Source organism: Pseudonocardia sp., assembly GCF_035305885.1.
In the GTDB taxonomy this organism is placed as follows: domain Bacteria; phylum Actinomycetota; class Actinomycetes; order Mycobacteriales; family Pseudonocardiaceae; genus Pseudonocardia.
This window is the reverse complement of sequence record NZ_DATGOP010000054.1, coordinates 1-55,316: the sequence shown is the minus strand read 5'-3', so window position 1 is coordinate 55,316 and position 55,316 is coordinate 1. Positions and strand designations below refer to the sequence as shown.

Sequence of the window (55,316 nt, the reverse complement as noted above, 5' to 3'; positions counted from 1 at the left end):
GGAACCGTCCGCGACGGGCCGCCCCGCATCCAGGATGCGTACTTCACCCTGTCGAAGTCCGGCGGGCTCCCGGACGACGTGGACGTCCGGATCGTCGTCACGCAGGGGGAACCCGGCCCCGCGCTCGTTCGTCTCGCCGATCGCCACACCGACCTGCTCGTCGTCGGTCGTGGCTCCGACGGGGGTGCGCTCGGCCCGGTGGCGCGGGCCTGCGTCGAAGGCGCCACCTGCCCGGTCGTGGTCGTCCCTCCCGGCGGCAGCCGCCTGGACGCGGAGCCGACCCGGCGGGTCGAGGAGTACGCGGCGCCGGCTCGGGTGTGAAGTTGCCGCACCGCGGCAACTTCGCGGGACGAAGTCGGCCGGGGCCGACCCGGGACACCACCGGCCGGCGGCTGGAGGGTGGGAGGTGAGTCCTTTGCCCCCGTCGACAGGAGCCGATGTGATCAACGGCCGCGTTCGGACCGTGGTCGGTCGACAGCTCGTCCCCGTCCACCCGATCGAGATCCTGGTCGAGCCCGTGGGCGTCGACGAGGCCGCGCTCGACATCGTCCAGGAATGGGGCGAGCAGTCGTTCCCGGCCAGCGATCCGCCGGCGAACTGGTGACGTGATCGTCCCGCTACGCCCACGCCTCAGCCGGTCACCGCAGCTGGCGGAGCACCGGGGCGGTCCGGGCGAGCGCGTCGAGCATGGCGGTGGCCCCGTCCTCGATCTCGGCGTTCGGGGTGAACCGGCGGTTCTCGCCGTCGCCCTCGAGGAACGAGGCGATGAACGGGATGATCACCGACTCCGGCAGCGGGGTCATCTTGAGCTGCGAGAGGATCGGCTTGAGCGCCTGCACCGCGCGGGTGCCGCCCGCGACGCCGCCGTAGCTGACCAGCCCGACGGGCTTGTGCGCCCACTCGTGCACCAGGTAGTCGAGCGCGTTCTTCGTCGCGGCGTTGAAGCTGTGGTTGTACTCGGGCACCACGAACACGAAGGCGTCGGCCCGCTCGACGGTCGCGCTCCACCGCTTGGTGTGCTCGTGGGTGTAGCGGCGCAGCCGCGGGTGGTGGGGCTCGTCGAACAGGGGGAGCGCCACCTCCGCGAGGTCGATCAACTCGACGGCGAACGCGTCGTGCTTCTCGGCGTACTCGGCGACCCACCGGGCCACCGCGATCCCGGCGCGGCCTGGCCGAGTGCTCCCCGCGATCACGTGCAGCACCGGCTTGTCCGGCTCGGACACGGGCGCTCCCTCCTTCGTGCGTGGTCGGTCGGCGACCAGGATTCTCGGTGGGAACGCGGCGGGCACCTGAATGCGAGGTAGTTCTCACGGCAACGACCTGATGGGGTGAGTTCGGGAACACACCGCACGGAGATCGGGTTGGTGACGGCGTGGCCACCTTCGGACCGCTGGGCGGCGCGCTCTCCGACCTCAACTCCGCCGACCCGGCCACCGCCGCGGCAACCGCCCGCGAGCTGGAACGGCTGGGGTACTCGACGCTGTGGCTGGCCGGTCGCCAGGAGAACAACCTGCCGCAGATCGCGAACGTCGTGCGCGCGACGTCGCGGATCGGCGTGGCCAGCGGGATCCTGTCCGTCGACGTCGTCGGGGCCGCCGAGGTGACCGCGGCCTACACGGCACTGGAGCAGACGAACCCCGGCCGGTTCCTCGTCGGCCTCGGCGGCGCGCACGGGCCGAAGCCGCTGGCGACGCTGAACGCCTACCTCGACGAGGTCGAACCGGTGGTGCCCCGGTCCCGGAGGATCCTGTCGGCGCTCGGTCCACGCATGCTCGAGCTCGCCCGTGACCGCGCCGCCGGCGCGTACCCCTACCTCGTCACGCCCGACTACGTCGCCGCGGCGCGGCAGATCCTCGGCGACGGGGCCCGGCTGGCCGTGCTGGTGGACGTGATCACCGAGACCGACCCGGCGCGGGCCCACGAGAGCGCGCGGGGCGGGGGCATGCGGTTCCTCACCGGTCTGCCCACCTACGCCGGCAACCTCCGCCGCATGGGCTTCGGCGCCGACGACATCTCCGCGCTGTCGGACCGGCTGCTCGACGGCGTGACGATCTGGGGCGACCTCGACGCGATCGTCCGGCGCATCGGCGAGTACCGCACCGCCGGCGCGGACCAGGTCGTCGTGCAGCTGGGCCGCCTGTCCCGGGAGTGGTGGGCCCGCCTCGCCGAAGCCGTGAGCTGAAGGACCGATCCGCGGTCCGTGCCGTGTGAGAGCGGCGTTGATCGACTACGGTCGGGCCGCGAGTTCGCCGATCACACCTGACCGGGTTCGTGCTGCACGGGGGAGCCGATCGCCCACCGATCCACCTGGCTGCTGACCCACGACGAGCGAATGGTTCTCCGCGCAGGAACCTGTCGTCCTGCGCCTGGGATCGGACCACGAAGTCGCGGTCACCGCCCCTCAAGGGCCGGAGCTGTGGGACCTGGCCACCGGTCGTCGGATCACCACGGTGGAGGCGGGGCGGCCGGGTTCGACGCGGAGCGCCCCTGCGAGCCGTCTGCCGATCAGCGCGGCCACGTCGTCCACGAGCCCTCGCGCACGCGGCATGCGGAGTTCACGAGGCACACGTGCGACCCATGGGGGAGCGCACCGTGGCCGCGCTGCGCGTCCTGCCCGCCGGCGCTGTCACCGCGGCGCGCGAGCTGGTCGACTTGCAGTCGGCGATCTCCCACCAGGTCGCGGCCGCGGCGGAGTCGGCCGCCGGTGTGCCCCCCTGGGTGCGCAAGGCTCGTGGGGCGGAGCCGACCCGAGGGGGCAGCGGTCGCGCGTCGTGCCGGTCGACGCGCGACGCGACGGAGCGCGCAGCTCGGTCCCGAGGGGCCGACGCCGCCGTGATCGCGGTCGGCCGGCCTCGTCGCCGCGTTCGGGGCACGGCGCTGTACCGTGAAAGCGTGCACGTGCGAAGCTCGAGGTGAACCCGATGGCTGAGAACGCTCGCCGTCGCAAGTACGAGCTGCGCAAGCGGGCCGACGCCATGGAGGAGACGCGTCGGCGCATCACCGAGGCGACGGTCGCCCTGCACGGGACCGTCGGGCCGGCCCGCACGACGGTCGCGGCGATCGCGGAGCGCGCAGGTGTGCAGCGGCACACGGTCTACCGGCACTTCCCGACCGAGGAGGACCTGTTCGCCGCGTGCACGGCCCACTTCTGGGCCGAGCACCCCTGGCCCGACCCGCGGGAATGGGGCGGCGTCGCCGACCCGCGGGCGCGCCTGCGGGTGGCGCTGGAGCGGATGTACGCGTTCTACGCCTCCGTGGAGCCGATGCTCGCCAACGTGCTGCGCGATGCGGAGACCGAGCCGGTCGTGGCGCGTGCGGTGCGGTCCTACGTGGACTTCGTCGAGCGCGTCGCGCGGGAGCTCGCCGACGCGCTCGCGCCGGGGCGGTCCCTCGTCGCCCAGGCCGTTCGGCACGCGGTCGACTTCCGGACCTGGCGGTCGCTGGTCGCGCGGGGCGGTCTGCGGCCGGACGAGGCGATCGCGCTCATGGCGGCGATGGTCGTCGCGGCCGTCGACCAGCTCTGACGCCCTTTTCGTTGCACTGTCGTGTGCAGTGAATATTGCCTGGATCGTGGCGTCGCTACTTTCGCTGCACAGCAGTGTTCGCTGAATGGGAGGGCTCACCGAGGGGAAGCTCTCGTCCGGGCCGTTCCCGCGGACGTTCGGGCACGAGGGCGTGGGCGAGATCGTCGCGGTCGGCGAGGGCGTGACGTCGCGCCAGGTCGGAGACCGGGTCGGCATCGTGCCCGTGCAGGAGACGTGCGGCTGGTGCGGCCGGTGCCGGCGCGGCGAGCCGCTGGACTTCGAGACCGTCGCGAACTGCGCCGCCCCCGTGTTCACCGGGATGACCGTCTCCGGCGCGCACGCCGACTACGTGGCGGTGCGCAGCGACGCCACGGTGCTCCTCCCCGACGGCCTCGCGTTCGAGCACGCGGCGCCGAGCATGTGCGTGGGATACACGGCGGTGGCCGGGTTGCGGCGCGCCGACCCGGCGCCGGGCAGCCGGGTCGCCGTCTCGGGCATCGGCGGCCTCGGCCACCTCGCCCTGCAGTACGCCAAGGCGCTCGGTCTGGAGGTCGTCGCGGTCACGCGGTCCGCGGACAAGGTCGACCTCGCGCTCCGGCTCGGCGCCGACGCGGTCGTGGCCGGCGACGAGGAGCTGCGCGCCGCGGGCGGGGCCGACGTGCTGCTGGCCGCCAACAGCTCGAACGCGGCCGTGGTGGACGCCATGCAGGGGGTTCGCCCCCGCGGAACCGTGGTGATGATGGGGATCGCGTTCGACGAGTTCTCGGTCACCAACATGCACGTGGTGATGCAGCGGCTGCAGATCCTCGGCTCCGCGCACAACGGCGTCCAGCACCTCGCCGAGGCGCTGCGCCTCGCGGGGGAGGGCAAGGTGACGCCGAGGGTCGAGGTGTACGGCAAGGACCGGGCGGCGGAGGCGTACTCCCGCGCCGCCGAGGGCAAGTCCCGGTTCCGATCGGTCATCAGCTACGCCTGACCCCGCCGGGAGCGGTCGTTGCCGGGATCGTGCTCCGCGCCCCGACCATCGCACGCAGTAGGCGGCCCCTCCCTGCGATCGGCGCTGCGCGAGGGGGCGGATGGTTCTGCGGGGGTTCGCGCGACCGCGACGAGGGTGCCGGGTGTGCTGGTGGCGGGCGGGTCTGATCGCGCTGCTCGTCGCCGACGGCACCGATCCGACCGTCGTCGAGTGCGGGGGTCGGACGGCGGCCTCGGGCACCGGGTGCGGCATCGCCGGGTGGGTCGGCCACGAGGACGCCGTCCGGGCGCAGGCGGAGGGCATCGGCGAGGCGAAGCGGCTCGGGGCGGCCGCCGCGGTCGTCGGTGGCGTGCTCGCCTTCGGGGCCCTCCTCGCGTCGGCGGCGGTCGTCGACGTCGCCACCGGCACGGCCGCCACCCTCGGGATCGCCGGCCGCACGGCATCCGCTGCCCTCGCCGTGGTGGAACCGGGGCCGGTGACACCGTGCCGGTCGGTGGCGCGGCGGGCGACGTCGGGATGTTCGCCGTCCAGCCGGCGCGGATCGCCGGGGCGCGCGTGATCGGGACCGGCCCCCCGGGCTCCGCCGACCTCCTGCACGAGCTCGGGGCCGCGCCGGTCGCCCACGGCGACGGCCCGGCCGACCGGGCCGGGCGCTCGAGCCCGACGGTGTCGCCGCCGCCGTCGACCCTCCGGGGAACGGAGACGGGTGCACACCGGGAGGGAGCTCGGCGTCCCGGACGGCCGCATCCGCACCGTCGCCCCGGGGGTCGACGGCGTGACGGCGGCCAACGGGTCGGCCGCCCCCACGGGCGCCCTCGACGGGACCGCCCGCCTGGTCGCGGCCGGCCGGCTCCGGGTGCCCGTCGCGGCGACCTTCCCGGTCGAGGAGCTCCGCTGCGCGGTCGAGCTGCAGGTCGGCCGGCACGTGCACGGCGAGGTGGTCGTCGCGCTGTGACGATCACCCGGTGAGGGACTGGGTGCCGAGCACGGTGACCAGGTCGAGCCGCTCGGCGTCCGCGCTGCCCGGCGTCGCGGTGTAGATCATGATGCGCAGGTCGCTCCCAGCGACCGTGAGCATGTCGCAGTCCAGCTCGACGGCGCCGACGTGCGGGTGGTCGACGACCTTGCGGGCGGTCTCGTGGTGGCCGACGGCGCCGGAGTCCCACAGCTCGGTGAACCGGTCGCTCGCGGCGCGCAGGTCGGCGACCAGCCGCTGCAGCTGCTGGTCGGCCGGGTAGCGGCCCGCGGCCGCGCGGAGGTCGGCGACCAGGGTGGCCTCGAGCTCCCGCTGGGCCTCCGCCGTGAGCCGGACCCGGGTGCCGGGGCCGACCAGGTTGCGCCACACGGCGTTGCGCTCGCGGCCGCGCCACCCGCTCGGGTCGCCCATGAGCGCCGCGTACGGCGGGTTGGCGACGAGCAGCGTCCACGCCGCGTCGAACACCGCGACGGGCGTCGAGGGCATCCGGTCGAGCAGGTGCTGGACGCTCGGGGTGATGCGGGCGGGCACGGTGTCCGGCCCGGGCGGCGCGGTGCCCGCGAGGTGGAACAGGTGCTCGCGCTCGGCCGCCGTCAGTCGCAACGCCCTGGCCAGGGCCTCGATGACCTGCGTCGACGGGTGGGACGCGCGACCCTGCTCGAGGCGGGTGATGTAGTCGACCGAGATGCCGGCGAGCATGGCCAGCTCCTCGCGGCGTAGCCCGGGGGTCCGCCGGTGCCCACCGGTCGGCAGCCCCGCGGCGCCCGGCGAGACCCGATCCCGCCAGCGGCGCACAGCCCGCCCGAACTCCGCGTCAGCCACGCCCGTGAGTCTGCCCGTACCCCCTCGAACGTGCCTGGTACGGGCCGTCCCAGGAAGACAGGACACTGGTGGCCCTGCCGACCCGCCGGCGACCGTTGGGGCATGCCACTCGACTCGTCCCCCGTCTTCTTCATCACCGGCTGCTCCACCGGCCTCGGCCGGGCGTTGGCCACCCACGTCCTGGAGCGCGGGTGGCGGGCCGCCGTCACCGCCCGGGAGCCGGGCAGCGTCGCCGACCTCGTCGACGCCCACGGCGCCCGGGCCATCGCCCTCCCGCTGGACGTGACCGACCCGGAGCAGGTCTCGGACGCGGTCAGGTGCGCCGAGGAGGTGTTCGGCCGCATCGACGTGCTGGGCAACAACGCCGGCTACGGCTACCTGGCCGCCATCGAGGAGGGCGAGGACGCCGAGGTGCGCGCCCTGTTCGAGGCCAACGTCTTCGGCGCGGTCGCGGTGACCAAGGCCGTGCTCCCCGGCATGCGGACCCGCCGCCGCGGCCACGTCGTCACCGTCTCCTCGCTGGGCGGGCTGGCCGCGTTCGCGGCGACCGGCTACTACCACGCCACCAAGTTCGCGCTGGAAGGGCTGTCGGAGTCCCTCGCGGCGGAGGTCGCGCCCCTCGGCATCGGCGTCACGATCGTGGAACCCGGCGCGTTCCGCACCAACTGGTCCGGGCCGTCGATGAAGCAGTCCGCGGTCCGGATCGACGACTACGCCGACACCGCGGGCACGCGCCGCGACGCCACCCTGGCCACCTACGGCACGCAGCCCGGCGACCCGGCCCGCGCCGCCGCGGCGATCGTCGCCGCGCTCGAGGCCGACGCGCCCCCGCTGCGGCTGGTTCTCGGCACGGCCGCGCTCCAGGTGGCGCGCGGCAAGCTCGCCGCGCTGCAGCGCGGGTTCGACGAGTGGGAGCACCTCAGCCGGAGCACCGAGATCGCGGCGTCGCCCGTGTGACGCGATCGCACGTCAGGGCCGACGGTCAGGACGAACTCGCCGGTCCGGTTCGTCCCACCCAGGTCGTGCGCGGTCGCGAACCGTTCGAGGGGGACGGTGCGCGCGACCTCGACCCGCACGTCGGCGGCGTCGATCAGCTCGCCGATGCGGGCCGTCGGGCTCGACCAGGAACCCGGTCGCGCGCGTCGACGCCTCGACGACGGCGGCGAGCTCCTCGGACACCCCGCCGGACGCGGCGACGATCGTCCCGTCCGTGCGCAGCGAGCCGACCAGCCGCACGTCCTGGCCTCCGCCGACCAGCTCGACGATCACCTCGACGTCCTCGACCACGCCGGCGCCGTCCCGGCCGAGGACGAACGGCGGCTCACCCAGGACCCCGGCCGTCCCGTGCCCCTGCCGGGTCTTCCAGCCGACGGGGTCCACCCCGGCGGCGCGGACGCGGACCCGGATCTCGATCTGGGACGTCGACGTGTTCCTGACCATCGCCGATGCGTCGTGGAGCGCGGTCGGGGCCGGCGGGCGGCCAGCGCCTGACCGGACGGCCGAGCATTCCGGGACTTCCGGCGTCCGATCGACGGGCCTTGCGCCCCGTCCCCACCGCGGCCCGATCGGCGATGGTGCCGGCATGCAACCGGACGCACCCGGCTCGTCCTCGTCCAAGCCGATCCTCGTCGCCTACGACGGGTCCCGGTCGGCCCGCGCGGCGGCCTCCTGGGCGGCGGCCGAGGCCGCCGCCAGCGGGAGGTCGCTGTGGCTGGTGCACGTGATCCGCTGGCCGCTGCCCGAGCTCGACGGGCTGCGCCTGCCCGCGACGGTCCGGGACGGTGACCACGCGCGGCGCGCGGCCGCGCAGCTCGTGGACTCAGGGGTCGAACGGTGCCGGCAGGTGGCGCCCGGGGTGGACGTGCGCGGGGACGCCCTGACCGGCGGGGCGATCGACTCCCTCGGGAGGCTCGCCGAGGAGGCGTCCCTGCTCGTGCTGGGCGCCTCCGGGCAGACCGCCACCCGGCGGGTGCTGCTGGGGTCGAGCGCCGCCGAGCTCACTCGGCGGGTCACCACGCCGGTCGTGGTGATCCGCGAGCCGGCCACGGCCACCCCGGCCTCGCCGGTCCTGATCGGGGTCGACGGGTCGGCGGTGAGCGACCGGGTCGTCGACGCGGGCTTTGCGTTCGCGGCCCGCCGGGGGCTGGGCGTCGTCGCGGTCCACGCGTGGTGCGACCTGCCGCTGGAGGCGCTGGGCGGCCCCGACGACCAGGAGCCGGCCCGGTGCGACGCGACGGCGCTGCTCGCCGACCGGCTCGCCGGTGCGCGGGCCCGCAACCCGCAGGTGCGGGTCGAGGAGGTCGTCACGCTCGACCGGCCCGCGAGCGCGCTGCTCGACCGCGCGGCCGGGGCGGCGCTGCTCGTCGTCGGCCGGCACGGGCGGGGCCGCAGCACGGACATGCCGCTCGGGTCGGTGTGCCACGCCGTCCTCTACTACGCAGCCTGCCCCGTCCTGCTCGCCGGTTGAACCGCGGAGGAGACATGCATCAAACGCACTTGGAGACCGCCCCCATCGAGGTCCAGTTGACGGGGCGCCACGGCCAAGGCATCGCGGAGTACGCCCGCGACCGGATCGGCAGCGTCCTCCGGTTCGCCCGCGGGCCCGTCCTGCACGCGCGGGTCCGCATCACCCGCCACGCCGACCCGGCCGTCGAACTGCCGGTGACCGCGCAGGCCAACCTCGACGTCAACGGCAGGCTCGTCCGGGCGCAGGTGCGCGGCCGCACCGACCGGGAGGCCGTCGACCTGCTCAAGGACCGGCTCCGCCGCCGGCTGCAGCACCACCTGCGCCGCACCGTCGGGCACTGGGAGGACCGCCGCGGCCGGGGCGCGCCACCCGCGGGTGGCCGCCCGGCCGGTGGGGTGCGCGAGTGGCGCCACGGCGACCAACCGACCCGCCGCCCGCCCTACTTCCCCCGCCCGCCGGAGGAGCGGGAGATCGTCCGCCGCAAGTCCTACACCCTCGGGGAGTGCACCCTCGACGAGGCGGCCTTCGACATGGAGTCGATGGACTACGACTTCCACCTGTTCACCGAGCTGGGGACCGGCCAGGACAGCGTGCTGTACCGGGACCGGGACGGCTACCGGCTGGCGCAGCCGCGGCCGCAGCCGGAGGCACTGGCCCGCCACGCCGTGCCCGTCACCGTGAGCGAGACGCCGGCGCCCGAGCTGTCCACCGAGGAGGCGGTCCAGCGCATGGCCGCGCTCGACCAGCCCTTCCTGTTCTACGTCGACCGCGACCGCGGCCGTGGCGCGCTGCTGTACCACCGCTACGACGGCCACTACGGGTTGATCACGCCCGAGTGAGGCGGCCCCGCGGGACGGTCAGGCCCGCGGGTGCGCGGCGCCCGCCAGGTGCCGGGTGAACCAGGCGCAGGCCTCCGCGGCCACCCGTTCGAGCGCGCCGGGCTCCTCGAACAGGTGGGTGGCGCCGGGGACGACGACGATCCGGCTCTCGCAGCGCAGCCGGGTCCGGGCGCGCCGGTTGAGCTCGAGCACGACCGTGTCGTTCCCGCCGACGATCAGCAGGGTCGGCGCGCGGACCTCGGAAAGCCGCGGTGCGGCGAGGTCGGGCCGCCCGCCGCGGGACACCACCGCCGAGACGGCGGCGTCCGGTGCCGCGGCCGCCCACAGCGCGGCGGCGGCGCCCGTGCTCGCGCCGAAGTAGCCGACGGGCAGCCGCGCGCACTCCGGCTGCTGCCGCACCCACGCGGTCACCTCGCGGAGGCGGTCGGCCAGCAGCTCGATGTCGAAGACGTTGGCCCGGTGCCGCTCCTCCTGCGGGGTCAGCAGGTCGAACAGCAGCGTCGCCAGGCCCGCCTGGCCACAGACCCCGGCCACGTACCGGTTGCGGGGGCTGTGCCGGCTGCTGCCGCTGCCGTGGGCGAACACGACCACCCCGGCGGCGCGTTCCGGGACGGTGAGGTGCCCCTCGAGGCGGACCGACCCCGCGGGGATCTCGACCTCGTCGTCGCGCAGCGGCGGGTCGTCACCGGCCGCGCCGACCGTACCCAGCGCCCCCGGCCCGGGGTGCGCCGCGCGCCGCAGCAGGTCGACGACCTCCTCGTCGGGGAGCTGGCGGAAGTTGAGGTAGAACTGGCCGACCCCGAAGAACCACCGCGGGGTCTCCAGGCACACCAGCTCGTCGACCTCGGCGCGCAGCTCGTCGACCGCGTCGTGGGAACAGACCGGAACCGCGAGCACGACCCGGGCGGCGCCCTGGGCCCGCGCGACCCGGCACGCGGCGCGGGCGGTCGCGCCGGTGGCGATCCCGTCGTCGACGACCACCGCCGTGCGCCCGGCCACCCGCTCCCGGGGTCGGTCGCCGCGGAACCGGGCGGCCCGTCGCTCGATCTCGGCCCGGGCCCGCTGCTCGATCTCGCCCAGCTCCGCGCCGCTGACGTGCGCCATCCGGACGACGTCGTCGTTGAGCACCAGCGTGTCGTCCTCGCCGAGCGCGCCGAGCGCCAGCTCGGGCTGGAACGGCACGCCGAGCTTGCGGACGAGGATCACGTCCAGGGGCGCACGAAGCTCCCTCGCCACCTCGTACGCGACCTGCACCCCGCCCCGGGGCAGGCCGAGCACCACCAGGTCCTCGCCGCGCAGGTGCCGCACCGCCTCCGCCAGGCGGCGGCCCGCGTCCACACGATCGATGAACGGCATGGCTCCCTCCCTCGAGGGTAGGCAGCTTGTGGGCGGGAGGGGGTTCCCGGCAGGGGCGTTGGGCCCTTGGCCGGCCGGTGGTCCGGCGGGAGCATGTCCGTCCCGAGCTCACGCGACCGAGGGGTGACGGTGAACCGCGTGCTGACCGTTCTGCTCTGCGGGGACGTCATGACCGGCCGCGGGATCGACCAGATCCTGCCGCACCCGGCCGACCCCCGCCTGCAGGAGAGGTGGGTCGACGACGCCCGCACCTACGTGGAGCTGGCGGAGAAGGCGAACGGGCCGATCCCGCGACCGGTCGAGTTCTCCTGGCCGTGGGGCGACGCGCTGCCGATGCTCGACGGGCTCGCCCCGGACGCCCGGCTGATCAACCTGGAGACCAGCATCACCGCCGACGGGACGTTCGCCCCGGGCAAGGCCGTGCACTACCGGATGAGCCCGGACAACGTCGGCTGCCTCACCGTCGCGCGGCCGGACGTGTGCGTGCTGGCGAACAACCACGTGCTCGACTTCGGGCAGCAGGGCCTCGCCGACACCCTCGACGCGCTCGCCGGCGCCGGGATCGCCTGGGCGGGCGCGGGCCGCGACGCCGAGGAGGCCGAGCGCGTGGTGACCGTCGACGTCGGCCGCGGCCGCCGGCTTCTCGTGTTCTCCGGCGGGATGGAGTCGGCCGGGGTCCCGCGGCAGTGGGCGGCCACCGCGACCCGGCCGGGCGTGGCGTTCCTCCCGGACCTGTCCAACCGGGTCGCCGGGGCGATCGCGGACCGCATCCGACGCCACAAACGACCCGGCGACGTCGCGGTCGTGTCGCTGCACTGGGGCTCGAACTGGGGCTACGACGTCGGCCACGGGCAGGTCCGCTTCGCGCGCCGGTTGATCGACGGTGGGGTCGACGTGGTGTACGGGCACTCGTCGCACCACCCGCGCCCGATCGAGGTCTACCGGGGCAAGCTGATCCTCTACGGGTGCGGTGACGTGATCAACGACTACGAGGGCATCCGCGGGTACGAGGCGTACCGGGACGACCTGCACCTGCTGTACCTCGCCTCGATCGACGCCGACCGCGGCGAGCTGGCCTTCCTGCGGATGCTGCCGATGCAGACGCGCGCGATGCGGCTGCGCCGCACCTCGCCCGCGGACACCGAGTGGTTGCGGTCGACGCTGGAGCGCGCCGGCCGGGACTTCGGCACGCGCGTCCACCGCGAGCCAGGGGGCACGCTCGTCGTCCGCCCGGCGTGACGGGGCGGATCAGGCGGCGCGGGGGGCGTCGGGTGAGCGGCGCAGCCGGTCGAGCGCCTGCTGTTCGAGCCGGCGGACCTGCTCCCGGTCCAGCCCGACGTGCGCAGCGGTCTCCTGCAGCGTGTGCCGGTGACCGTCGTGGAGCCCGTGCCGGAAGGCGAGGATCCGGCCCTCGATCGGTGGGAGGGTCGCGAGCATCTCGTGCACGTGGCTGATGACCGCGGCGCGCTCGTCCGCGTCCGGGTCGGGGCGGACCTCCCCGATGAGATCACCCAGCGACGTGTCGCCGTCCTCCCCGACGGGGGTGTCCAGGCTCACCGTGGTGCGCGCCGCCTGCCGCAGTTCGGTGACGCGCTCGACGGGGAGCTCGGCCGCCTCGGCCAGCTCCTCGTCGGTGGGCTCGCGGTGCAGCCGCAGCACCAGGGCGCGCTCGTGCCGGTTCAGCCGGGACAGCTCGTCGAGCACCTTGTGGGGGAGCCGGATCGTGCGGGCGGAGTCGGCCTCGCCGCGCTGCATCGCCTGCCGGATCCACCACATCGCGTAGGTGGAGAACTTGTAGCCTTTGGTGTAGTCGAACTTCTCGACCGCGTGGATCAGGCCCAGGTTCCCCTCCTGGATCAGGTCGAGCAGCCCCAGGCCGCTGTGGCGGCGCTTCTTGGCCGCGGCGACGACGAGCCGCAGGTTCGCCCGGATCATGTGCTCCTTGGCCCGTGCGCCGTCGCGGGCGATCGCCTCCAGGTCGGCGCGGCTCGCCGAGACCCGTTCCGGGGCGCGCCCGTGGAGCAGCTCGGCGGCGTAGAGGCCGGCCTCGATCCGCTTGGCCAGATCGACCTCCTGCTCCGCCGTGAGCAGCGGGACCGTCGCGATCTCGTCGAGGTACGCGCGGACGAGGTCGGGCTCGATGTCGTCCCGGTCCCGGTCCCGGGTCTTCATCGTCGTGTCGAGGGTTGTCGTGTCGAGGGTTGCCGTGTCGGTTCCTCCCGGTCGGTGTGGAAATCCTGCGGTCACCTCGGAAGAACGTGCGGGACGCAACACGACATTCCGGACCGACAGGTCGCTTCCCGGCACATCACCCGTCGTCGGGGAGCAGGACGGCGAGCACGTCGCGCATCGACACCAGGCCGACCACCGCCGTGCCGTCGACGACCGGGACGTGGCGGACGCCCGTGTCGCGCATCAGCCGCCCGACGGCCGCGATGGTCTCGTCCGCGCGCGCCGTGACCAGGTCGGTCGTCATGACGTCGGCGGCCTGCCGGTCGCCGAGGCCACCGTCGAGCGCGAGCAGGGTGACCAGGTCCCGCTCGGAGACCACGCCCGGGGGACCACCCGGGGACTCGACGACGACCGCGCCGACCTCGTCCGCGGTGAGCTCCTGCGCGACCGTGAGCAGGTCGTCCTCCGGACGGACCGTCGCCAGGGTCCGGGTCATGATCCGGCGCACCGGGTCGGCGGGGGTGGGGCGGTCACGCGTTTTCGTCATCGGGGCCTCCTCACGCGGTGGCTGAACGCGCCCCCAGGCTCGACCGCGCGCCCGCACGGGCGGGAGGGCCGTTCGTCCCGTGCCGCCCCGCCGGGTGGCCGGTGGCTTGCGGTGGCGCGGTCAGTGGGCCGCCCGCAGCAACCGCAGCTGGCCGAGCTCGGTGACGTTCTTCATGAGCTCGGCGTTGGCCCAGCCGAGCATCTGCGCCACGGTCATGCCCGCGTCCGCGGGCCACGGGAACGGGGCGGGGGCGGCGAGGTCGGCGTCGGTGAGTCGGTCGAGCACCGCCGCCCACTCGTCGTGCAGCCCGCGCAGCCACCCGACGGCGGCCTCCGGGCCCGGCCAGGCCACCGCGTCGCGCTCGCGCGGCGCGCGGCCCTGCGCGTGGTCGAGCGCCACGCTCCACCACCAGCCGATGTGCCAGGTCACCCAGCCGATCGTCGGCACCGGGACCGGGTCGGGCTCCGTGTCGGCCCAGTCGGGGCTCCAGCGCCCGTCCGGGCCCTGCCGCACGGTCCAGGTGAGCCGGGGCGGGCTCCCACAGGAAGTCCTCGGGGGAGAGGCGTTCCAGGTGGAACCCGGCGAGCGACCACGTGAACTCGAACTGCCACCGCAGCAGGTCTCGCGACAGGGCGTGATCTTCGCGGGTCGGGACGGTGCCGGCACGCGGGTTTCGCGTCAGCCCGGACCACCGTCGTTCTCCGCCGCGTCGTCGGCGACGAGGACCACCGGACAGCGGGCGTGGTGCGCGCAGCGGAGGGCGACCGAACCCAGCAGGGCGCCGCGCAGCGGGCCGCGCCCGCGGTTGCCCAGGACCAGGACGTCGGCGTCCTCCGCCAGGTCGGTGAGCACCCGGGCGGGGTCGCCCCGCCCGATCCGGGTGCTCACCTCGACCGGGGTGAGCTCCGCGGGGACGTCGGACAGCGCGGTGTCGAGCCAGCTGCGGGCCTCGGCCTCGAACTCGGGCTCGGGGAACACCGCCGCCGGCCCGAACTGCAGCTGGTCCTGCCACACCGCCACCGCGCACAGCGGCTTGCCCAGCTGGGCGGCGTACCGGCACGCCCACCGGAGCGCAGCGTGCGACTCGGCCGACCCGTCGATCCCGACCAGGACCGTCCGCTCGTTCACGATTCCTCACCCCCTGGCTGCACGCAGCCCTCGGCTTTCGGGCGCACGTGGTCGGGGTTCCCGATCTCGTGATCGCGAATGCCGCTCCCGGCGCGAGCGTCGGCGCGGGCCGCTCATGCGTCCACGTCTGCGATCCCGGTCCTGAGGGCGTAGAGGACGAGCTGGACGCGGTCGCGGGAGCCGGTCTTCGCGAGGAGGTTCCCGACGTGGGTCTTGACCGTGGGCATCGACAGCCAGAGGTGCTCGCAGATCTCGGAGTTCGTGAGCCCGCGCGCGATGAGCGCGAGCACCTCGCGCTCCCGCTCGGTGAGGTCGGTGGCCTGGTCCTCGACCGCGCGGGACCGCGCGGTGGCCGCGGGTCGGGCGCGGTAGCTCGCGAAGAGCCGGCGGGTCGGGCCGGGGGAGAGGACGGCGTCGCCGCGGTGCACGGTGCGGATCGCCTCGACCAGCCGGTCGGGCGGGGTGTTCTTCAGGAGGAATCCGGCGGCCCCGGCCTCGATCGCGGTGAGGACGTACTCGTCGGCGTCGAACGTGGTGAGGATGACGATGCGCGTCGGGCTGCCGTCCGCGACGAGCTGCCGGGTGACCGCGATCCCGTCGATGCCCGGCATCTGGACGTCGAGGAGCAGGACGTCGGGTTGCGCACAACGGTGCCGGCGGATCGCGTCGGCGCCGTCGACGGCCTGCCAGAGGACGCGCACGTCCGGCTGGGCGTCGAGGATCATCGCGAGGCCTGCGGCGAACAGGGGTTCGTCGTCGGCGAGCCCGACCGTGATCACGGGCGGCTCCAGGGCAGGCGCGCGGTCACCCGCCAGCCGCCGGTGTCCGGATCGGGGCCTGCGTCCAAGGTGCCCCCGAGCGCGAGGGCGCGTTCCCGCATCCCGACCAACCCGTGCCCGGCATCCCGCCCGGTGTCCGTGCGGCGCGGGCGGCCGTTGGAGACGGACACGTCGAGCGCCCGGTCACCGACGCCCACCCGGACGAGGACGGGCGCCCCGCCGGCGTGGGCGATCGCGTTCGTGAGGCTCTCCTGGACGATCCGGTACGCGGCGAGGCCGACCGGAGCGGGTACGTCGCCGATCTCGCCGTCGACCCGGAGCCGGATCGGGGTGCCGGTGCTCCGGAACGTTCCGATCAGCTCCGCAAGGTCCCGCACCGACGGCGCCGGCCGCGTCGTCGCGGGGTCGTCCTCGGTGCGGAGGACGTCGACCAGACCCCGCACCTCGTCGACCGCGGCGCGGCTCAGCCTGCCGATGTCCGCGAGCGCCCGGTCCGCCCGCTCCGCGTCGGTCCGCAGGACGCACCGAGCCCCTTCGGCCTGCACCGCGATCGTGTTCAACGAGTGGCCGAGGATGTCGTGCATCTCCCGGGCGATCCGGGCGCGTTCCTCGAGCGCGGCGAGGCGGCGCTCGCTTGCCTGCTGCGCCTCCAGGGTGCGGGCTCGTTCGACCGCGAGGTCGTGGCGCGCCCGGGCGTTCCGGCGCACGACCCCGGCGAGCGCCGCGACGGTGAGCGCGGCACCGACCGCGGCCGCCACCAGTCCGCGTTCGCGCCAGTCGTCGCCCGGGATCGGTGAGACCGCGACGCCGACCGCCGCGCCGACGTAGGTGCAGGCGAGGAACCCCCACCGCCGGGGCCCGGCCAACCGGGTCTGGGTGAGGTAGGCGGCGATCAGGCAGACGACGCCGGGGAACAGGCCGGGACGGGGGACGATCAGCAGGTGCGCCACCAGCAGCACCGCCATGATCGACAACGCCGGTACCGGGCGGGTACGGCGCAGCAGCACCGCCGCGGCGCACCCGGCCACGACGATGGCGTAGCCGACCTGCGCGGCCGGTGCGAGCGGGATCGGCGGCCCGCCGGCGACCCCCGCCACCACGACGACGGCGGCACACCCGGCGTCCGCCAGGCGCTCGTGGGCCCGCGGGAGGAGGCGCGGCCCGGCGGCGGGCGTCGTCGGCGGGCGGGCGTCCACGTCGGCCCAGGCTAGCCGGGCAGCCGAGGCCGCGGCTCGTACCGCGGTATGAAGTCGGCCGGCCGGCATTGCCGTACCGCGGCACGATCCGCCGCCGCCGGTGACCCGTGATCCTCGGTGGGGTGATGATCGACGGAACGGAGCCCCGATGAGCGCCGCCATCACGACCCGGGCCCTGACCAAGAAGTTCGGCGACCACACCGCGGTCGATGCGCTCGACCTGCGGGTACCGCGCGGGGTGGTCTACGGCTTCCTGGGGCCGAACGGGTCCGGCAAGTCGACGACCATGAAGATGCTGCTCGGGCTCACCCGCCCGACGAGCGGCGAGATCGAGGTACTCGGTGAGCCGCTCACCGAGCGGTCGCGGGCCCGGTTGCTGCCCTCCATCGGTTCGATGATCGAGTCGCCGCCCGGGTACGGGCACCTCACCGGGGCGGAGAACATGCGCATCGTCGCCGACATGCTCGGGCTGACCTCCCGGCAGGTCGACCGCGCGCTGGCGACCGTGCGCCTGACCGACCACCGGCACAAGCTCGTCCGCACCTACTCGCTGGGCATGAAGCAGCGCCTCGGGATCGCCATGGCGCTGGCGCGAGACCCGTCGCTGCTCATCCTGGACGAGCCGACCAACGGGCTCGACCCGTCCGGCATCGAGGAGATCCGCACCCTGCTCGTCCACCTCGCCGCGCAGGGGATCACCGTGATGGTGTCGAGCCACCTGCTCGACGAGATCGACAAGATGGCCGACGTGCTCGGCATCCTCTCCGCAGGCCGCATGATCTTCCAGGGGACCCGTGACGAGCTGTTCCGGCACTCGACCCCGGACCTGGTGATCGAGACCCCGGACCCGGCGGCCGCCCTCGCGACCGGGGTCACCGCGACCCCGGTCCGCGGCGGGATCCGGATCAGCGGCGTCGACCGGGACGGCACCGCGCGGATCGTGCACCGGCTGGCGGTCGCCGGGGTCCCGATCCACGAGGTGCGCCGGGTGCGGCACACGCTGGAGGACGTCTTCATGGACCTGACCGGCCGCGGGGGCCTGCTGTGAGCCGCGCCCTGCGCCTGGAGTTCCGCAAGATGCGCCGCCTGCGCACGCTGCCCGTCGTCCTGGCCATGGTCGTCGCGGTCGCCGCGCTCAGCAGCGCCTCGCTGTTCGCGAGCAGCACCCGAGCCACCTTCGACGACCCGGCCGCCCACCCGTGGGCCGAGCTGTTGCTCCACTACACGCTGGTGGCGGCGATGACGTCGCCGATCCTCGCGGCGGTCCTCGCCAGCAGGCAGACCGACATCGAGCACGCAGGCGGCGGGTGGACGCTCGCCTCCACAGCGGGGTTCGCCCCCGGCACCCTGTGCCGGGCCAAGCTGGCCGCGCTCGGCGCCGTCCTGCTCCCGGCCGTCGGTCTCCAGACCGTCCTGGTCGTCGGCGCGGGCGCGCTGGCAGGCATCCGCGTCCCGATCGAGGCCGGCCCGTGGATCGGCTACACGCTGCTGCTGGGGCTCGTGGACGTGGCGCTGCTCGCCGCGCACGTCTGGCTCGCCGCGACCGTGGAGAACCAGCTCGTCGGCGTCGGCGTCGGCCTGCTCGGCGCGTTCCTGGCCCTGTTCGCCCTCCTCGTGCCCGGGGTGGCGTACTGGCTTCCCCCGTGGGGCGGCTACGCCCTGATCTCGCACGTCGCCCAGACCGGGGGCGGCGAGGTCGGCTACGTCACCCCGCCCCACCCGTGGATCGGCGGCGTCCTGGCCCTGGTCGGCGCCGCCTTCGCACTGTCCACCCGCCGACGGGCCCGAACCGAGAGGTGATCATCGTGCTCCGCGCCGAACTCGTGAAGCTCAAGCGGTCCAGCACCTGGCTGGTCGCCTTCGTCCTGCCGCTGCTGGCGGTGATCACCGGAACGGTCAACTACGCCCGCAACGCCGACCTGGTGGGACCGGGCTGGGCCTCGTTCACCTCCCAGGTCGTGCTGTTCTACGGGCTGCTGTTCTTCTCGATGGGCGTCAGCGTGCTCGCCGCCACCGTCTGGCGGGTGGAACACCGCGGTACCAACTGGAACCTGCTGCTCACCGGCACGAGGCAGCCGGTCCGGCTCGTTCTCGCGAAGGTCGTCGCGGTCACCGTCCCGGTGTGCTTCATGCAGGGTGTGCTCGTCCTCGCCACCCTCGTCTCCGGCGTCGCCGTGCTGGGCCTGCCGGGAGGGTTCCCGTGGCGGTTCGCCCTCGTCGGCGCGCTCGCGGTGGTCGCGGCGCTCCCGCTGGTGGCGCTCCAGTCCTTGCTGTCGATGCTGCTCAGGTCGTTCGCCGCACCCGTCGCGATCTGCTTCGTCGGCTGCGTCGTCGCGGTCGCCGCCGTCACGTCGACCGGGTTGCGCCCGCTCGCCCACGTGCTCCCCCAGGCGATCACGACGCGAGCGATCAACCTCGGTTCGAGCGCCATCGCGCAGTCCGGTGCGCTCACCGTGGCCGATGCGCTGCCGATCCTGCTGACCGCCGTGGCCCTCGCGGCCGTCCTCACGCTCGCGGGCGCGGCCGCCATCCGGGGCGTCAAGCTCCGGTAGGCGGGTCGGGTCGGCCGACCCGGGTTCACGCGATGCCCGCGCCTGTGTGATGTTCGGGGTGTGATCGACCTCGCAGGGCTGCGGCCGGGGGTCGCGCTGCGCCGCCACCAGCTCGACGCGCTCGACGCGGTGGGGGAGGCGTTGGGCCGCGGCGACCGCCGGGTGTGGGTCGTGCTGCCCCCGGGCGCGGGCAAGACCGTGGTGGGCCTCGAAGCGGCGCGGCGGCTGGGGCGGCCGATCGTCGCGTTCGCGCCGAACACGGCGATCCAGGGCCAGTGGCTCGCGGAGTGGTCGCGGTTCACCCCCGACCCGCCGCCCGGCTCGGTCGACCGCGGGCTCGACGCCGCGATGACCGCGCTCACCTACCAGTCGCTCGCGACGTTCGACCCGGACGCGGAGGTCGACCCGGACGGGCACGAGCGGGGCCTGCACATCCACCGGCTGCGCTCCTCCGGTCGCGAGCTCGTGGCCGCGCTGGGCAGGCGGCCCGTCACGCTGGTGCTCGACGAGTGCCACCACCTGCTCGACGTGTGGGGCGAGCTGCTCGCGGAGGTGCTCGAGGGGTTGCCCGAGGCCACGGTCATCGGGCTCACGGCCACGCCGCCGGAGGCGCTGACCCGCGACGAGCGGGTCCTCGTCGACCGCCTCTTCGGGCGGATGGTCACCGGGCCGTCGATCCCGGCGATGGTGCGCGACGGCGAGCTCGTGCCGTTCGCGGAGCTGGCGTGGTTCGCCACCCCGACCGGCCGGGAGCGGGCGTGGCTCGCGGCGCAGGCCGAGCGGTTCGCCGAGCTCACCGCGGACCTCGTCGACCCCGGCTTCGCCACCGTCGGCTTCCTGCCCTGGCTGGACCGGTACGCGGTGCGCCGGGAACACGGCGCGGGCGAGGGGGCCGCGGTGCCGTGGCACCGGTTCGCCCGCGACCACCCCGAGGTGGCCGATGCGGTGCTGCGGTTCCACCACGCCGGGATGCTCGACCTGCCGGACGGGGCGCGGCTGCACGAGCGGCACCGGCACGCGCCCACCGCCGACGACTGGATGCGGCTGCTGCACGTCTACGCGCAGCGGTTCCTCGCCCGCAGCGACGACCCGCGGGACGCCCACGCCTACGAGGCCGTGCGCGCCGCGCTTCCCGGGATCGGGTACCGGCTCACCCGGGGTGGCGTGCGCAGCGGCCGGTCCCCGGTGGACCGGGTGATCGCCCGCAGCGCCGGCAAGATCGACGCCGCCTGCCGGATCCTCACCGCGGAGCACGAGGCGCTCGGCGCGCGGCTGCGCGCGGTGGTGGTCTGCGACCACGAGCGGGCCCGCGCCACCCTGCCGTCGGGGCTGGTCGGGGTGCTCGACGCCGACGCGGGCTCCGCCCGGCTCGCGCTGCGCCACATCGCGGCGCTGCCCGGGCTGCGGCCGGTGCTGGTCACCGGCCGCACGGTGGCCGCGGACGCCGAGGTCGCCCGCGCCTTCGTCGCGTACGCGGCTGAGCGCGAGCCCGGCCTGCGGCTGGACCCGGTGCCCGCGGACGCCACCGGCGTCGTCGAGATCACCGGCGCGTGGACCTCGCGCCGCTGGGTCCGGCTCGTGACGCGCTTCTTCGCCGACGGCGGGTCGCTCGTGCTGGTCGGCACCCGCGCGATCCTCGGCGAGGGCTGGGACTGCGTCGCCGTCAACACGCTGGTCGACCTCACCGAGGCCACCACCAGCACGTCCGTGGTGCAGCTGCGCGGCCGCGCGCTGCGGCGCGACCCGGGCTGGCCCGACAAGGTCGCGCACACCTGGTCCGTGGTGTGCGTCGAGGAGGGCCACCCGAAGGGCGAAGCCGACTTCGAACGCTTCGTCCGCAAGCACGAGGGCTACTACGGCGTCACCGAGGCCGGGAACGTGATGGCGGGCGTGACGCACGTCGACCCGGCGCTGTCGGCCTACACCGCGCCGCCCGTCGAGGAGTTCGCGGGCTTCAACGAGCGGATGCTGCGGCGCTGCCGTGACCGGGAGCGGGTGCGGCGGCTGTGGCGGGTCGGCGAGCCGTACGCCGACCGCCCCGCGCACGTGGTCCGGTTGGTGGGCACGGCGCCGGTCCGGGAGCGGGCGGCGGCGCCGACCCCGCCCGAGGTGCTGCCCACCCGCACCGGGCTGTCCACCGACGGGCGGACGCCGTGGGCGACCGCGGCCCTCGCCGCGGCGATCGTCCTCGCGATCGCCACCGTCGCGTTCCTCGTGGCGGGCGCGGGCGCGGCCACGGCGCTCCCGGCCGCCGGGGTGGCCCTCTGCGCCGGCGCGTGGGGACGGCAGGCCTACCGGCGCGGCCGGCTGCTCCACGAGGTCGCGCGCTCGACGCCCGACGTCGCCGCGATCGCCTACGCCACCGCCGAGGCCATGCACGCCGCCGGGCACACCGACCGCGGCGCCGAGGCCGTCACGGTCGCGCCCGACGAGACGGGGGCGTGGCAGTTCCGCCTCACCGGCGCGGACCCGGCCGCGTCCGAGCGCTACGCGACGGCGCTGGACGAGGTGCTCAGCCCGCCCGCCGACCCGCGGTACCTGATCGGCCGTTTCGTCCCGGCCGACCCCGGCCCCTCCTGGTTCGCCGCCCTGCGCGCCGGGTGGCGCCGGCCGGAGCGGTGGGCGCGTCCCCACGCGGTCGTCTACCACGCGGTCCCCGCGGCGCTGGCCGAACACCGCCGCCAGGCCGACCTCTTCGCGAAGGCGTGGCGGCGCTGGGTCAGCGACTGGCCCCGCCCCGTCTACACCCGCAGCCCCGAGGGGTCGCTGCTGCTCGCCGCCCAGCGCGGGCTCTCCCCGCTCGACGCCCACACGGCGCTGCGCCTCACCTGGGAGTAGCGGCGCCGTCCACCCGCCGGCTCACCCGGCGTGGGACTGCGACCGGCTCGGGTGCGGCTCGACGGGGCGGCGCGCCCAGTAGCCGGCGAGGATCGACCCGCTGATGTTGTGCCACACCGAGAAGACGGCGGCGGGCAGGGCGGCGACCGGGTTGAAGTGGGTGGTGGCGAGCGTCGCCGACAGGCCGGAGTTCTGCATGCCGACCTCGATCGAGATGGCGCGGCGCGCCGTCTCGTCGAGCCCGCACAGCCGCGCGGCGAGGTAGCCCAGGCCCAGGCCGAGCACGTTGTGCGCGACGACCGCGACCAGGATGAGCAGCCCGGAGGTGAGCAGCGCCGACGCGCTCCCCGCGACGACCGCCATGACGACGGCGGTGATGCCGGCGACCGAGACCAGCGGCAGCGCGGGCAGCACCGCCTCGACCTGTCGCTCGGCGAAGCGCCGCAGCAGGAACCCGAGCAGCACCGGCACGACGACGACCTGCAGGATCGACACGAACAGCGCACCGGGGTCGACCGGCAGGAACCGGCCCGCCAACGCCAGCACCAGAACCGGCGTGACGATCGGCGCGAGCAGCGTCGACACCGAGGTCATCGCGACCGACAGCGCGGTGTCGCCCTTGGCCAGGTAGACCATCACGTTCGACGCCGTGCCGCCGGGCGCGCAGGCCACGAGGATGATCCCGACCGCGAGCTCGGGGCCGACGGGCAGCAGCGTCGCGAGCAGCCACCCCACGCCGGGCATGATCACGTACTGCGCGACGATGCCGATGACGAACGCGACCGGCCTGCGGGCCACGTAGGCGAAGTCGACGGGCCGCAGCGTGAGCCCCATCCCCAGCATGATCAGCGCCAGCAGCCAGGGGACCGCGGGCGACCACCCGCGGAACGCGTCGGGCGCCGCGAGGGCGACCGCCCCCGCCACGATCACGATCAGCGGGAACCACCGTCCCGCCCACTCACCGATCCGCTGCAGCTGCTGCACGAGGCGACTCCCTCCCGTGACCGCGCCACCCGCGCCGGTCCGGTCGTGACGATACGGACCCGGTCCCCGGGGTCGCGCCGCTGCCCCGCACCACAGAAAGCGCTCGCCCCATCCCGTTGCGCGGAACGGGTTGCCGCGTTACGGTCTGGCGCTGTTCCGTGTCACGGAACAAAGTTCCATATTCGAGCGACGAGGGAGTCCGACATGGGGCGGAGGAGGCAGGTGGTCGCCATGGCGGCCGTGGCCGGTGCGGCGCTGCTCGCGGTGACCGCGTGCAGCGCGGGGACGGGGGTCCCCGACTCCATCGGTGGCGAGGGCGGCGGCGGGGCGTCGACGGCCGAGACGGTGCTGCGGGTCGCGTTCAACCAGCCCGAGAACCACCCCCAGTACATCGCGCTGGAGGCGATGGGCGATCGGCTGCGCGAGCGCACCGGCGGCGCCTACGACATCGACGTCTACCCCAACGAGACGCTCGGGGCGCAGCGCGAGACGATCGAGCTGGTGCAGTCGGGCGCGCTCGACATGGCGCTGGTCGGCGGTCCGCTGCTGGAGAACTTCAACCCCGACTTCGTGGTCTTCAACCTGCCGTTCACGTTCGACTCGCAGGACCACCAGCGCCGGGTCACGAACGACCCCGCGATCGTCTCGGAGCTGTACTCCTCCCTCGACGACCAGGGCATCCACGTGCTCGGGGCGTTCCACGGCGGGGTCCGCTCGGTCTACAACTCCCAGCGGCCCGTCACCACGCCGGCCGACCTCGCGGGCATGAAGATCCGCGTCATCGAGTCCGACACCAACATCGAGATGATGCGGCTCATGGGCGGCAACGGCACGCCCATGGGGCAGGGCGAGGTCTACACCGCCATCCAGTCCGGCGTGATCGAGGGCGGCGAGAACAACGAGCTGATCTTCGCCAACCTCAAGCACTCCGAGGTGGCGCCGTACTACAGCTACACCCGACACCTCATGTTCCCGGACTACCTGATCACGAACCCGGCCGTCCTCGAGCGCATGTCACCCGAGCACCGCACCGCCTTCACCGAGGAGCTCAGCGCGGCGATCGAGGAGGAGGCGCAGCTGTGGAAGACCGAGGTCGAGAAGGCGATCCAGGCCGCGAAGGACGCCGGGGCGCAGTTCAACGAGGTCGACTCGGCCGCGTTCGCCGACGCGATCCGGCCGCTCGTGGAGTCGAAGCTGACCACGGACGTCACGCGCGAGATCCACGCGAAGGTGCGGGCCGCGGCGTCGGCGGGCTGAGCGGGGCACCGCGATGACGCTCGTGAAGAACGCGCTGGACCGCGTGCTGACCGTCGCCTGCGTGGTGCTGTTCGCCGCGCTCGTGCTGGACGTGTCGTGGCAGGTGTTCACCCGGCAGGTCCTGGGCGCGCCGAGCGGCTGGTCCGAGGAGCTCGCCAAGTACCTGTTCATCTGGCTGGGGCTGTTCGGCTCGGCGCTCGTGTTCGGCGAGCGCGGGCACATCGCCGTCGACGTGGCCGTGCGCCGGCTGCCCCGCCCCGCCCAGATCGGGCTCGCGGTCGTCGTCCAGCTCGCGATCCTCGCCTTCACCGCCCTCGCGCTCGTGTGGGGCGGGTTCCTGGTGTCGCAGCTGGCCTGGGAACAGAACCTCACGGGTCTGCCGGTCACCGTGGGCCCGCTCTACCTGGCGCTGCCGATCAGCGGGGCGCTGATCGCCTTCTACACCCTCTACCACCTGGTGCGGATCCTCACCGGCGCCGAGCGCCCGGTGGACGACTCCGAACCCGAGCTCGTCTGAGGAGGCCTCGGACATGGACCCCGCAGCGCTCGCCGGGCTCCTGCTGCTCGGCGGGATCGCCCTGCTCCTGGTGATCGGTGCGCCGGTGAGCGTCGCCGTCGGGCTGTCGTCGCTGGCGGCGATGTTCGTCATCCTCGGCACCGAGGACGGCGTGCTGACCTCGGCGCAGCAGATCTTCCGCGGGATCAACTCGTTCCCGCTGCTCGCGATCCCGTTCTTCGTGCTCGCGGGCGTGATCATGAACAACGGCGGCATCGCGCTCCGGCTGATCAACGCGGCGAAGGTCCTCGTCGGCCGGGCGCCCGGCTCGCTCGCCCAGACCAACGTCGCGGCCAACGCCCTCTTCGGGTCCGTGAGCGGCTCCGGGGTGGCGGCCGCGGCCGCCGTCGGCTCCACGATGGGGCCGCTGCAGGCGGAGGAGCGCTACGACCGCGGCTTCGCCGCCGCCACGAACATCGCGTCGGCGCCGTCGGGGATGCTCATCCCGCCGAGCAACCTGATGATCGTCTACTCGCTGGTGTCGGGCACCTCGATCGCGGCGCTGTTCGTGGCCGGCTACCTGCCCGGGATCGCGTGGGCGCTCGTGTGCATGGCGATCGTGCACCTGTACGCCCGCAAGCGCCCCGAGCTCAAGGTCACCGAGCGGCCCGGTCTCGCCCGGGCGCTGCGGACCCTCCTGGAGGCCGTGCCGTCGCTGCTGCTGGTCGTGGTCGTGATCGGCGGCATCCTCGCGGGCTTCTTCACCCCGACCGAGGCCTCCTGCATCGCGGTGCTCTACGCGCTGCTGCTGTCGTTCCTCTACCGCGCGATCGGCGTCCGGCAGCTGCCGGGCATCCTCATGGAGGCCACGCGGACCACGGCCGTCGTCATGTTCCTCATCGGCGTGTCGACGATCATGGGCTTCGTCCTGTCGTTCGCCCGGATCCCGCAGCTGGTGGCCTCGGGGATGTTCGGACTCACCCGCAACCCGGTCCTGCTGTTGCTCCTGATCGCGGTCGTGCTGCTCGTGGTCGGGTGCTTCATGGACCCGACGCCCGCCGTGCTGATCTTCACGCCGATCTTCCTGCCGATCGTCGAGAGCTTCGGGATCCACCCGGTGCACTTCGGCATGATGATCGTGTTCGCGCTGAGCATCGGCACGATCACGCCGCCGGTCGGGCCGATCCTGTTCGTCGGCGCGAAGATCGCCGGCCTCGGCATCGAGGACGTCCTGCGCCGGCTCTTGCCGTACTTCGCCGCGCTCACCGCGGTGCTCATCGTCGTGATCTTCACGCCGGGGCTGTCGCTCTGGCTGCCCACCCTGCTCGGTCTCCTCTAGCCAGGAAAGGACCCCCGTGCAGCAGCGCTACGCCACCAGCCCGGAGCAGGTGCCGGGCATGGACACCGCCGAGCTGCGGCGCCGCTACCTCGTCGAGGACCTGTTCGTCGCCGACGAGGTCCGCGCCGTGTACACCCACCACGACCGGGTCGTGCTCGCCGGCGTGCAGCCGGTGCACGACGCGGTCCCGCTGCCGACCTACCCGGAGATCCGCAGCGACCACTTCTTCGACCACCGCGAGGGCGGGATCGTCAACGTCGGTGGGCGGGGGGCCATCACGGTCGACGGCACCGCCTACGACGTCGGCCACGGGTCCTGCCTGTACGTGGGGCGCGGGGCCCGAGAGGTCGTGTTCGCGAGCGCGGACGCGGCGGCGCCCGCGCGCTTCTACCTCTTCTCCGCGCCCGCCCACACGGCGTACCCGACGACGTTCGTCGAGGCGGGCTCCGGCACGGTGCGCGAGCTCGGCGACCCGGTGACGTCGAACCGGCGCACCCTCAACCAGTACATCCACGAGAACGGGGTGCGCAGCTGCCAGGTGGTGATGGGGGTGACGACGCTGCACCCGGGCAGCATGTGGAACACGATGCCCGCCCACACCCACGACCGGCGGATGGAGGCCTACCTCTACTTCGACCTGCCCGCAGAGGACCGGGTCGTCCACATCATGGGCGAGCCGTCGCAGACGCGGCACCTGCTGGTCGCCGACGGGCAGGCGGTGATCTCCCCGAGCTGGTCGGTGCACTGCGGGTTCGCCACGGCGAGCTACAGCTTCGTCTGGGCGATGGCGGGGGAGAATCAGTGCTTCGACGACATGGACGGCGTCCCGATCACGCAGATGCGCTGACCCTGGACAGGTGAGACATGGCTGCCCGCACCCCCGCCACCGGTGAACGGTCGAGCGCGAGCGAGAAGACCCTCCTCGTGCTCTCCGCGGTGCTGTCGCACCCCCGGTTCACCGACGTGGTGGAGGCGACGGGGCTGGCCAAGGCCACGGTCCACCGGATCCTCTCCACCCTGATCGACCGCGGCTTCGTCTCGGTCGGCCGGGACGGCACCTACCTGCCCGGCCCCATGGTCCTCTCGCTCGCCGGGCGGGCGCTGCAGCGCATCGACATCTCCGCGATCGCCCAGCCGATCGTCGACGAGCTCGTGGCGCGCGTGCAGTGCACGGTGCACGTCGGCGTCGCGAACGGCGACGAGATCATCTACCTGATCCGCGCCGACTCGGACAAGCCGTACACGATGCCGTCCCGGGTCGGGCTGGCGATCCCGATGCACTCCTCGGCCATCGGGAAGGTCGTCCTCTCCGGCTACACCGACGAGGGCCTCGCCCGCTACGCCGCGCGCACCGGCCTCGTGCCGCGGACCGAGCGCACGATCCGCGACCTCGAGACCCTGCGGGCCACCGCCGCGGCGGTCCGCAGGCGCGGCTTCGCCGAGGACGACGAGGAGAACGAGCCGGGGATCCGCTGCGTCGCGGCACCCATCCGCGACCACACCGGAAGCATCAAGTACGGGCTGAGCATCTCGACGCTCACCCTCGAACACACCGCAGAACAGGTGGCGGCGATGGCGCCGTACGCCATCGAGGCGGCGGACAAGATCTCCGCCGCCCTCGGACACGTCCCCGATGAGGAGATCACGCCCCCATGACGACCACGACCTCCCCCGCCGCCTACACGGAGAGCCTGTTCGGCCTCGCCGGCCGGCTCGCCGTGGTGACGGGGGCGGGCCGGGGCATCGGCCTCGCGATCGCCGAGTGCCTGGCCGCCGCGGGTGCCGACATCATCGGCGCCGGGGCCCGCATGCCCGCCGGCGAGAGCGCCGTGCGCGCGGCGGTCGAGGCGCACGGGCGGACGTTCACACCGCTGCAGGCCGACCTGTCCGACCGCGAGCAGACCGCCGCGCTCGCCGCCGACCTCGCAGGGCGCGACGTCGACATCCTGGTCAACAACGCGGGCACGATCCGCCGCTCCCCGGCCGCCGAACACACCGACGCCGACTTCGACCACGTCGTCGAGGTGAACCTGCGGGCGGCCTTCGTGCTCGCCCGCGAGGTCGGCCGCTCGATGGTCCGCCGCGGCGGCGGCAAGATCGTCAACACCGCGTCGATGCTCAGCTTCCAGGGCGGGGTGCGGGTGCCCGGCTACACCGCGTCCAAGTCCGCGATCGCGGGGCTCACGAAGGCGCTGGCCAACGAGTGGGCGAGCCGCGGCGTCAACGTCAATGCGGTCGCCCCGGGCTACGTCGCCACCGACAACACCCGCGAGCTGCGCGAGGACCCGGCGCGCAGCCAGGAGATCTTGAGCCGCATCCCCGCGGGCCGCTGGGCCGCCCCGTCGGACATCGCAGGCGCCGTGCTGTTCCTCTGCTCCCGCGCCGCCGACTACGTCCATGGCGCGGTGGTGCCGGTCGACGGGGGCTGGCTCGCGCGGTAGCGCGTCCACATCCGGCTCACAGGTCGCGCTCACCGGCGGCACAGGCGCTTCCCGCGTACTTGGTGCGTCCACATCGCACCGAGGGGAGCACCTGCATGCGTTTCCGGCGTCGGCCGCGGGCGCGGGAACCGGAGGAGGCGGCCGACCCGCACGTCCCACCGGGGCCGGTGGGCCCGAACGCGTTGCGTGCGCCGAGCCCGTTGCACGCGTTCAACCGGTACGAGATCAAGTACCTGGTCGGCGAGGCGCAGGTCCCGCAGATCCGCGAGGAGCTGCGCCGGCGCATGGACCCCGACGCGCACGCGCGGCACGGCGGCTACGACGTGATCAGCCTCTACTACGACTCCGCCGGCCTGCGCTTCTACTGGGAGAAGATCGAGGGGCTGCGGTTCCGCCGCAAGCTGCGGCTGCGCAACTACGGTGACCGCGCCGCGATCACCGACGACTCACCGGTGTTCGTCGAGATCAAGCAGCGCGTCAACCGCGTCACCCAGAAGCGCAGGGTGCGGCTGCCGTACCACCTGGCGCGGCGGCTGTGCGACGGGCGCGAGATGGTGCCGCACGAGCCGGCGCAGCGGGCGTTCCTCGAAGAGGTCCTCGCCCTGATCGTCGAGAACGATCTGCGGCCCGTCGCGACCACCGGCTACCAGCGCGAGCCGTTCGTCGGCCGGGGCGTCGACCTCGGCCTGCGCGTGACCCTGGACCACCGCATCCGCGGCCGCGACCGCGACTTCCACCTGGGCGCCGAGGCGGAGAACCGGTTCATCGTCCCGCCCCACCTCGCGATCATGGAGGTCAAGGCGAACGAGCGGGTGCCCTACTGGGTCACCGACATGGCCGCCGCGCTGAACCTCTCCGTGGTGCGCGTGTCCAAGTACTGCCAGAGCGTGGAGGCCTTCGGCAAGGCCCCGCGCTCGGTCTTCCACATCCCCGACGACCACCTCGAGGACGCGTCGCGTCCCGTGCGGAGCCACGGATGAACTTCCAGGACCTCTCCGGCACCTTCAGCGCGTTCGACGTCGCCGCCGCGCTGGGGTTGGCGTTCGCGCTGAGCGTCATGATCGCGTTCGTCTACCGGGCGACCCACCGCAACATCTCCTACAGCCAGTCCTACGTGCAGACGCTCGTGGTCCTCGGCATGCTCATCGCGCTGATCATGCTGGTGGTCGGCTCGAACATCGCCCGGGCGTTCGCGCTGGTGGGTGCGCTGTCGGTGGTCCGCTTCCGCAACGCGATCAAGGAGACCCGCGACGTCGGGTTCATCTTCCTCGTGATGGGCGTGGGCATGGCCTGCGGCACGCGCTTCTACACGCTGGCGATCGCCGCCGCCGTCGCGATCTGCCTGGTGGTCGTCATCATGCACCGGTTCAACTGGTTCCACCTCAACGTGCAGCGCCAGGTCGTCAAGGTGCAGGTCCCCTCCGACGGGGACTACACGCCCGTGATCGCCGACGTGCTCATCCGCCACACGAGCGAGTTCGAGCTCGTGAGCACCGAGTCGATCCGCGGCGGCGCGTTGACCGAGCACTTCTACACGGCCCGGTTGAAGAAGGGCGTCACGCAGAGCGAGCTGATCGCGGCGCTGCAGGCGCGCAACGCGGGCCAGCGGGTGGCGGTGCTCACCGGCTACGACCAGACCGACCTGTGAGCGGGCCGCAGCCTCGGTGGCGCCACCGGATCCCGGTGCGGCTGCGCCACCACTGGCGCCCGGTGGCGCTGTGCGCGGCGTTCCTGGTGGTGGCGATGGGCGTCTTCGGCCCGTCCCGCGTGGTCCCCTACGTCACCGGGGACGACCTGTACGAGCCGCCCGTCGTCACCCAGGACATCGCCGGGACGGTCCCGCTGTTCGACGACTCGGTCGGCCACTCGGTGACGCTCACCTTCGCCGAGGCCGACTACGAGCGGATCCTGCAGGCCTGGTACGAGGAGGGCGCGAAGGAGTACATGGCGGCCGACCTCGTCATCGACGGGACGCTCGTCGAGGACGTCGGCGTGCGGCTGAAGGGCAACTCCACCCTGATGGCCATGCGCGACCCGGACAACCCCGACCGGGGCCGACAGCAGCCCCCCGCCGTGGTGCGGCTACCCGAGGGCGCCGTGCCTCCCGATGGCGCTGTGCCTCGCGAGGGCGCTGTGCCTCGCGAGGGCGCTGGGCCGCCGGGCGGCGGGGGCCGGGTGCGGGTCGGCGCCGTGCCGCTCAGCGACGACGAGCCGGAGACCCTGCCGTGGCTGATCAGCTTCGACGAGTTCGTCGAGGGCCGCCGCTACCAGGGGTACGCCGAGATCGCCGTGCGCCCGGCGAGCGGGAGCTCGCGGTTCGCCGCCAACGAGGCGCTCGCGCTCGGCCTCGTCGCCGACTCGGGGCAGCCCGTCCAGGACCACGTGTACGCGACGTTCACGGTCAACGACCGGCCGACCACCACCCGCCTGCTCCTCGAGCACCCCGACGAGGCCTACGCGGAGCGGGAGTTCGCGACCGACGGGGTGCTGTACAAGTCGCTGTCGGGCGGCTCGTTCACCGACAAGGGCGACGACCCGACCGAGTACGTCACCGACTTCGAGCAGATCAACCGCATCGGCAGCCAGGACCTGCAGCCGGTCATCGACCTCGTCCGGTGGGTGAACGGCGCCACCGACGAGGAGTTCGCCGCCGAGCTCGACGAGCACGTCGACGTCGGCTCCCTCGCCCGCTACGTCGCCACCCAGAACCTGCTGCTCAACTTCGACGACATGGCCGGGCCCGGGCGCAACTCCTACCTCCGCTACGACCTGGAGACCGAGAGGTTCGAGGTCATCGCCTGGGACCTCAACTTCGCCTTCACCGGGCACATCGACGCCGGACCCCACGACGAGGTCGGCATGATCGCCCGGCGCGGCGGTGCCCCTGCGCCCGGCGGCGGTGCCGCTCCGCCCGGCGCGGTGCTCGCACCGCCACCGGGCGAGGGGCCGCCGGGCCCCGGGGGAGACCAGCGGCAGGGCCCGGCGGTGGGGCACGCGCTCAAGGATCGCTTCCTCGCGACGCCGGCCTTCACCGCGGCGTACGAGGAGGCCTATCGCGAGCTCTACCAGCGGTTCTACGCCGGCGGTGGCGCCATGCGCGTGCTGGACGAGCTCGCCGCCACCGTGCCGGTGAGCGACACGCTCGACGCCGCCTCCATCGCCGCCGACCTCGACACCCTGCGGCAGACGGTCGCCGCGCGCACGGAGGCGCTCGCCGCCGACCCGGTGATCACCGGCTCCGCGTCATGACCGGACGGGCGGCCGCTCCCGGCCCGGCGCGGTGAGGGCCCCGTGCAGCCGGTGGAGGTCGTCGGCGAGGCCGTGCAGCCACCCCCACACGTCGACCACACGGAGCGCGTCGGAGGGCGCGCGCCCGTAGTCGGCGACGGGCGGGTGCGGGGACAGGCGTGCGTGCACGCCGGCGCTCTCGTCCGGGGGCGCCGCGGCCGCGGTGGCCAGGGCGGCGGCCGTGACCCGCAGGTCGTGCGCCACCACGGTGGCGGCGTCGACCAGCGCGGCGGCGACCGCGGGCCAGGGCAGGGGGTCCGGGTCCGGGTAGCGGCCCCGCAGGAGGTCGGCGTCGTCGACCAGCCGGTGGCCGACCCCGAGCACCGCCAGCCAGTCGACGTCCGCGCCCGCCGAGGCAGACGCCCCCTCCGAGCGGAACTGGGCGTGCGTCGCGTCCAGCAGCGCCAACCGCTTCGGCAGGTCCGCACGGGGCGAGGCGGGGGTCCCGGTCAAGATCCGCGCGGTGGCGACGACGTCGTCCGCGCCCGTCCGCAGCACGGCGGCCGCGCTGCGGCGCACCTCGCCCGCGCCGCCGCGGGGCCACACCGCCGCGCCGATGACCGCGCCGACCAGCCCGCCGAGGACGACGTCGACCAGCCGCGTCTCGGCGAGGTGCCACGTCGCGGGCGCGAGCTGGGCGAAGATCGCCGCGACGACGACGGTGAACCCGGCCTGGCCGGCCGCGGGCCCGAACAGCGGCCCGACCGCGAAGCCCAGCGCCATGAGGACCGGCAGCGACCACGTGTAGATCTCGGTGCGGTCGCCCACCGCGACGAGCATGATCCCCGCGAGGACGGCCCCGGCGAGCACGCCGCCGAACGCAGGGCCGAGTGTCGATCGGCTGGCCACGAGCGACGTGCGCATCAGGGTGAGCGTCGCCAGCATCACCCAGAAGCCGTGGGTGATGTCCGGCAGGTCGGCGACGATCCGGGCGACCGCGAGCCCGACCGCGAGCCGCACGGCGTTCTGGAAGTACACCGAGCGGGGCGTGAGGTGCACCCGCAGCCGGCGCCACCACCGCTGCGCCGCCGACCGGTCCAGGTAGGCGAACGTGACCGGCGCGATCCCGACCGGCGGCTCGTGGCCCGCGAGGCCCAGGGCGGCCCGGGTGCCCACGACGATCGCCCGGGTCGACTGCGCGGCCATCACGGCCTCCGCGCCGACGCGCAGGTGGCGTCGCGCGATGTCGTCGCGGGCGGCGAGGATCGCGGCGCGCCGGCTCAAGAACTCGGCCAGCGCGGTGTCGAGGGGTCCGAGCGCGGGCGCTTCCCCGGCGCCGCGCAGCGCGGGCGCGCACGCCTCGACCGCCCGGCCCGCGGTGGCGACGAGGCGGGCCACGGCGTCCCTCGCCTGCCCGCCGAGCGCGGGGTCGTCGAGCAGGGCGACGAGGTTGGTGAGCCGGGCCGTGACGGATTGCAGCGCGATCGCGGCGATGCCGAGGCTGCGGTCGCGGACGCCGGGTCCGACGGGCCGTTCCGCGCGGGGCACCTCGTCGAGCCGCAACGTCGCGACGGCGTCCATCGCGCCGGCGCCGCACCGCTCGAGCCCGTCCCGCGCCCCGGGGTCGCGGGTCGCCGCCGCGACGGCGGCCGCGTACCGACCCACCGGCTCGATCGCGTAGGCGAGCCGGTCGGCGAAGCCCCGTGGACCGGGGGCGGGCCACAGCACGCGGTCGGCCGCCGCGAGCAGCCCGATCCCGACCACGACCCCGGCCAGGCGGGCGGGCAGCGAGCCCGGGTCGTAGGGCGGGAAGCAGGGGAGGATGTAGAGCAGCTGCAGGCCGTTGGCCAGCCCGGCGATCTTCGGGCCGCCCACCGTCGAGAACGCCACCGCGAAGCCCACGACCAGCATCCCGGCCGCGGCGGCCCACACGTCGACCGCGAGGACCGTGCCGAGCGCCACGAGCACCAGGCCCACCGGCAGCGCGCCGAGCAGCAGCCGGGTGCGCTCGGCCGGGGTCCCGGCGACGTCGGACAGCAGGCCGAGCGCGATCGTCCCGAACAGCGCGTAGAGCGCCGCGACGGGCTGGCCGAGGAGGTACTGGCAGGCGTAGAAGCCGGCGCACGCGGCCACCGTGACGCGCAGGGCGCGGCGCACGGCGGCGGATCGCGGGTCGTGGCGGCGCAACCACGGCCGGACCCCGGTGAGGACGGCAGGCACGGCATCACCCCGTCGGAGCGAGGCCCACCACCGTGGCGCAGCCTGCGGCGGCCGTCGAGCCCCGAACGGGGGCAACTACCAGGCGGGGGAGCGGGGGCGCGACCGCCCCAGGCGCTGGATGACCAGCCGCTCGGTGGCCGCGCGGTGCTCGTCGCTCGCCGCGATCAGCTCCTCGACGTCCCGGTTCCGGACCGCGTCGATGATCCGCTGGTGGACGTGGTGGACCTGGGGGGTGGCGGTCTCCTGGTCCGAGGTAGAGCGCGCGGTAGAAGCCGAACCCCGAGCACCCGCCTTCACGGCCGCTGACGCCCTCGGCCGGAGCGGTCACTCCAGGAACGGCGCCCCGGTGAACTCCAGGAAGTAGCGGACGCGGCGCCGGTGGGCGGGCGTGAGGTCGAGCCGGAGCACGTCGCGCCGGTCGCACCACGCGACTTCCAAGGACTCGCTGCTGGTCGTGAGCTCCCCGCCGACGGCGGTCCCGGCGAAGAGGATCGCGAACTCCTGTCGGACCTCGCCGTCGCTCGCGTACTCGACCACGTGGTGGGGGTTGCTGAAGATCCCGACGAGACCCGTGATCTCGCACCGGACGCCGGTCTCCTCCAGCACCTCGCGCCGCCCGGCCTGCATCGGGGTCTCGCCGACCTCCTGCTTCCCGCCCGGGAGCGCCCACTTCCCGTTGTCGGCCCGCCGGATCATCAGGAGCTGGTCGGCGTCGTTGACCACGGCGACGGCGACCGCGGGGACGATCCGGGTGGGCCGGGGTGCGTCGGGATCGTCGACGTGGTCGATCCGCCGGCCGGTCACGGGCCGGAACTCTAGCGGCGGGCTCGATCGGCCGTACGCCTCGGCCGTCTCCCGGAGGTGGCGACTCGGCAGCGGCGAAGCCGACCCGGCTCCTGGGATCCACGCGCCGACGGACGAGTCGACCACCGATCCACCACCGCGGGAGGCAGTACCGGTGCTTCGCCGAGACCTCGCTGCACGTGGCCCGAGCGTGCGGCCGGGCCGGGGCAGGCCGGTCCGCACGTCGGTGCCGGTGAGAGCCACCGTTGGTCGAGCAAGCGGAGTCGGTCGCTTCGTCGACCTCACCGAGCCGGTGGCGGCCGTGCTTCAGGTAGCGATCGCCCGCTCGCCCGAAGGGACGTCATGACGTCCGAAGCACCGCCCGGCACGCCGGAGGCGCCAGCCCAAGCCGTCGGCTTCACCCGCGACGGCGGGGAGCTGCGGTCCGACCGGGTGTTCGCCTGCGGATTCAGGCGGCGGCACCGGGAGGAGCACCGAGCTCGGGGCCATCGGCTACGGGCCCGCAGGTGCTGACCCGGCGAACCGCACCGTCGACCAGATCCGGGTATGAGCCGACGATCGCGGCGCAACTCCGCAGGTCGTGGCCCGCCCGCCCGAGGCCGAAGGTCGACGACGGGGGGCGACGTGGGGGGCACGGTGATCGCAAAGCACGACACCGTGCCGGCGTTCTCCGTCTAGTCGCGACGGGCTCATGCACCGCCGGGCGGACGGAACGACAGGGTGTGCGTGGTGAAGGCCCGAAGGTTCGCGCGGATCTCGGCGTGGCTGCGCTTTTCCACGTCGACCAGGTGCCGGAGCAGGTCCGCGCGCACCGCGGCCAGCAGCACGTGGGCGACCCATCCGGCGTACCGGGGGTCGCCGCCCGATGCGGTGACGAGGTCGGTGAGGAGCTCGTGCACGGCCACGTAGTCGGCGGTCTCGTGCAGCCGGTGCGCGGGCGCACCCCCGCCCTCCAGGGCGATCATCAGGTGCGCGTTCTCGAGCTTGATCACCGCGATGGCGTCGATGATCGCGGCGATGCGCTCCCGCGGCGCACCCGACGGCCCGAGCGGCGGAGGGCCGTTCTCGATCTGGTCGCGCAACGGAGCCAGTCGTGCCGCGTAGAGATGCCTGATCAAGCCCGTCCGGTCGCCGAACCGGCGGAACAGGGTGCCCTTGCCCACGCCGGCGGCCGCCGCGATGTCGTCCATGGACACCTCGTGCGGATCGGTCGCGTCGGCGAAGAGCCGATCGGCGGCGTCCAGGATGGCCTGCCGGTTGCGGGCAGCGTCGGCCCGCTCCTTGCCCCTCATGTCGTGCCTCCACCCGCTTGTCAACCGGACCAGCGGTCCGTATGTTGAGGATATCCGGACCGACGGTCCGGATGCTACGACCATCACAACGGAAGGGCGACTCAGCGGTGACCGAGGACGAGATCCGGCAGGCCAACCTGGCCGTGATGCAGCGGTACCGGACGCTGCTGCTCGCCCAGCGGTTCGACGAGTGGATCGAGCTCTGGGCCGATGACGGGATCTGCGAGTTCCCCTTCGCCGCCGGGGACGGCCCGAAGCGGCTCGAGGGGAAGGCGGAGATCCTCGGATACATGACGCGGTTCCCCTCCAAGTTCTCGATCGAGGGCGTGGACCGGCTGCAGATCCACCAGTGCCTCGACCCGAACACCGTGATCGCGGAGCTGGCGATCCGCGGACGCGCGAGCGGGACGGGCAAGCCGTACAACCAGCAGTACGTCGTCGTGGCCCAGCTGCGCGACGGCAAGCTGGCCCACTACCGGGAGTACTGGAACCCCCTCGTCTCGGCGGAGGCCCTGGCGTGAGCGGGCCGGTGTTGGTGACCGGCGCGACCGGCAAGACGGGGCGTCGGCTGCTCGCGGCACTGCGCGGGCGTGGTGTGCCGGCGCGCGCGGCGTCGCGCCGGCCGGGGGAGGGCCGCGTCCGCTTCGACTGGACGGACCGCAGCACGTGGGACACCGCCGTCGAGGGGGTCGGCTCGGCGTACCTCGTGTCACCGAGCGGGGTCGCCGATCCGGCTCCGCTGATGATCGAGTTCGTCGAGGCGGCGATGGCGAAGGGCGTGGCCCGGTTCGTCCTGCTCAGCGCGTCGCTGCTGGCAGCGGGTGGGCCGGCCATGGGGCAGGTCCACCGGTGGCTCGCCGGGTCGGCCGCGGAGTGGGCGGTCCTGCGGCCGTCGTGGTTCATGCAGAACTTCTCGGAGGGGCCGCACCGTGCCACCATCCGCGACGAGCACGCGATCTACAGCGCCTCCGGCGCCGGACGCATCCCGTTCATCAGCGCCGACGACATCGCCGAGGCGGCCGCCGCGGTGCTGACGGCCGATCGGGCTCCCAACGCGGACTTCGTGCTCACCGGCCCCGAGGCGCTCGACTACGCCCAGGTGGCCGCGCGGATCGGCGCAGCGGTCGGGTTCGCCGTCACGCACAAGCCGGTGAGCGTGGAAGAACTCGTCGCCCGCCTCACGGCCGCAGGGCTCGGAGAGGCCCACGCGAAGGCCCTCGCGGCCATGGACGTGGCCATCGCCGGAGGCGCCGAGGATCGGACCACGCCGGATCTCCAGCGACTCATCGGGCGGCCGCCGATCGGATTCTCGAGCTTCGTGACCGACAACGTCGCAGCGTGGACGGATCGTCGGCCCGCCGGCAGATGATCAGCGTATGCCGGGGGCGGCTCGGCCCTCGGCTGCCACGCTCTCCCGGGCCCGCAGCTCCTTGCGCAGGATCTTGCCCGACGCCGACTTGGGGATCCGGTCGATGAACTCGACCACCCGCACCTTCTTGTGCGGCGCGATCCGTTCCGCGACGTACGTCATCACGTCGTCGGCGGTGAGGCCGGCGCCGTCCCGGCGCACGACGAACGCCTTCGGTACCTCCTCCCCCTCCGGGTCGCGCACGCCGATCACCGCGACGTCGGCGATGTCCTCGTGGGTCAGGAGCAGCGCCTCGAGCTCCGCGGGCGGCACCTGGTAGCCCTTGTACTTGATCAGCTCCTTGAGTCGGTCGACGATCCGGAAGTAGCCGTTCTCGTCGACGGTGGCGACGTCCCCGGTGTGCAGGAAGCCGTCGGCGTCGAGGGTCGCCGCGGTGGCCGCGGGGTTGTTCAGGTAGCCGGACATGACGTTCGGCCCGCGGACCCACAGTTCCCCGCGCTCACCGGGTCCGACCTCGCGGCCGGTCTCGGCGTCGACGAGCTTGCTCTCGACGTTGGGGAGCGCGTAGCCGACGCCGTTCAGGTCGTCGTTCGGGCGGCGTTCGTCCATCGAGTGGCTCACCGGCGAAAGCTCGGTCATGCCGTAGCCCTGCAGGACCACGCAGCCCAGCCTGCGGGCGACCGCGTGCCCGAGCTCGGCGTCGAGCGGGGCGGCACCGGAGAAGACGACGTCCACGCACGACAGGTCGTGCTCGTCGACCAGCGGGTGCTTGGCGAGGCCGACCGCGATCGGTGGGGCGATGTAGAGCCGGTTGAGCCGGTACTGCGTGACGACGCGCAGGAACTCCGCCATCTCGAAGCGCGGCATCGTGACGACCGTGGCCCGCCGGTGCAGGCTGTGGTTCATCAGCACCGTCATGCCGTAGATGTGGAAGAACGGCAGGACGGCGAGGACGCGGGTCGTCTCGTCCGTGGTCGCCACGGGGGCGAGCTGCAGCAGGTTCGCCACCAGGTTGCGGTGGGTGAGGATCACGCCCTTCGCCAGCCCGGTCGTGCCGGAGGAGTAGGGCAGAACCGCGGTGTCGGTGGGCCCGACCTCCAGGACGGGGGGCTCGGCGGTGCTCGACAGGAGGTCCGCGAGCGAGATGTGGCCGTCGACCGGGTCGAGGGTGACGACGGCGTCGGCGGGCAGCCCGGCCGAGGCGGCCGCCGCGGTGGCCCGGTCCACGAACGGGGATGCGGTGACCAGCATCCGCGCGCCGGAGTCGGCGAGCTGGTGGGCGAGCTCGGTGGGAGAGTAGAGGGAGTTGGCGCTGGTCACCACGCCGTTGGCGCGCAGCACGCCGTGGAACACCGCGACCCAGGTGGGCGAGTTCGGGGCGAACAGGGCCACGACGTCGCCTCGCCGCAGCCCGCGCCCGTGCAGCGCGGCGGCGATCCGGTCGACCATGGCGTCGAGCTGGGCGAAGGTCACCGCGGCCCCCGTCGATCCGTCGACGACCGCCGGGGCGTCGGCCCGGTCGCCGAAGCCGGCCCCGAACAGCAGCTCCGGCAGTGAGACCTCGGGGATCTCGACGTCGGGGTACGGGCTGCGGAGGCTCATGCGGGTTTTCCCCTTTCCAGCTCGGTTCCGGGGTCGGGACGAGGGCTGGGAACCGAGGCGACCAGGCGCTGCGTGTACGGGTGGCGGGGGTGGTCGAGGACGTCGCCGGTGGCGCCCTGTTCGACGATCTCGCCGTCCTTCAGGACGTAGATGCGATCGGTGACCTGCCGGGCGACGGCCAGGTCGTGGGTGATGAACACCAGCGAGAGCCCCAGCCGGACCTGCAGATCGCGCAGCAGGTTGAGGATGTGCGCCTGCACCGACACGTCGAGCGCGGAGACGATCTCGTCGCAGACCAGCACCCGGGGAGAGCGCGCGAGCGCTCGAGCGATCGCGACCCGCTGGCGCTCCCCGCCGGAGAGCTGGGCGGGCATCCTCCTGGCGTGGTCGCCGGACAGGCCGACCCGCTCCAGGAGCTCGTCGGTGCGCCGGTGGATGTCCTCGGCGCCGACCAACCGGAGCCCGTCCCGCAGGGCGGCTCCGATCGTGCGGTGCGGGTTGAGCGTGGAGTAGGGATCCTGGAAGGCCATCTGCGCGGTGGAGCGGACGACGGCCCAGTCGGCGGAGCTGAGGTGGCGCGAGGCCAGATCGACGCCGCCGACCTCGACGCTGCCGGAGCTCGGCCGGGTCAGGCCGACGAGCATGCGCGCCAGGGTGGTCTTGCCCGATCCGCTCTCACCGACCAGGCCGACGCTCTCGCCGGCGTGCACCTCGATGTCGGCCCCGGCGACCGCGACCCGTGGGCCGTAGGTGCGGCGCAGCGCCCGGGTGCGGATGAGAGCCCGGTCCGATGCGGCGCAGGCGACGGCGGGCTCGGGCGGCTCATCGGTGCGGGACGGCCGCAGCTGCTCGGTGAGCTCGTCGGCGCGGCGGCACCGCACCTGGTGATCGAGGTGCAGGACGGTCAGGGCCGGATGGTGGTCGTGGCAGTCGGCCTCGGCCCAGCCGCACCGCGGGGCGAAGCGGCAGCCGGCTGGACGCGCCCCGGGGGCGGGGACGGCACCGGGGATGCGGGCGAGCCGGTGCACCCGCCGGTCCAACGGCGGCTCGGTGCGGAGCAGACCCGCGGTGTACGGGTGGCGAGGGCGGTTCCGCACGTCCACGGGGCGGCCGGCCTCGACGATCTCACCCGCGTACATCACGTAGATCCGCGTGCACACCGAGAACGCAACCCGCAGGTCGTGCGTGATCAACACCAGGCCCATGCGATGACTGCGGGAGAGCCGTTCGAGCAGGTCGAGGATCTCCTTCTGCGTGGTGACGTCGAGCGCCGTCGTGGGCTCGTCGGCGATCAGGACGGCGGGGTTCTCCGCGATCGCCGCCGCGATCGCGACGCGCTGGCGCATGCCCCCGGACAGCTCGAACGGGTAGCGATCGGCCACGGCCGGATCGGCGATCCCGACCTCGGCGAGCCGGCGCACCGCTTCGTCCCGGGCCGCCGCCTTCCGCAGCCGCCGACCGTCCGGGCCACGCAGCGCGGCGGTGACCTGTGAGCCGCACCGTTCCAGCGGGTTGAGCATCGTGAACGGGTCCTGCATGACGAACGCGAGCTCGCTGCCGCGGAGGCGGCGACGCTCGGCGTCGTCGAGCAGCGACACGTCGCGATCCCCGATCCGAATGGTGCCCGAGGAGGCCAGCCCGCGGGGCAGCAGCGACAGCAGCGCCCGCGCGGTCAACGACTTGCCGCTGCCGGACTCGCCGACGATCGCCACGGCCTCTCCGGCGGGCACCTCGATGTCGACATCGGAGGTCAGCCCCACCGGTGCGCCGCCGCGTACGCCACGGACGGAGAGACCCGTCGCGACGAGGGCGGTCGGGCTGATCCGGCTCGTCATCGGGAACGTCCAGCCTGCTCGTAGCGGGTGTAGAGCCAATCGCCGAGCACGTTCGCCGACACGGCCACCGCGGCCAGGCACAGGCCGGGCGCGGCCGTGGAGAAGAAGTTCGCGCTCATGGTGGCGCGGTTCTCCGCCATCATCCGGCCCCAGTCGGACGCCCCCGGCGGCACACCCAACCCCAGGAACGACAGCGACGACAGATCGACGATGGCGAAGGTGATCTGCAGGAAGAAGCTGGTGATCACGAGTGGTCCGATGGCGGGCACGAGCTGGGTCAGCATGATGCGGGGCGTGGACACCCCGAGCGTCCGGGCCGCTTCGACGTAGGGGAGCGCAGCGCGCTCCATGACGGCCGCGCGCAGGACTCGCACGTTGGCCGGGAGGCCGAAGACCAGCAGCACGATGATCGACAGCCCGAACCCGCCCCCGGTGACGCCGACGATGACGATGGCGACCATCAGGGCGGGGATGGAGTAGAGGACGTCGACGACGCGGCTGATCACCGCGTCGACCCAGCCCCGGAGGTAGCCGGCGAGCACGGCCAGCGTCGTGCTGACCGCGATCGTTCCCGCGGCCAGCGCCAGCGGTGCCAGCACCGCGGTGCGCGCGCCGTCGATCAACCGCGACAGCACGTCGCGCCCGAGTGGATCGGTACCCAGCAGGTGCGCGGAGCTCGGCCCCTGGTAGGCGTCGCCGGGGCGGATCAGCGCCGGGTCGTGCGGAGCGAGCCCCGGCGCCACGACCCACACCGCGACCAGGCCCAGGAACAGCGCGGCCGCGGCCACCCCCGGCGGAACCCCCGGTCCGGCCAGGAAGCGCCGCGCCCGCGGCCGCCGCGCGAGGACGATCCCGGCCGGGCTCATCGGTCGACCTCCAGACCGCGGCGCATCCGCGGATCGACCGCGAGGCACAGCAGATCCACCACGAGGTTGACCACGACCACGGCCACGGCCACGACGAGGGTCACACCCTGGATCACGGGGATGTCGCGCGCGCCGATCGCGGTGACCAGCAACGTGCCCAGCCCGGGAAGGGCGAAGACCTGCTCGACGACGACCAGCCCGCCCAGCATGGCGATCAGCACCGCGCCGGAGAGCGTGATGGTTTGCACGGCGGCGTTGCGCAGCACGATCCGAACCAGGACGTAGCTCGTGGACAGCCCTCGTGCCCGGGCGAACGTCACCTGGTCCTCCTCGAGGATCTGCCCGATCCGCACCCGCGCGAAGCGGGTCGAGGACGCCAGCAGCACCAGGGTGGTGGTGAGGATCGGCAGCACCAGGTAGCGGGCGCGGTCGCCGCCGTCGCGACCGGCACCCAGCACCGGCAGCCAGTCGAGCTGGATGCCGAACACCCATGCCAACAGCAGCCCGGTCGCGAACACCGGGGTGCTGGCGGCCAGCACGGTCAGTGCGAGCACCACGCGGTCCAACCGGCTCCCGGCGCGCAACGCGGTGAACATCCCCAGCGCGGTGCCGGCGACGGCGGCCAGGAGCCACGAGATCAGCACCAGCGGGGCGGTCACCCCGGCGGCCTGGCCGATCGAGCGGGTCACCGGCTCGCGGCGCAGCAGGGACGTGCCCAGGTCGAGATGGGTCAACGCCCCGAGGTAACGCAGGTACTGCTGCCACAGCGGATCGTCGAGGCCGTACCGCGCGCGGATCGCGGCCAGCTGCTCGGGCGTGGCCTCCCGTCCGGCGAGCGCCTGTTCGGGCCCGCCCGGGGCGAGGTGCACGAAGAGGAACACGACGACCGTGACCGCCAGCAACACCGCGACCGCCCCGACCGAGCGGGTCGCGAGCATCCGCAGAGCGGGCGACCGGCCTCCGCGGCGGTGTGCGGCGGCAGCGCGGTCGGACGTGGCAGGGCCGGCGGTGTCGCGCGCGGCCTCGTTCCCGGTGGTGCTCATGGCGCCGCCGGGGTGACGTGCTCGGGCCAGCGGGTCATCCACCACAAGGTGTCGAAGTCGGTGACGGCGAAGTCGTCGCGCACGAAGCAGAACACCTTCGGGAACAGCAACGGCACGTACGGGACGTCCTGCTGGGCGGTCGAGAGCGCCTGCAGCAGCACCGCGGTCCGCTCCGGATCGGTCGGGCTCATGCTCTGGTACCGGTTGAGCAGATCCGTCACCGCAGGGTTCGCGTACTGGGCGATGTTGCCCAGGCTCCCGGGCATCAGCATGTTGCGCGGCATGTTCACCGGGTCCGGGGAGCTGCCGGTCCACGAGTCCACGACCATGCCGGGCGTGGAGTGTTCGGCGTAGACCGCGTTGAGGAAGGTCGCATCGTCCTGGGCGGTGACGGTCACCGTGATGCCGATCTCGGCCAGGTCCTGGCCGATGGTCTGCACGATCAGCGACTGGTTCGGATCGGACGACTGAACCGGGACCTCGACGGTGAATCCGTCGGGTCGGCTGGAGTGCGCCAGCGCATCCCGGGCCGCCGCGATGTCGTGCGTCAACCCGGCTTCCAGCTCCTGGTAGGCGGCGGCGACCGCGGCCGCGTCGGCGTTCCGCGCGGTGATCGACTCCGGGACCAGGGTCGGGGCGAGCTCGGCGTTGCCCCCGAACACGCCGTCGACCAGTGCCTGCCGGTCGATGGCATGCATGATCGCGCGCCGTACGGCCGGGTCGTCGAAGGGAGCCTTGGTGGTGTCGAACGCGATGCGGTAGACGGGCAGGTCGGGGCCTTCGTGCGAGGTGAAGCCCGGCAGGGCCTGGAACGAGCCGAGCTGGCCCAGCGGCGGGTTGTAGATCCCGTCGACCTCGCCGGACTGCAGGGCGAGCTGACGGGCCGAGTCGTCCTTGGGGGTCTCCAGCGTGATGGAGTCGTAGGTGGCCTTGGGGCCCCAGTACCCGGGATTCGGGACGAGGGTGGTGGTCGCGTAGGCGGTGAACGCGTCGAACACGTACGGCCCGGTGCCGATGTTCGGCACCGTGGAGGTGCCGACCTCATCGCCGTGGGCGGCGTAGTACGCCTTGCTCACGATCGGGGTCTTGGACACGGTGTAGGGGAACTGGGCGTCCGGTTCGGACAGCGTGACCGTGACCTGGTTCTCGCCGGTCACGTCCACCGAGGCGACGCTGCGCCAGTACGCGGCCGACACCGACTCCGCGTCCTCACCCATGTGCAGTTCGAAGGAGAACTTCACGTCCTCAGCGGTGAACGCGGTGCCGTCCGAGAAGGTCACCCCCGGTCGCAAGGTGTAGACGAACTGCGTCGGCGAGGGCTGCTCGACCTTCTCGGCGAGGTTCGGCGCGTTGGTCCCGTCCGGCTGGTACACCGTCAACGGCTCGTTGACCAGCAGGAGGCCCGACAGCGGCCACGCCGATACCTGGCGTGGGTCCCACACGCCCGGCGTGAAGGGCACCAGCAACCTCAGCGCGTGCGACTCGGTGCCTTCGCCGGACGAGCCGCACGCGGTCGCCAGCAGCGTCGCGGCGACGGTCAGCACGGCGACCACGGCGCGGCGCGCGCGGTGGCTCACCCCGGGGGTGGTCGGTGGCAGGCAGGTGGGCGTCATCGGAACCCTCTCGGACAAGGGGATGGGCGTCGGCGGCGCTGAGGTCGCCCCAGGGGTGCGAGCCCCGGCTTCCGTGGCGGGGTGGGCTGTGGCCGCTAGCCGCGGACGCGAACGCGGGGCAGCAGCTGCTGGTCGAGCCAGTCGCAGATGTGGCGCTGCGCGAGCGGCAGGGAGTCGAGCTGGCAGTGGGTGCAGCCGGGTTCTCCCGCGGGATAGGTGATCAGCGTGTGGTGGTCGCCCCGCAGGCGACCGAAGACGTCGTGGGCAGCAGCGACCGGTACCAGGACGTCGCTGTCGCCGTGCAGGATCAGCGTCGGACAGGTGATCCGCTCCGGCGCGCCGTCCAGGTTGAAGTCCGCGAGCTTGCTGCGGAGGTCGTGCGCGTCGGTTGCGCCGAAGGTGGCCATGAACTGCCCGAACCGCGGGTGGTCGCGCAACTCCTCGAACGAGGCGACCGACACCCCGGGGGACCCCCCACACGACGGTCGCGGCGATCCGGGGTTCGTAGGCGGCACCACGCACCGCGTAGAAGCCACCCAGGCTGGAGCCGATCAGGGCGATCCGGTCGGGTCGACCTCGGGCAGCAGCTCGAGGTGGTCGACCGCCGCCGAGAGCGCCGTCTCGAACCGGGTACGGGCGTAGATGCCGCGGCGGCGTGCCTCACCTTGTCCGGGCCAATCGAGCAGCAGGACCGTGTACCCGCGGGTCCCGAGCGCCTTGCCGATCTTGAGGTACATCTCCTCGCAGAAGGCGTCGATACCGCCGGTGACGGCCACCGCCGGTCCGGGTCGCCGTCCATCGCCACCGCGGACCAGGTAACCGGGCAGGCTGGCGCCCTCGAACGGGATCTCGACGACGTCGATCCGGAGGTCCTCCAGCTTCGCGGCGCGGCGGAAACAACGCCGGCTCTCCTCGACACCGGGCACGTCAGCGTCGCCGGCGAGGGCCATGAGCTGGCCGGCGATGCGGTGGTAGATCGCCGCGCGCAGCCACGCCTCCCGGGCGCTGATGAAGTGACCACCGGCGTAGGAGGTGTCCCCATCGCGTTCCACCCGTCGGGCGAGTGCGGAAAAGCCCTCGTACCAGGCGGTGTTGTCACCGACGGGCAGATCCCGCGCCACCGAGTGCACCTCGCTGAAGTCACCGCCCCCCACCGATGCGTAGCTGATCAACCGCATCGCCTGCGTGGACCACTCCAGGTGGTCCGGCCAGAGCATGAAGGCCCCGAACGGGGTGGTGGGGCGGGACGGGCTGGGGGCAGCAGGCATGGAACACGCTCCTCTCCGGCGTGCGGTGAGCTACCCGCGCCGGAATTCGGCGATCTGCGACGAGCTGCCTCGCCGACTGGCTGTCCACGTTGCGGGCAGCTCGTCCTCAATGTGGGCACAATCAGACGATGGAAGCCGCCCCGTGTCAAGGGGAGAATCCGGACGCGGCGTCAGGTGGCGGGGTGATCGTGCGGCTCGGGCGAGTCCGATGATCAGTCGCGATGGCCGAGCACGCGGGAGATCTCGGCGGCGGCGGCGAGCACTCGATCGATGTTGTCGCGGGTCCCGTCGCCCAGGACGGCAGGCCGCGGACCGCTCATGGAGATCGACGCGCGCACGGCGCCGGAGTGGTCGAACACCGGGGCGCCGATCGACGCGATGCCCGGGATGATGTCCTCGTCGGAGATCGCGTAGCCCTGCTCGCGGATGAGTTCCAACTGGGCGCGCAACCCCGCGGCTGTGATCTCGGTACGCGGGGTGAACTTCTCCAGCCGGCCGTGCCGGATGAACTCCTCCCAGAGTTCGCGCGGCTCGAACGCCAGCAAGGCGCGGACGTTCGCCCCGCCGTGCAGCGGGATCGTCCCGCCGACGGGAAGGATCATCACCCCGACGAGCTGGCCGTCGAGCCGCTCCAGGCAGACCCCGTTCAGCCCGCGCCGGACGGTCAGGAAGATCGTCTGCTTCGTGGCCCTGTGCAGCTCCTCCATCGCGGGCAGCGCGGCGGCGCGGACGTTCGCGAACCGGCCGGCGACGGCGCGACCGAGCGCGTAGAGGCGCATGCCGAGTTGAAAGGTCCCCGGTCGGGCGCCCGGCTCCACCAGGCCCTGGTCCTCCAGCGTGGCCAGCAGCCGGTAGACGGTGCTGCGTGGCTCGTCGACGGCGGCGCTGAGCGCGCCGGGGGTCTGCTCGCCCGCGGTCAGCGCCTCGAGCACGGCCACCGCCTTGGCCACGACCTTCACTGTCCCCTGGGGGGCCTCGCTGGGCATGTGCCGCCAGCCCTTTCGTCATCACGTGAACCAAATGTCCACATCGCGGACGGTAGGAGTCGGGCGGGGCGAACGTCAAACGCTCTTGACAAACGCCCGCGGCCGTCGGACGGTGTCCACACTACAGACGAATCGTCCACATCGTGGGCGAGGATGGATGATGACGCGGATGGGTCAGCAGTACGGCACCGTGCGACAACGCGCCTTGCCAGGGGTTTCCTACGTGCCCGCGGAGCTGGGCCGCGGCGCTCACCAGACCGGCGACGAGCTGCTCGCCGCGCTCAGCGTGCCCTCCGCCGGGCAGTTGTTCGATCTGGACGCCGGTCGGTGGCCGGGGATGCCGGTCCTGCCGGTCCACCCGCCGTTCGTGATGACCACCTACCGCACCCCCGGGCGGGCGGTCCGCACGCCCGATGCGGCCACCGAGACCGGTGTGACCACCGAGCTGATCGTCAGCTCGGCGCACACCGGCACCCACATCGACGCCCTGTGCCACGTCACCGAGGGCTCGAGGTGGTTCGGCGGCGGTCTGGATGCCGAGCACCTCGGCGACTTCGGGCCGACGCTGGCCGAGGCCTCGTCCATCCCCCCGTTCCTGTGCCGGGGCGTGCTGCTCGACGTCGCGGCGTTGCGCGGCGTCGAGGCGCTCCCGGCAGGCGAGCGGATCACCGCCGAGGACCTGCGGGCCGCGGCCGATCGTCAGGGGGTCGAGCTGCGTCCCGGTGATGCCGTGCTGATCCGCACCGGCTACATGGCGGTGTGGGGTGACGACGCTCGTCGCGACGCCCACTACGCCGCCGGCCCCGACACGAGTGCGGGCCGGTTCCTCGCCGAGAGCGGGGCGGTCGTCGTCGGGTCCGACACCGAGAACTTCGAGTGCCTTCCAGCGGCCTCGGGGGAGGAGTTCCTGCCCGTGCACCGACATCTGCTCGGCGAAGCCGGTGTCCACATCATCGAGCTGCTCTATCTCGAACAGCTGGCCCGAGCCCGACTGCGGGAGTTCCTGTTCGTGTGCCTGTCGCTGCGGATGCGCGGCGCCACCGGCTCGATGGTGCGGCCGGTGGCAGTCGCATGAGCGGCGGTGGCATGAGCGGCGCGGACGGCGCGCAACCCCGCGACCCGGGGACGGACGCTCCCCGCGCACAACGGTTCGTCGGGCGGACGGCGCTGGTCACCGGCGCCAGTTCCGGCATCGGCGCAGGTGTGGCGCGACGGCTCGCGGCCGAGGGCGCCACCGTCATCCTCCTCGGACGGGACGAATCGCGGCTGGCGCAGGTGCGGGCCTCGTTGACCGGCCAGGATCGGGCACACCGGACCGTCACGGCCGAACTCGGCGATCCCGCCTCGATCACCGCGGCCGCCCAGGCCGTGCGGGACGCCGGCAAGCTGCACGTGCTGGTGCACTCCGCCGGCGTGTTCGGACCACAGCCGTTCGCCGAGATCTCGGTCGAGACGTTGGATCGCGTGTGGGCGGTGAACGTCCGCGCGCCGTTCCTGCTCACGCAGGCGTTGCTGCCGATGCTGCGACGCGGATCCGCGATCGTCTTCGTCTCCTCGGTCTCCGGGCGCGTCGGCATGATCGGGCAGAGCGCCTACGGAACCAGCAAGAGCGCCGTGGACGGTCTGGCCCGCACGCTCGCCGTCGAGCTCGCCCCCGACGGCATCCGGGTCAACGCCATCGCCCCGGGTTACACGGCCACTCCCATCAACGCCCACCTGCGGGCCCAGCCCGGCCGCACGGAACAGCTCGAGGCGGCCATCCTCGCCGGGCGGCTCGGTCAGGTCGACGACATCGCAGCCTCGATCGCGTTCCTCGCCTCCGACGAGGCCGGGTTCGTGCACGGCATCACGTTGGCCGTCGACGGCGGGTACCCGACCTCGCACATCCAGACCGGACGGCCGGCATGACGACGTTCTCGATCGTCTCGGCGAACGTGAGCGCCGCCGCTGGTGCCGCCGAGGACACGTTCGTCACCTGGTGGGCCACCGAGCACCAGCCGGAGTGGGTCGCCCTCGACGGCTTCCGCCGCGGCTGGTTCCTGCGTCGCATCGACCACCGCGCCGAGCTCGGGCCCCAGCCCCAGCGGTACTCGGCGGTCTACGAGGTCGACGGGCCCGCCGCGTTCAACGCCGCCCTCCTCGCCGGGCCGCCGTGGGGGCCGTGGCAGGACCACGTCGACGACTGGTTGATCGACTGGACCCGCACCTACCGCGACGTTCTGACCACGGTCGAGGTCGTGCCCGGCGATGGCGGTTACTGGGCCACCGTCGGCGTCGACCTCGATCTCCCCGACGGCGCACTCGCCGAGTTCAACCGCTGGTACGACACCGTCCACCTGCCGCAGATCGTCTCCGCACCCGGGATGCGCCGGGCCTGGCGCCTGCAGCTGTGCCCCGAGCCGGGTCGACCCGGACACCTCGGCCCACCCGGGCGCCGGTTCCTCGCCATCTACGAGACCGACGGTCCCGACGACTTCGCCGAGGCCCGCGAGGCCCGCCTGCGCGCCGGCGCCGTGGCCTGGGACGAATGGGCGCCCCACGTGCGCGAGTACGGGGTGTCGATCTACGAGGTGCGCCACCGGGTGGTGGCGACCACATCGAGCACGAGGCAGGAGAACCGATGAGCGCTGCCGACGACTGGTGGTTCCAGCGGTCGTGGAACGGCTTCCGGGTCGGGACGGCCACGGCGCGCCTGGAGTGGGACGGCGGCTTTGCCGCCGTGCGCCTCTACGACGAAGGGGTGCCGCGCACCGTCGCCGCCATCCAGGCGCTGCTGCCGATCGCCATGCCGTTCGTCCACGCGGCGTGGAGCGGCGAGATGGTGATGGGCGCCGAGACCGTCGAGCTGGACAACGACGAGCCGGAGAACGCGGTCCGGCTGGTCCGGCCGGGCGATCTGACCTGGGACCACAAGTACGGCGAGCTCTGCGTGGTGTACGGCGACGCCGAGTGCCGACTGCCGTCCGGGCCCAACACCGTGACCGTCTACGGCGAGGTCAGCGATGGTCTCGACGCCGTCGCCGACTTCTGCCGGCGGCGCCGCTTCGAGGGCGCCGGCGTCCTGCGTCTGACCGGGGTGTCGGCATGAGCACGGCCGAGTGGCTGTTCGTCGTCGACGTGACCGTCGCCGCCGAGGTCGAACACGAGTGGAACGCCTGGTACGACGACGAGCACCTGCCCGCCATCGCGGCGTGCCCCGGCGTCCTGTCCGCCGACCGCTACGTCTCCGACACCGGCGGCGGCCGCCGCTACCTCACCCTCTACGCGCTGGAGGGCCCGGCCGCGCTCGATACCGCCGAGTTCCGCGCTGCTCGCGGCTGGTACCGGTTCACCCCCCACGTCCAGGCCACGGTGCGGCTGTACCACCACCGATCCCGACGCTGAAACGCCCTGGGTGACCGAGGCCCCGCCGGCTGGGCGAACTCATCACGCCGCAGCCCCTCTGGTACGGCTGTCCGCGCGACGCCAGGCTCTCGGCGACGAGGACCGAGGCGATGACGTCCTCGTGCCGCCGCCGCTCGCCAACGCGTCCACTCGGTGGACATCAGGTTGCGGTGGCGGTGCGCGCCCGGTGTTCGCGGATCTGGCTGTGGTCTGCGACCCAAGTGATCAGGGACGTGACGATCTGGTGGAGGCTGCGACCCAGGGGAGTGAGGGCGTACTCCACACGCGGCGGCACCTCCGCGTAGGCCGTCCGGGTCACCAGGCCGTCCTGCTGGAGCTGGCGCACGGTGAGGGTGAGCATCCGCTGGGAGATCCCGGGGACCTCCCGCTGCAGATCGGTGTAGCGCATCGGGCCGGCCTCCAGGACCGCGATCACCAGCATGCTCCACTTGTCGCCGATCCGGTCCAGCCTGATCCCCACCCCTGCCGGGCGTCCGAGTCCCGCATGTCCGGGCGGTCCCGACACGAAAGAGACCTGAGTGTGCCCACTCTCGCCATCGTCGGCGCCGGCCCCGGCATGGGCCTGGCCATCGCCCGCACCTTCGGCCGCCGCGGCTTCGACGTAGCCCTGGTCGCCCGCACCAAGGAGCAGCTGGACGCACTGGCCGACCAGCTCGGCCGGGAAGGCGTCGCTGGACGCGGCCAAGGCCCGCGTCGGCGGCATCGACGTACCGGAGTACTCGCCGGCCCCGCAGTACCCGCGGTGCCGGGCTTCACCTCGGCCGCTCCGTCGGAGGTCGCGGTGGACAACCTGCAGCCGCAGATCGAGTACAGCTTCTACGGCGCCGTCACGGCCGCCCAGGCGGTCCTGCCCGCCATGCGAGAGGCCGGTACCGGGACCCTGCTGTTCACCACCGGCGGCGGCTCCGTGGACCCGGTCCCGATGCTGGGCAACATCAACGCAGCCCAAGCGACCCTGCGCAACTGGGTGATCAACCTGAACGAGGAGTTGGACGGCAGCGGCGTGTACGCCGGCCACGTGGCGATCGGCGTCTGGGTCGGCGGGGGCGCTGTCGGCGGCGCGCCGGTGGGCTTCCCGACGGCCACGCCCGAGCAGATCGCCCCCCTGCACTGGGACCTGCACGAAAACCGCGACCGTCCCGAGGCCGTCTTCGCCGCCTGACGGCCGGCCCTCGCGCTCGCAGCCTCTGACCCGACACCATCCGGAAACCGGGATCAGAGATCACTAGCCCGGATCCTTCGTCGGTGTTCCGCACGCTGCACATGGCGCGGCTGCGGTGGGAGAGCGACCGGTCCGGCGCGACGGCCGGGCGATCCTCGACCAGGAGCGCGAGGCCGGCGTCCGGAGCACCGCCGCGCCCGTCCGCGACGCCGCCGGCCTCGACGACGTACGTCCGGCCCTCCAGAACGCGGTATCGGCGATCGGGAAGGATCTGGCCTGCCGCCCGCGGTGATCACCGGCACGGACGGTGGCACACCGCTCTTCCTCGGACTGCAGGGGGTTCACGCATGAAGGTTCTCGCCACGTTCGCACGGCTCTACGTCGCCGAGCTCGACCCGGCGCTCGACATGCTCGCATCGCTCCTCGACGAGCGCCCCGCCAACCGGTTCTCCTACGGTGAGCTCGAGCTGGCGACCGTCGGCTCGGTGCTCGTCATCGCCGGCCCCGACGAAGCGCTCCGCCCGTACCGTGACACCCAGGCCACCATGATCGTCGACGATCTGGACGGCGTCATCGCCTTCCTGGCCGAGCACGGCGCCGCCGTCGTCGACGGGCCGGCCGACGTGCCGACGGGGCGCAACCTGACGGCGCGTCACGCCGACGGCGCCGTCGTCGAATACGTCCAGCTCGCGGCCGGTGCCGCGGCGGGAGGGACCGACAACGGGTAGCGGGTGGCACCTCGGGAACTCGACGAACACGGTCCGGTCACTGCGGGGACGCTGCGTGAGTGCACGCGCCACCGGGGCCGGGTCATGTGGTTCCCGCTGACCATATCTGTCGCCGCCCATCGGGTCAGACCCCTCGTGAGCCAGCAGCTCGTCGAGCGTGGCGGGTGCGTAGATGATCAGCATCTGCCGCACGGGGACGGCCGCGAGCAGAACGCGATCACCGGTGGCGAGCCGCGGCGGGCAGTCAGAGGAAGCGGTGGTCCTTCACAACCGTCTAGCTCTCGGTGGCTCGGCTCAGGCGTGAGGTGGTGGCGGGTGAGGTGATCGTGCAGCGTGGTGCCGGGGGCCCAGCCCAGTGCGGCGCGCACCGCGCGATCGGCGATCCGCCCGCCACGGTCGAGCGCGGACATCCCGTAGGCGGTGGTCGCGGTGCGTGCACGTGGTGGCTGGGGTAGCGGCAACCCGCGTCGAGAAGCAGGGGCCACCCGCGTTGGATGTGCCGCCTCGCCGCTGGACGTCCGGCCTGTGGGAAGCAGAGGCACGATGGCGGCGCCGGTCACGCCGGCCACCCGCCACGCGAGCACGGCCGCTACGGCCGCGTGTTCAGGCGCGTTCTGACACTGGTGCGCAGTTCGCCGCAGGTGTGCGACGTCTGAGTGTCCGAGGGGGGACTTGAACCCCCACCCCCTACTCGGGGACTAGCACCTCAAGCTAGCGCGTCTGCCATTCCGCCACTCGGACTTGCTGGAGGAAGGATAGCCCACACCCTCCGAACCTCCGCGACGGGTCCTCCCAGTGGTAGGAAGATCCGCGTGACCAGCCAAGGAGCAGCCGAGGACGAGGTCGTCGAACTGACGTCCGAGCTCATCCGCATCGACACGACGAACACGGGTGACCTCGAGACGACCAAGGGGGAGCGGGAGGCCGCCGAGTACGTGGCGGCGAAGCTCACCGAGGTCGGGTACGAGGTCGAGGTGCTCGATTCGGGGGCGCCGGGTCGGACGAACGTGTTCTGCCGGCTGCCGGGGGCGGATCGGTCGCGGGGAGCGCTGCTGGTGCACGGCCACCTGGACGTGGTGCCGGCCGATGCGTCGGAGTGGTCGGTGCACCCGTTCTCGGGGGCCGTGCAGGACGGCTACGTGTGGGGCCGGGGCGCGGTCGACATGAAGGACATGGTCGGCATGACGCTCGCGGTCGCGCGCCACTTCAAGCGGGCCGGGGTGGTGCCGCCGCGGGACATCGTGTTCGCGTTCGTCGCCGACGAGGAGGCGGGCGGGTCGTACGGGGCGCAGTGGCTGGTCAAGCACCGGCCCGACCTGTTCGAGGGCTGCACCGAGGCGGTCGGCGAGGTGGGCGGGTTCTCGCTCACGCTCGGCGAGGACCAGCGGGTCTATCTGATCCAGGCGGCCGAGAAGGGCCTCGCGTGGATGCGGCTGCGGGCGCGGGGCAAGCCGGGGCACGGGTCGTTCCTGCACGACGACAACGCCGTCACGCACGTCGCGGAGGCGGTGGCGCGGCTGGGCAACCACACGTTCCCGCTGGTGCTCACCGACACCGTCCGCGCGTTCCTCGAGCAGATGTCCGAGCTGTCCGGGATCGAGTTCCCCGAGGACGACCTGGAGGGGGCGCTCGCCAAGCTCGGGCCGCTGTCGCGCCTGGTCGGGGCGACGCTGCGCGACACCGCCAACCCGACGATGCTCTCGGCCGGCTACAAGGCCAACGTCATCCCGTCCACGGCGGAGGCGGTGGTGGACTGCCGCGTGCTGCCCGGCCGGGAGGAGGCGTTCCTGCGGGAGGTCGACGAGCTGATCGGCCCCAACGTCACGCGGGAGTGGATCCAGAACCTGAAGGCGGTCGAGACGCCGTTCGAGAGCGCGCTCACCGACGCGATGGTGGCCGCGCTGCGGGCGGAGGACCCGACGTCGAAGACGGTGCCGTACATGCTCTCCGGCGGCACGGACGCGAAGTCTTTTTCCGACCTGGGCATGGAGTGCTACGGGTTCGCCCCGCTGCGGCTGCCGCCGGACCTGGACTTCGCCTCGCTGTTCCACGGCATCGACGAGCGGGTGCCGGTGGACGCGCTGCGGTTCGGCACCCGGGTGCTCGACCGGTTCCTGCGGAGCTGCTGATGGACCTCACGGGCAAGGCAGCCCTGGTCACCGGCGGCGGGTCCGGGATCGGCGCGGCCGCGGTGCGGCGGCTCGCGGCGGCCGGGGCGCGGGTCGCGGTGGCCGACCTGGACGCGGACGCGGCGGGTGCGCTGGCCGAGGAGGTCGGTGGGCTCGCCCTGCCCGGCGACGTCTCGGAGCCCGAGCGCATGCCCGTGCACGTCGCCGCCGCCGAGGACGCGTTCGGCCGGCTGGACGTGGTGCTGCTCAACGCGGGCGTGACCGCGGGCCAGTCCGGCGTGGAGGACCTCGACCTCGCCGGCTACCGGCGGATCGTCGGCGTGAACGTCGACCACGTCGTGTTCGGGCTGACCGCGGCCGTGCCCGCGCTGCGGCGGGCGGGCGGCGGCACGGTGGTCGCGACGGCCTCGCTCGCCGGGCTCGTGCCCATGCCGGGGGATGCGCTGTACACGATGACCAAGCACGCCGTGGTGGGGTACGTGCGGGCCGCGGCGCCCGTGCTCGCCGGCGACGGGATCCGGGTGAACGCGGTGTGCCCGGGGTTCGCCGACACCCCGCTGATCGCGCGCGCGAAGCCGCAGTTCGGCGACTTCCCGCTGCTCTCGGCCGAGGACGTGGCCGCGGCGATCGACGCCGTGCTGGAGCGGGGCGAGCCGGGGGAGTGCTGGTTCGTCCAGCCCGGCCGCGACCCCGCCCCGTACGGGTTCCGCGGCGTGCCCGGGCCGGCGGGCGGGGCACGCCCGCCGGGGGTGACGTGGGCCGACCACTGACGGTGGAGCGCCTGCTCACCACCGTGGACGTCGACGACGCGGTCGCGGACGACGGCCGCGTGTCGGTGCGGGCGCGCCACGAGGCGGTGCTGGCGGACGGCGGCCGGGTCCTGCTGCTCGACGACCGCGGCTGGGGAACGTCGGCCCCCTGGGCGGCGACGACGGCGGCGGACGTCGAGCAGACCGCGCGGGTGGTGGTCGGTCCCGACGAGCCGGCGCCGGGGGGCACCTGGGAGGAGTCGTGCGCCGGGTACTGGGCCCACCTCGGCCGCCGGCTGCGGGAGCGCGGCGTGCCCGCCGATCCCGC

61 protein-coding genes and 1 tRNA gene (1 of these 62 running past the window's edge) are annotated in these 55,316 nt (G+C 73.5%); 37 read left to right on the top strand and 25 right to left on the bottom strand.

Annotation, left to right across the window (positions count from 1 at the left end; translation table 11 throughout):
• Together VKZ81_RS10830 and VKZ81_RS10825 are read left to right on the top strand one after the other, a co-directional pair.
• Window positions 1–321, top strand: the 3' portion of a protein-coding gene (locus VKZ81_RS10830; protein WP_324241350.1) for a universal stress protein. The gene continues 141 nt to the left of window position 1, outside the view; the window shows 321 of its 462 coding nt (coding positions 142–462); the start codon falls outside the window, past its left edge; it ends in the stop codon at window positions 319–321.
• Window positions 322–463: 142 nt separating this feature from the next.
• Window positions 464–604 carry a hypothetical protein gene (locus VKZ81_RS10825; protein ID WP_324241349.1) on the top strand — a complete coding sequence of 47 codons (141 nt, stop codon included), beginning with the start codon at window positions 464–466 and terminating at the stop codon, window positions 602–604.
• A 34-nt stretch (window positions 605–638) separates the two neighbouring features.
• Here VKZ81_RS10825 and VKZ81_RS10820 read toward each other — a convergent pair whose 3' ends face one another.
• On the bottom strand, window positions 639–1,223 hold the full coding sequence (locus tag VKZ81_RS10820) for an NADPH-dependent FMN reductase (protein WP_324241348.1): 585 nt from the start codon (window positions 1,221–1,223) through the stop codon (window positions 639–641).
• A 149-nt stretch (window positions 1,224–1,372) separates the two neighbouring features.
• Here VKZ81_RS10820 and VKZ81_RS10815 point away from each other — a divergent pair, with 149 nt between their 5' ends.
• The 5 genes from VKZ81_RS10815 (at window position 1,373) to VKZ81_RS10795 (ending at window position 5,455) form a co-directional block, all read left to right on the top strand.
• Window positions 1,373–2,182 (top strand): TIGR03620 family F420-dependent LLM class oxidoreductase, encoded by an 810-nt coding sequence (locus VKZ81_RS10815; protein WP_324241347.1) that lies wholly within the window; start codon window positions 1,373–1,375, stop codon window positions 2,180–2,182.
• A 739-nt stretch (window positions 2,183–2,921) separates the two neighbouring features.
• Window positions 2,922–3,524: a TetR/AcrR family transcriptional regulator gene (locus tag VKZ81_RS10810; RefSeq protein WP_324241346.1), complete on the top strand. Its 603-nt coding sequence runs from the start codon at window positions 2,922–2,924 to the stop codon at window positions 3,522–3,524.
• 85 nt (window positions 3,525–3,609) lie between these two features.
• Window positions 3,610–4,500 carry a zinc-binding dehydrogenase gene (locus VKZ81_RS10805; protein WP_324241345.1) on the top strand — a complete coding sequence of 297 codons (891 nt, stop codon included), beginning with the start codon at window positions 3,610–3,612 and terminating at the stop codon, window positions 4,498–4,500.
• A gap of 142 nt (window positions 4,501–4,642) precedes the next feature.
• Window positions 4,643–5,059, top strand: coding sequence for a hypothetical protein (locus tag VKZ81_RS10800; protein ID WP_324241344.1), 417 nt, complete (start codon window positions 4,643–4,645; stop codon window positions 5,057–5,059).
• 147 nt (window positions 5,060–5,206) lie between these two features.
• Entirely contained in the window at window positions 5,207–5,455 is a 249-nt protein-coding gene (locus VKZ81_RS10795) for a zinc-binding dehydrogenase (protein WP_324241343.1), read from the top strand.
• Between the two features lie 3 nt (window positions 5,456–5,458).
• Here the strand turns inward: VKZ81_RS10795 and VKZ81_RS10790 are convergent, their stop codons facing one another.
• Window positions 5,459–6,298, bottom strand: coding sequence for a helix-turn-helix transcriptional regulator (locus tag VKZ81_RS10790; protein WP_324241342.1), 840 nt, complete (start codon window positions 6,296–6,298; stop codon window positions 5,459–5,461).
• Window positions 6,299–6,400: 102 nt separating this feature from the next.
• Between VKZ81_RS10790 and VKZ81_RS10785 the strand changes: the two genes are divergently transcribed.
• Entirely contained in the window at window positions 6,401–7,255 is an 855-nt protein-coding gene (locus VKZ81_RS10785) for an oxidoreductase (RefSeq protein ID WP_324241341.1), read from the top strand.
• A gap of 12 nt (window positions 7,256–7,267) precedes the next feature.
• On the opposite strand, the gene VKZ81_RS10780 is transcribed toward VKZ81_RS10785, so the two are convergent.
• Complete coding sequence (locus tag VKZ81_RS10780) at window positions 7,268–7,738, bottom strand: alcohol dehydrogenase catalytic domain-containing protein (RefSeq protein ID WP_324241340.1); 471 nt, start codon at window positions 7,736–7,738, stop codon at window positions 7,268–7,270.
• 142 nt (window positions 7,739–7,880) lie between these two features.
• Between VKZ81_RS10780 and VKZ81_RS10775 the strand changes: the two genes are divergently transcribed.
• Entirely contained in the window at window positions 7,881–8,765 is an 885-nt protein-coding gene (locus VKZ81_RS10775; protein ID WP_324241339.1) for a universal stress protein, read from the top strand.
• A gap of 14 nt (window positions 8,766–8,779) precedes the next feature.
• Window positions 8,780–9,604, top strand: a complete 825-nt coding sequence (locus VKZ81_RS10770) for a sigma 54 modulation/S30EA ribosomal C-terminal domain-containing protein (RefSeq protein ID WP_324241338.1) — start codon at window positions 8,780–8,782, stop codon at window positions 9,602–9,604.
• 18 nt (window positions 9,605–9,622) lie between these two features.
• Here VKZ81_RS10770 and VKZ81_RS10765 read toward each other — a convergent pair whose 3' ends face one another.
• Complete coding sequence (locus VKZ81_RS10765; protein ID WP_324241337.1) at window positions 9,623–10,960, bottom strand: phosphoribosyltransferase family protein; 1,338 nt, start codon at window positions 10,958–10,960, stop codon at window positions 9,623–9,625.
• Between the two features lie 93 nt (window positions 10,961–11,053).
• Here VKZ81_RS10765 and VKZ81_RS10760 point away from each other — a divergent pair, with 93 nt between their 5' ends.
• Window positions 11,054–12,199, top strand: a complete 1,146-nt coding sequence (locus VKZ81_RS10760) for a CapA family protein (RefSeq protein ID WP_324241336.1) — start codon at window positions 11,054–11,056, stop codon at window positions 12,197–12,199.
• A 9-nt stretch (window positions 12,200–12,208) separates the two neighbouring features.
• On the opposite strand, the gene VKZ81_RS10755 is transcribed toward VKZ81_RS10760, so the two are convergent.
• The 6 genes from VKZ81_RS10755 to VKZ81_RS10730 form a co-directional block, all read right to left on the bottom strand.
• The gene (locus VKZ81_RS10755; protein WP_324241335.1) at window positions 12,209–13,132 is read right to left on the bottom strand and encodes a sigma-70 family RNA polymerase sigma factor; all 924 of its coding nucleotides are present in this window, start codon (window positions 13,130–13,132) and stop codon (window positions 12,209–12,211) included.
• A gap of 136 nt (window positions 13,133–13,268) precedes the next feature.
• Window positions 13,269–13,679, bottom strand: coding sequence for a CBS domain-containing protein (locus VKZ81_RS10750; RefSeq protein WP_324241334.1), 411 nt, complete (start codon window positions 13,677–13,679; stop codon window positions 13,269–13,271).
• Window positions 13,680–13,799: 120 nt separating this feature from the next.
• Complete coding sequence (locus VKZ81_RS10745) at window positions 13,800–14,108, bottom strand: DinB family protein (RefSeq protein ID WP_324241333.1); 309 nt, start codon at window positions 14,106–14,108, stop codon at window positions 13,800–13,802.
• A gap of 249 nt (window positions 14,109–14,357) precedes the next feature.
• The gene (locus VKZ81_RS10740; protein ID WP_324241332.1) at window positions 14,358–14,807 is read right to left on the bottom strand and encodes a universal stress protein; all 450 of its coding nucleotides are present in this window, start codon (window positions 14,805–14,807) and stop codon (window positions 14,358–14,360) included.
• A gap of 113 nt (window positions 14,808–14,920) precedes the next feature.
• Window positions 14,921–15,586: a response regulator transcription factor gene (locus VKZ81_RS10735; protein ID WP_324241331.1), complete on the bottom strand. Its 666-nt coding sequence runs from the start codon at window positions 15,584–15,586 to the stop codon at window positions 14,921–14,923.
• A complete protein-coding gene (locus VKZ81_RS10730; RefSeq protein WP_324241330.1) occupies window positions 15,583–16,782 on the bottom strand; it encodes a sensor histidine kinase in 1,200 nt (399 codons plus the stop codon). The genes VKZ81_RS10735 and VKZ81_RS10730 overlap by 4 nt, the downstream gene beginning before the upstream one ends.
• A gap of 148 nt (window positions 16,783–16,930) precedes the next feature.
• Between VKZ81_RS10730 and VKZ81_RS10725 the strand changes: the two genes are divergently transcribed.
• From VKZ81_RS10725 to VKZ81_RS10710, 4 genes are read left to right on the top strand one after another with little or no spacing between them, the layout of a single operon-like run.
• Window positions 16,931–17,830 carry an ABC transporter ATP-binding protein gene (locus VKZ81_RS10725; RefSeq protein ID WP_324241329.1) on the top strand — a complete coding sequence of 300 codons (900 nt, stop codon included), beginning with the start codon at window positions 16,931–16,933 and terminating at the stop codon, window positions 17,828–17,830.
• On the top strand, window positions 17,827–18,582 hold the full coding sequence (locus tag VKZ81_RS10720; protein ID WP_324241328.1) for an ABC transporter permease: 756 nt from the start codon (window positions 17,827–17,829) through the stop codon (window positions 18,580–18,582). The genes VKZ81_RS10725 and VKZ81_RS10720 overlap by 4 nt, the downstream gene beginning before the upstream one ends.
• A 5-nt stretch (window positions 18,583–18,587) precedes the next feature.
• On the top strand, window positions 18,588–19,334 hold the full coding sequence (locus VKZ81_RS10715; RefSeq protein WP_324241327.1) for an ABC transporter permease: 747 nt from the start codon (window positions 18,588–18,590) through the stop codon (window positions 19,332–19,334).
• A 60-nt stretch (window positions 19,335–19,394) separates the two neighbouring features.
• Window positions 19,395–22,172, top strand: a complete 2,778-nt coding sequence (locus VKZ81_RS10710; RefSeq protein WP_324241326.1) for a DEAD/DEAH box helicase family protein — start codon at window positions 19,395–19,397, stop codon at window positions 22,170–22,172.
• Between the two features lie 21 nt (window positions 22,173–22,193).
• Here the strand turns inward: VKZ81_RS10710 and VKZ81_RS10705 are convergent, their stop codons facing one another.
• Window positions 22,194–23,156, bottom strand: a complete 963-nt coding sequence (locus VKZ81_RS10705) for a bile acid:sodium symporter family protein (RefSeq protein ID WP_324241325.1) — start codon at window positions 23,154–23,156, stop codon at window positions 22,194–22,196.
• Window positions 23,157–23,360: 204 nt separating this feature from the next.
• Between VKZ81_RS10705 and VKZ81_RS10700 the strand changes: the two genes are divergently transcribed.
• The 9 genes from VKZ81_RS10700 to VKZ81_RS10660 all read left to right on the top strand — a co-directional run bounded on the left by VKZ81_RS10700 (window position 23,361) and on the right by VKZ81_RS10660 (window position 31,938).
• On the top strand, window positions 23,361–24,413 hold the full coding sequence (locus VKZ81_RS10700) for a TRAP transporter substrate-binding protein (protein ID WP_324241324.1): 1,053 nt from the start codon (window positions 23,361–23,363) through the stop codon (window positions 24,411–24,413).
• A 13-nt stretch (window positions 24,414–24,426) separates the two neighbouring features.
• On the top strand, window positions 24,427–24,930 hold the full coding sequence (locus tag VKZ81_RS10695; protein WP_324241323.1) for a TRAP transporter small permease: 504 nt from the start codon (window positions 24,427–24,429) through the stop codon (window positions 24,928–24,930).
• Between the two features lie 13 nt (window positions 24,931–24,943).
• Entirely contained in the window at window positions 24,944–26,248 is a 1,305-nt protein-coding gene (locus VKZ81_RS10690) for a TRAP transporter large permease (RefSeq protein ID WP_324241322.1), read from the top strand.
• A 16-nt stretch (window positions 26,249–26,264) separates the two neighbouring features.
• A complete protein-coding gene (gene kduI, locus VKZ81_RS10685; RefSeq protein ID WP_324241321.1) occupies window positions 26,265–27,095 on the top strand; it encodes a 5-dehydro-4-deoxy-D-glucuronate isomerase in 831 nt (276 codons plus the stop codon).
• Window positions 27,096–27,112: 17 nt separating this feature from the next.
• Window positions 27,113–27,904, top strand: a complete 792-nt coding sequence (locus VKZ81_RS10680; protein WP_324241320.1) for an IclR family transcriptional regulator — start codon at window positions 27,113–27,115, stop codon at window positions 27,902–27,904.
• Window positions 27,901–28,689, top strand: a complete 789-nt coding sequence (locus VKZ81_RS10675) for an SDR family oxidoreductase (RefSeq protein WP_324241319.1) — start codon at window positions 27,901–27,903, stop codon at window positions 28,687–28,689. The genes VKZ81_RS10680 and VKZ81_RS10675 overlap by 4 nt, the downstream gene beginning before the upstream one ends.
• A gap of 95 nt (window positions 28,690–28,784) precedes the next feature.
• A complete protein-coding gene (locus tag VKZ81_RS10670; RefSeq protein ID WP_324241318.1) occupies window positions 28,785–29,669 on the top strand; it encodes a polyphosphate polymerase domain-containing protein in 885 nt (294 codons plus the stop codon).
• The gene (locus VKZ81_RS10665) at window positions 29,666–30,337 is read left to right on the top strand and encodes a DUF4956 domain-containing protein (protein WP_324241317.1); all 672 of its coding nucleotides are present in this window, start codon (window positions 29,666–29,668) and stop codon (window positions 30,335–30,337) included. The genes VKZ81_RS10670 and VKZ81_RS10665 overlap by 4 nt, the downstream gene beginning before the upstream one ends.
• Window positions 30,334–31,938, top strand: a complete 1,605-nt coding sequence (locus VKZ81_RS10660) for a CotH kinase family protein (RefSeq protein WP_324241316.1) — start codon at window positions 30,334–30,336, stop codon at window positions 31,936–31,938. The genes VKZ81_RS10665 and VKZ81_RS10660 overlap by 4 nt, the downstream gene beginning before the upstream one ends.
• On the opposite strand, the gene VKZ81_RS10655 is transcribed toward VKZ81_RS10660, so the two are convergent.
• From VKZ81_RS10655 to VKZ81_RS10640, 4 genes are all read right to left on the bottom strand, one after another.
• On the bottom strand, window positions 31,933–34,137 hold the full coding sequence (locus VKZ81_RS10655; protein ID WP_324241315.1) for an FUSC family protein: 2,205 nt from the start codon (window positions 34,135–34,137) through the stop codon (window positions 31,933–31,935). The genes VKZ81_RS10660 and VKZ81_RS10655 overlap by 6 nt on opposite strands.
• 75 nt (window positions 34,138–34,212) lie before the next feature.
• Complete coding sequence (locus VKZ81_RS10650; protein ID WP_324241314.1) at window positions 34,213–34,434, bottom strand: hypothetical protein; 222 nt, start codon at window positions 34,432–34,434, stop codon at window positions 34,213–34,215.
• A 27-nt stretch (window positions 34,435–34,461) separates the two neighbouring features.
• A complete protein-coding gene (locus tag VKZ81_RS10645; protein WP_324241313.1) occupies window positions 34,462–34,941 on the bottom strand; it encodes an NUDIX domain-containing protein in 480 nt (159 codons plus the stop codon).
• 689 nt (window positions 34,942–35,630) lie between these two features.
• The gene (locus VKZ81_RS10640; RefSeq protein ID WP_324241312.1) at window positions 35,631–36,233 is read right to left on the bottom strand and encodes a TetR/AcrR family transcriptional regulator; all 603 of its coding nucleotides are present in this window, start codon (window positions 36,231–36,233) and stop codon (window positions 35,631–35,633) included.
• A 107-nt stretch (window positions 36,234–36,340) separates the two neighbouring features.
• Here VKZ81_RS10640 and VKZ81_RS10635 point away from each other — a divergent pair, with 107 nt between their 5' ends.
• Window positions 36,341–36,754 (top strand): nuclear transport factor 2 family protein, encoded by a 414-nt coding sequence (locus tag VKZ81_RS10635; protein ID WP_324241311.1) that lies wholly within the window; start codon window positions 36,341–36,343, stop codon window positions 36,752–36,754.
• The gene (locus VKZ81_RS10630; protein ID WP_324241310.1) at window positions 36,751–37,602 is read left to right on the top strand and encodes an ergot alkaloid biosynthesis protein; all 852 of its coding nucleotides are present in this window, start codon (window positions 36,751–36,753) and stop codon (window positions 37,600–37,602) included. Before VKZ81_RS10635 ends, VKZ81_RS10630 begins: the two co-directional genes overlap by 4 nt.
• Here VKZ81_RS10630 and VKZ81_RS10625 read toward each other — a convergent pair whose 3' ends face one another.
• The 8 genes from VKZ81_RS10625 to VKZ81_RS10590 form a co-directional block, all read right to left on the bottom strand.
• Window positions 37,603–39,204 carry an AMP-binding protein gene (locus VKZ81_RS10625; RefSeq protein WP_324241309.1) on the bottom strand — a complete coding sequence of 534 codons (1,602 nt, stop codon included), beginning with the start codon at window positions 39,202–39,204 and terminating at the stop codon, window positions 37,603–37,605.
• Window positions 39,201–41,039: an ABC transporter ATP-binding protein gene (locus VKZ81_RS10620; RefSeq protein WP_324241308.1), complete on the bottom strand. Its 1,839-nt coding sequence runs from the start codon at window positions 41,037–41,039 to the stop codon at window positions 39,201–39,203. The genes VKZ81_RS10625 and VKZ81_RS10620 overlap by 4 nt, the downstream gene beginning before the upstream one ends.
• Entirely contained in the window at window positions 41,036–41,905 is an 870-nt protein-coding gene (locus VKZ81_RS10615) for an ABC transporter permease (protein ID WP_324241307.1), read from the bottom strand. Before VKZ81_RS10615 ends, VKZ81_RS10620 begins: the two co-directional genes overlap by 4 nt.
• Window positions 41,902–42,843, bottom strand: a complete 942-nt coding sequence (locus tag VKZ81_RS10610) for an ABC transporter permease (RefSeq protein ID WP_324241306.1) — start codon at window positions 42,841–42,843, stop codon at window positions 41,902–41,904. Before VKZ81_RS10610 ends, VKZ81_RS10615 begins: the two co-directional genes overlap by 4 nt.
• A 101-nt stretch (window positions 42,844–42,944) precedes the next feature.
• Entirely contained in the window at window positions 42,945–44,561 is a 1,617-nt protein-coding gene (locus VKZ81_RS10605) for an ABC transporter substrate-binding protein (RefSeq protein ID WP_324241305.1), read from the bottom strand.
• A gap of 95 nt (window positions 44,562–44,656) precedes the next feature.
• Window positions 44,657–45,022, bottom strand: a complete 366-nt coding sequence (locus VKZ81_RS10600; RefSeq protein WP_324241304.1) for an alpha/beta hydrolase family protein — start codon at window positions 45,020–45,022, stop codon at window positions 44,657–44,659.
• A 90-nt stretch (window positions 45,023–45,112) separates the two neighbouring features.
• The gene (locus VKZ81_RS10595; RefSeq protein ID WP_324241303.1) at window positions 45,113–45,829 is read right to left on the bottom strand and encodes an alpha/beta hydrolase; all 717 of its coding nucleotides are present in this window, start codon (window positions 45,827–45,829) and stop codon (window positions 45,113–45,115) included.
• 212 nt (window positions 45,830–46,041) lie between these two features.
• A complete protein-coding gene (locus VKZ81_RS10590; RefSeq protein WP_324241302.1) occupies window positions 46,042–46,779 on the bottom strand; it encodes an IclR family transcriptional regulator in 738 nt (245 codons plus the stop codon).
• Between the two features lie 196 nt (window positions 46,780–46,975).
• Between VKZ81_RS10590 and VKZ81_RS10585 the strand changes: the two genes are divergently transcribed.
• The 5 genes from VKZ81_RS10585 to VKZ81_RS10565 are packed head-to-tail and all read left to right on the top strand — an operon-like array spanning window position 46,976 to window position 50,199.
• Window positions 46,976–47,890, top strand: coding sequence for a cyclase family protein (locus tag VKZ81_RS10585; protein WP_324241301.1), 915 nt, complete (start codon window positions 46,976–46,978; stop codon window positions 47,888–47,890).
• An 11-nt stretch (window positions 47,891–47,901) separates the two neighbouring features.
• Complete coding sequence (locus VKZ81_RS10580) at window positions 47,902–48,723, top strand: SDR family NAD(P)-dependent oxidoreductase (protein ID WP_324241300.1); 822 nt, start codon at window positions 47,902–47,904, stop codon at window positions 48,721–48,723.
• The gene (locus tag VKZ81_RS10575; RefSeq protein WP_324241299.1) at window positions 48,720–49,439 is read left to right on the top strand and encodes a hypothetical protein; all 720 of its coding nucleotides are present in this window, start codon (window positions 48,720–48,722) and stop codon (window positions 49,437–49,439) included. Before VKZ81_RS10580 ends, VKZ81_RS10575 begins: the two co-directional genes overlap by 4 nt.
• Complete coding sequence (locus tag VKZ81_RS10570) at window positions 49,436–49,903, top strand: DUF3830 family protein (protein ID WP_324241298.1); 468 nt, start codon at window positions 49,436–49,438, stop codon at window positions 49,901–49,903. Before VKZ81_RS10575 ends, VKZ81_RS10570 begins: the two co-directional genes overlap by 4 nt.
• Window positions 49,900–50,199: a hypothetical protein gene (locus VKZ81_RS10565; protein WP_324241297.1), complete on the top strand. Its 300-nt coding sequence runs from the start codon at window positions 49,900–49,902 to the stop codon at window positions 50,197–50,199. The genes VKZ81_RS10570 and VKZ81_RS10565 overlap by 4 nt, the downstream gene beginning before the upstream one ends.
• Before the next feature lie 160 nt (window positions 50,200–50,359).
• Here VKZ81_RS10565 and VKZ81_RS10560 read toward each other — a convergent pair whose 3' ends face one another.
• The gene (locus tag VKZ81_RS10560; RefSeq protein WP_414709359.1) at window positions 50,360–50,680 is read right to left on the bottom strand and encodes a winged helix-turn-helix transcriptional regulator; all 321 of its coding nucleotides are present in this window, start codon (window positions 50,678–50,680) and stop codon (window positions 50,360–50,362) included.
• 60 nt (window positions 50,681–50,740) lie between these two features.
• Here VKZ81_RS10560 and VKZ81_RS10555 point away from each other — a divergent pair, with 60 nt between their 5' ends.
• From VKZ81_RS10555 to VKZ81_RS10545, 3 genes are all read left to right on the top strand, one after another.
• Entirely contained in the window at window positions 50,741–51,382 is a 642-nt protein-coding gene (locus VKZ81_RS10555) for an SDR family NAD(P)-dependent oxidoreductase (RefSeq protein WP_324241295.1), read from the top strand.
• Window positions 51,383–51,497: 115 nt separating this feature from the next.
• The gene (locus tag VKZ81_RS10550) at window positions 51,498–51,674 is read left to right on the top strand and encodes a hypothetical protein (protein WP_324241294.1); all 177 of its coding nucleotides are present in this window, start codon (window positions 51,498–51,500) and stop codon (window positions 51,672–51,674) included.
• 55 nt (window positions 51,675–51,729) lie between these two features.
• Complete coding sequence (locus VKZ81_RS10545; RefSeq protein WP_324241293.1) at window positions 51,730–52,110, top strand: VOC family protein; 381 nt, start codon at window positions 51,730–51,732, stop codon at window positions 52,108–52,110.
• A gap of 657 nt (window positions 52,111–52,767) precedes the next feature.
• Here the strand turns inward: VKZ81_RS10545 and VKZ81_RS10540 are convergent.
• A tRNA-Leu gene (locus tag VKZ81_RS10540) sits at window positions 52,768–52,851 on the bottom strand.
• Window positions 52,852–52,922: 71 nt separating this feature from the next.
• Here VKZ81_RS10540 and VKZ81_RS10535 point away from each other — a divergent pair.
• The 3 genes from VKZ81_RS10535 to VKZ81_RS10525 form a co-directional block, all read left to right on the top strand.
• Window positions 52,923–54,239, top strand: a complete 1,317-nt coding sequence (locus tag VKZ81_RS10535; RefSeq protein WP_324241292.1) for a M20/M25/M40 family metallo-hydrolase — start codon at window positions 52,923–52,925, stop codon at window positions 54,237–54,239.
• Window positions 54,239–55,009 carry an SDR family NAD(P)-dependent oxidoreductase gene (locus VKZ81_RS10530; protein WP_324241291.1) on the top strand — a complete coding sequence of 257 codons (771 nt, stop codon included), beginning with the start codon at window positions 54,239–54,241 and terminating at the stop codon, window positions 55,007–55,009. The genes VKZ81_RS10535 and VKZ81_RS10530 overlap by 1 nt, the downstream gene beginning before the upstream one ends.
• The coding region (locus VKZ81_RS10525) for a hypothetical protein (protein ID WP_324241290.1) at window positions 54,994–55,316 on the top strand (323 nt) is incomplete at its 3' end. The genes VKZ81_RS10530 and VKZ81_RS10525, both read left to right, overlap by 16 nt.

Coding starts and splice junctions, on each gene's coding strand:
- VKZ81_RS10670 (WP_324241318.1), top strand. CDS start 28,785: ATGCGTTTCCGGCGTCGGCCGCGGGCGCGGGAACCGGAGGAGGCGGCC.
- VKZ81_RS10810 (WP_324241346.1), top strand. CDS start 2,922: ATGGCTGAGAACGCTCGCCGTCGCAAGTACGAGCTGCGCAAGCGGGCC.
- VKZ81_RS10580 (WP_324241300.1), top strand. CDS start 47,902: ATGAGCGGCGCGGACGGCGCGCAACCCCGCGACCCGGGGACGGACGCT.
- VKZ81_RS10780 (WP_324241340.1), bottom strand. CDS start 7,738: ATGGTCAGGAACACGTCGACGTCCCAGATCGAGATCCGGGTCCGCGTC.
- VKZ81_RS10530 (WP_324241291.1), top strand. CDS start 54,239: ATGGACCTCACGGGCAAGGCAGCCCTGGTCACCGGCGGCGGGTCCGGG.
- VKZ81_RS10690 (WP_324241322.1), top strand. CDS start 24,944: ATGGACCCCGCAGCGCTCGCCGGGCTCCTGCTGCTCGGCGGGATCGCC.
- VKZ81_RS10765 (WP_324241337.1), bottom strand. CDS start 10,960: ATGCCGTTCATCGATCGTGTGGACGCGGGCCGCCGCCTGGCGGAGGCG.
- VKZ81_RS10755 (WP_324241335.1), bottom strand. CDS start 13,132: ATGAAGACCCGGGACCGGGACCGGGACGACATCGAGCCCGACCTCGTC.
- VKZ81_RS10620 (WP_324241308.1), bottom strand. CDS start 41,039: ATGACGAGCCGGATCAGCCCGACCGCCCTCGTCGCGACGGGTCTCTCC.
- VKZ81_RS10700 (WP_324241324.1), top strand. CDS start 23,361: ATGGGGCGGAGGAGGCAGGTGGTCGCCATGGCGGCCGTGGCCGGTGCG.
- VKZ81_RS10570 (WP_324241298.1), top strand. CDS start 49,436: ATGAGCGCTGCCGACGACTGGTGGTTCCAGCGGTCGTGGAACGGCTTC.
- VKZ81_RS10640 (WP_324241312.1), bottom strand. CDS start 36,233: ATGAGGGGCAAGGAGCGGGCCGACGCTGCCCGCAACCGGCAGGCCATC.
- VKZ81_RS10575 (WP_324241299.1), top strand. CDS start 48,720: ATGACGACGTTCTCGATCGTCTCGGCGAACGTGAGCGCCGCCGCTGGT.
- VKZ81_RS10750 (WP_324241334.1), bottom strand. CDS start 13,679: ATGACGAAAACGCGTGACCGCCCCACCCCCGCCGACCCGGTGCGCCGG.
- VKZ81_RS10615 (WP_324241307.1), bottom strand. CDS start 41,905: ATGAGCCCGGCCGGGATCGTCCTCGCGCGGCGGCCGCGGGCGCGGCGC.
- VKZ81_RS10785 (WP_324241341.1), top strand. CDS start 6,401: ATGCCACTCGACTCGTCCCCCGTCTTCTTCATCACCGGCTGCTCCACC.
- VKZ81_RS10585 (WP_324241301.1), top strand. CDS start 46,976: ATGACGCGGATGGGTCAGCAGTACGGCACCGTGCGACAACGCGCCTTG.
- VKZ81_RS10725 (WP_324241329.1), top strand. CDS start 16,931: ATGAGCGCCGCCATCACGACCCGGGCCCTGACCAAGAAGTTCGGCGAC.
- VKZ81_RS10610 (WP_324241306.1), bottom strand. CDS start 42,843: ATGCTCGCGACCCGCTCGGTCGGGGCGGTCGCGGTGTTGCTGGCGGTC.
- VKZ81_RS10665 (WP_324241317.1), top strand. CDS start 29,666: ATGAACTTCCAGGACCTCTCCGGCACCTTCAGCGCGTTCGACGTCGCC.
- VKZ81_RS10605 (WP_324241305.1), bottom strand. CDS start 44,561: ATGACGCCCACCTGCCTGCCACCGACCACCCCCGGGGTGAGCCACCGC.
- VKZ81_RS10805 (WP_324241345.1), top strand. CDS start 3,610: ATGGGAGGGCTCACCGAGGGGAAGCTCTCGTCCGGGCCGTTCCCGCGG.
- VKZ81_RS10565 (WP_324241297.1), top strand. CDS start 49,900: ATGAGCACGGCCGAGTGGCTGTTCGTCGTCGACGTGACCGTCGCCGCC.
- VKZ81_RS10595 (WP_324241303.1), bottom strand. CDS start 45,829: ATGCCTGCTGCCCCCAGCCCGTCCCGCCCCACCACCCCGTTCGGGGCC.
- VKZ81_RS10760 (WP_324241336.1), top strand. CDS start 11,054: ATGTCCGTCCCGAGCTCACGCGACCGAGGGGTGACGGTGAACCGCGTG.
- VKZ81_RS10680 (WP_324241320.1), top strand. CDS start 27,113: ATGGCTGCCCGCACCCCCGCCACCGGTGAACGGTCGAGCGCGAGCGAG.
- VKZ81_RS10775 (WP_324241339.1), top strand. CDS start 7,881: ATGCAACCGGACGCACCCGGCTCGTCCTCGTCCAAGCCGATCCTCGTC.
- VKZ81_RS10675 (WP_324241319.1), top strand. CDS start 27,901: ATGACGACCACGACCTCCCCCGCCGCCTACACGGAGAGCCTGTTCGGC.
- VKZ81_RS10545 (WP_324241293.1), top strand. CDS start 51,730: ATGAAGGTTCTCGCCACGTTCGCACGGCTCTACGTCGCCGAGCTCGAC.
- VKZ81_RS10625 (WP_324241309.1), bottom strand. CDS start 39,204: ATGAGCCTCCGCAGCCCGTACCCCGACGTCGAGATCCCCGAGGTCTCA.
- VKZ81_RS10695 (WP_324241323.1), top strand. CDS start 24,427: ATGACGCTCGTGAAGAACGCGCTGGACCGCGTGCTGACCGTCGCCTGC.
- VKZ81_RS10770 (WP_324241338.1), top strand. CDS start 8,780: ATGCATCAAACGCACTTGGAGACCGCCCCCATCGAGGTCCAGTTGACG.